Below are 42,647 nucleotides of genomic sequence, written 5' to 3' on the forward strand. Positions count from 1 at the left end.
GTCCTGGCGCAAGCCAACCAGGTGCCGCAGACGGTGCTGTCGCTGCTGCGTTGATCGCATAAGCGGCCCCGCCCGGCCGGCCCCCGTCCGTCGCGCATCGCGGCGGGCGGGGGCCGGCCTTTTCTATCGGTCGAGCGGATCTACAATGCGGACTTCCTTTTCGGGAGTCCTTCCATGCTCGGTGTCACCGACTATGGCGCATTCGTCCTCGCCTTCATCATGCTGCTGATCATCCCCGGCCCGGGCAATTTCGCCCTGCTGACCGCCACCGGCAAGGGCGGCATCAAGGCGGGCCTGGCGGCGACCTGCGGCGTGATCCTGGGCGACCAGGTGCTGATGTGGCTGGCCGTGGCGGGCGTCTCGGCCCTGCTGGCCGCCTACCCCACCGCGTTCCATATCGTGCAGTGGGCCGGCGCCGCGTATCTCGCCTGGCTGGGCCTGCAAATGATGCGCAGCAAGCCCGGCGCCGCGCCGCGCCCGAGTCGCATGGACAATGGCCATTACCTGCGCCAGACCGCGATGATCACCTTGCTGAACCCCAAGGCGATCATGTTCTACATGGCATTCTTCCCGCTATTCATCGATCCGGTCCGGCACCAGGGGCTGGTGACCTTCGCCTTCATGGCGGTCACGGTGGCGGCGCTGACGTTTCTCTACGGCCTGGCGGCGGTGCTGCTGACGCACCACCTGGCCGAACGCATGCGCGCCAATCCGCGCGTGGCGAACCTGCTGGAGCGGCTGGCGGGGGTGTTCCTGCTGGGGTTCGCGGTGAAGCTGGCAGCGATCCGGTAGGCCAAGCCGATACGGCCGGCAACCTGGCATGCGGTCATGCGGATTGCAGCACTTTCACGGCGACTTCGGGCGCGCGTTCCACGATCTTGAGCAGTGCAATGGCAGGCCCGGTGGGATTGCGATGCCGCTGCTCCCAATTCTGCAGCGTGCGAGTGCTGACATGGATGGCCGCGGCGAATTCGGCCTGGGACATCTGGACACGCTCGCGAATGGCCCGCACATTGATGGGCCCCAGCTTCGTGACCCGTCCGGGCGTCAGTTGGCCCTTGCGGATCGCTCGCACCTGGTCCAGGCCTTCGCTCAAGAGATCGAACGTGGATGGTTCCGTAGTCTTTGGTTTGGCTTTCTTGGGCATGCAGATCATTTCGTCCCGGGACATCCTCACATTCTGGATTCTCTCTCTCAGAAGACCATCCGTGTGCAGCAAGCACACAACCTTGGGACGCTTTCCTTGTCACCCGGCGACCCGCCACACGTCAATGGAAAGCCTGACGGCGGCGATGACCCAATAGGCTGGCGCCGCGTCCGCTTGAACGGCTATGCTGGGACACGCTCAGTCGCGACGACTCACACGGCCGGGCGGCAACCGCGGCAACCCGATACCCGCAGGCGTACGCGCCGGCCCCACCCTCCCCCCCGCACCGGCGCTCGCACCATGACGACCAACTACACGGAAGCCTTCATCACGGTCTCTCCCGACAGCACCGCCACGGTGGGGACCACGCCGACCAAGGCGGGTTCGATCGCGCAGATCCAGCACGATCTGCTGACGCGGCAGCCGTATCACTACACCAGTGACGACCTGCTGTTCGAGGTGCACGCCATCCGCCACGGTATCGCGGCCAAGGACAGAAAGCCGGCGCGCGAGGCGTTCTTCGCCAAGTCGCAGGCGTGCCTGCGCGCCTCGCCGCTGGTCAAGCAGTTCGGCTGGGGCCTGCATCACGACGCCGAGTCGAAGGTCGCGGCCTATGGCGTCGACACCCAGGCCTACCGCGACCTCAGCGCGCGCGCCGATCTCAAGATCGTGCCCGGCATGCGCAGCAAGCGGGCCGCCGTTTCCTGACGCAGAGATGCCTGTGCTTGCAGTACCAGACGGTGAAGGCCACCGGATCGCGGCCCGACGACGGCTTCAATCCGCCGGCCGATGACAGACGGCTTCGACGTTGTGCCCATCCGGCCCGATCACGAAAGCCGCATAGTAATTGGAATGATAGTGAGGACGCAGTCCCGGCGGACCGTTGTCTTTTCCGCCTGCCGCCAGCGCCGCGGCGTGGAACAGGTCCACCTGTTCCCGGGAATCGGCGGCAATGGCGATATGCAAGGGCGCGCTGACGCGGGACTGCGCATACAACCACAGCGACGGCTTGCCCTGCCTGCCCAGGCCGATGCTTCCCGGCCCTTCCATGGCAAGACCCACGCCGAGAGGCGCAAACGCCTTGAGAAAAAACTCGCGGCTCCGATCCATGTCGCTGACACCAAAACCGATGTGATCAAACATATTCTTCTCCGCTGCCGTCGCCACCGGCACGTACCGTCATAGGCGTTCGGGCCAACTGATTTCGGGCATGCGAGTCGGTCCACGCCTTGCGCGACGGACACGCGAGATCCCCGCAGGGATCATTCCCCCTTCTTGCGCGAGCGGAACGCCGCCACCTTCATGCGGTTGCCGCACACGGCCATGCTGCACCAGCGGCGCCGGTGCGACTTGGTCTTGTCGTGGAACATCAGCGTGCAGTCGTGCGCCTCGCATTGCCGCACGAGTTCCAGCTGCGTATCGGTCAGCAGACGGACGACGGCCTGGGCGATGGGTTCGAGAAAGCTGGCCGCGTCGTCGTGGCGGCGCTGCCTGATCACCTTGAACGACGCGCTGGCGTCGTCCCACCGCAGTTCCTTGGACGCACGGCCAGCCAGCAGCACCTGGTTGACGACGCTGGCATCCGACGCGCCCTCGTGCTTGGCGGCATGCACCAGCGACCTGGCGTTGTCGCGCAGCCGCAGGGCCAGCGCCCGCAGCCCCTTGGGCGCCGCGCCGACGTCCTCGGGCAACGCGCCGGCCAGCTTCAACCAGGCCAGCACGGCCTCGTCGTCGGCGAAACAGTCGTGATGCGCCGCCCCGACGCCGAATTCACTGTTGATGAAATCGAGCGCGAGGTCGTCCCCGACGAACATCGGGGCTTTTGGGGTTTTGGCGGTTTCCAGCATTCGCCCAATGTAACCGATAAAAAATTAATTGACCAGTTACCCAAGCTATGAGTAACCTTTTAAATCCAATTTATCGGTTACAAGGAGATTTGTCATGGTTACGAAGACATTGATGGGCGCGGCCGGGCTGGCGGCGCTGGTGCTGGCCGGCGGCGCCCAGGCGGCCGACCTCCAGGTCCACCACCGCTTCGAACAGGTGGGCGACGTGAAGGTGTTCTACCGCGAGGCGGGCGCGCCCGATGCGCCGACGGTGCTGCTGCTGCACGGCTATGCCGCGTCGTCGTTCATGTATCGCAACCTGATTCCGATGCTGGCGGACAAGTACCACGTCGTCGCGCCCGACCTGCCGGGCTTCGGCTTCACCGAAGCGCCCGCCCGCGGCAAGTACGCCTACACGTTCGACCAGTTGGCCAGGACCATCGACCAGTTCACCCAGCAGCTGAAGCTGGACCGCTACGCCATCCAGGTCTTCGACTACGGCGCGCCGGTGGGCTGGCGCCTGGCGCTGGCGCATCCCGACCGCATCACCGCGATCATTTCGCAGAACGGCAATGCGTACGAGGAAGGACTGGGACAGGGCTGGGCGCCGATCCAGCGCTATTGGAAGGAGCCGTCACAGGCCAATCGCGAGGCGCTGCGCGACTTCCCGACGCCGGCGTCGATCGAATGGCAGTACCTGGAAGGCGTGCCGGACAAGAGCCTGGTGGCGCCGGATGCGATCGCGCTTGAGAGCTATCTGGTGTCCCGGCCGGGCAACGCCGAGGTGCAGCTCGACCTGCTGCTGGACTATGCGTCGAACGTGGCAAAGTATCCGGCGTTCCAGGCGTATTTTCGCGAGCACCAGCCACCGCTACTGGCGGTCTGGGGCAAGAACGATCCGTTCTTCCTGCCGGCCGGCGCCGAGGCGTGGAAGCGGGATATTCCGGGCGCGGACGTACGGCTCTATGACACGGGGCACCTGGCGCTGGAGACGCATGGGGTGGAGATCGGGGGGGTGATCCGGGAGTTTCTGGATCGGAATGTGAAGTGATAATGAGATCGCGCATACGCGCGTGCACTACGGATAACTCCACCCGAAGGATTCGTCCTGTGTAAGACAAACCGCCCATGCGGGCGGTTTTTCTTTGGCGAGGTTCCTCAGCCTGCTACGCAGCTTTGCGCATGTCTTCAGTGAGATGCATATCGATGTGGATATCAGCGAATGGGCATATCAACCCGCCCTCCACGTCTTGCTCCAGAAGCCCAAGATCGACGAGAGCGCGCGCATCCTGGTGAACGCGCCTCACATCCCGGCCCAGGCGGCGGGCCAGCTCGCGCACGCCGACTCGACCTGCGCCCAACATCTCCCGCACCATGTTCCACCTCAGCTCCGTCAACTGCCCGAAGAATGCCGCTGCGGATTCGAAATTCAGCCTTTCCCCCTGATACCCGCCGGACTGCGCCCCGGCGACGGCCCGCTTGCTGGCGCTGGTCAGAAAGGCACGCCAATCCTGATTGATAGTGATAGTCAGAGTTCGCTTCATGTTCAGGTCCTCCATTTCGTGACCTCAGCGACGAAGTCCTCCAGCAATTGCGCCACACCGCGAAATTCGTAGGGAAACTCTTCGTCTCCCTGGTGCATGTGGTCGCCCTTACCGCGCTCGTTATCGAAACCAACGATCCGCTGCCCTCCACGGGCATACACCAACCGGTACTTGAACCCGTGTGAGGTCGGCGGAACTGGCTGTGGCACCTTCCAGATAACAATTTGCATAATGCCGCCTTCGGCATCGACGCTTTTCTCGCTGAGAATCAGAGTAGCGTTCATGTTGTCAATCTTGCCAACAAAGAACGAGTGTTGTCAAGATTGACAACACTCTAAATGAAGTACTGAGCCAGGCCCCGTCCCGCAAGAATTGGCGGGCGTTGCGACAATGAGGGATCCGAGCTGCTGTGTCAGCACAAGACGCGCAAAAGCGGATGCATTCACGCCTCAGGAGGTCGGGGAGCCCCGGCCTCCTGAGACTTTTATCCTGCTTGTTTCTGAATCGCCGACTATTGGCCGGGTTCGTATCCACCGGCTAGCTCTCGGTGACACGCTGCGTGTCTTGCCAGCATCAACAGAGTTTGGCTTGACCACGGGATTGGACTGGTAGGCGCCTGCGGTGCAGGCCCTTCGCGCAATGAAAAAAGGCACTCCGCTTTCGCGTAAGTGCCTTTTCCATGCCGTTTCCAGCGAATTCTTTGGGGTGGCTGATGGGACTCGAACCCACGACAACTGGAATCACAATCCAGGACTCTACCAACTGAGCTACAGCCACCACTGGGGTGTTTCTCTTTGCCGCCGGGCCCGTTGTTTCGTGCCCAACCGCGAAGAGGCCGAACTATAGCACGATTTTTCGGGCTGTGTAAAACAGTCCGCCCCCAGCCAGCGATCCGCCCTCCCGGCAGCCCGCCCCGGCCGGACTTGCCACCCGCGCCGGCCTTGCTATCCTTGGCGCTCGGATCATTCTCTGGAGGCCCGCGCCGCGCCGTTGCCATGGATCGCATACACCAACTACTGATTGATTACTGGCCCCACATGGTGTTCACCATCAGCGTGGTGGCGGGCGCGGGCGCGGCGGTGCATGCGGCCATGACCAAGCAGGATGTGCGGTCGGCCATCGGCTGGGTGGGGCTGGCGCTGTTTTCGCCGTTGTTCGGGGCGCTGGCCTATTTCGTGGCGGGGATCAACCGGATCCGCAAGACGCGGCTGTCGCAGCAGCGCGACGAGGCGATGCTGGTGGATGCGGCGCTGGTGGAGACGCCGAGCGTGGACGTGGCGCCGATCTCGGGGCCGCAGTTCGCGTCGCTGAAGGTGCTGGGCGACCGGGTCAGCCGCTTCCGGCTGCTGGGCGGCAACGCGGTGCGGCCGCTGGCCGGCGGCGACGAGACCTATCCGGCGATGCTGCAGGCGATCCGCGAGGCGCGGCACGCGGTGGCGATGCAGAGCTATATCTTCGACAACGACGCGATCGGGCGCGAGATGGCGCAGGCGCTGATCGAGGCGCACGGGCGCGGGGTGCAGGTGCGGGTGCTGATCGACGCGATCGGGGCCAAGTATTCGCGGCCGCCGATCGTGCGGATGCTGGCGCGCGGCGGGGTGCCGGTGGCGCGCTTCATGACCAATCCGCTGGGGGTGCTGCGCATGCCGTACGCCAACCTGCGCAGCCACCGCAAGGTGCTGGTGGTGGACGGGCGCGTCGGGTTCACCGGCGGGATGAACGTGCGGGCGGCGTTCGTGACGGCGCTGTCGGGCCCGGCGACCAATGTCGATACGCATTTCCGGGTGGAAGGACCGATCGTGACGCAGCTGATGTCGGTGTTCGCGCACGATTGGAATTTCACGACGCATGAGTCGCTGCCGGCGCAGCCGTGGTTCGATCCGCAGGCGCAGCCGCCGCATGGGGCGGTGCCGATGCGCTGCGTGCCGTCGGGGCCGGACCGCGCCCTGGGCAGCGCGCACAGCATCCTGCTGGGCGCGCTGGCGGTGGCGCAGCGGCATGTGCGGATCCAGTCGCCCTACTTCCTGCCGGACCAGCCGCTGATCGGCGCGCTGGCGACGGCGGCGCGGCGCGGGGTGGTGGTGGATATCGTGATTCCGGGCAAGAACAACCTGCGGCTGGTCGACTATGCCATGACGGCGCAGCTGGACCAGGTGGTGCGCACGGGCTGCCGGGTGTGGCGCTCGCAAGGGGCGTTCGACCACTCGAAGCTGATGACGGTGGACGACGGCTGGGCCTATGTGGGATCGTCGAACCTGGATCCGCGCAGCCTGCGGCTCAATTTCGAGCTGGATACCGAGATCTACGACGTGGACGTGGCGCGCTGGGTGGGCGCCCGGATCGACGCGCAGGTGGCCGGGGCGCGCCGCCAGACGCTGGAGGAGCTGCTGCAGGCGCCGTTCGCCAAGCGGCTTCGCAACAAGGTGATCTGGCTGGCGACGCCGTATCTGTAGGCCGATGCCAGGCACAGGGCCGGCCGTTCAGCCGTCCGAGGTCGGCACCGCCGCCTGGCGCACGGCGAAGACGGCGCTGGCCTTGAGCACCAGGCGTTCGTCCACTTTCAGGTGGCAGGTGGCGTAGATCAGGCGCTTGCCGCGCTTGTCGATGGTGACGTGGGCTTCGAGCCAGTCGCCGGGCATGACGGCGTTGAGGTATTCGACCGACATCTGCGCGGTGACGACCGAGGCCTGGCACTGGTGGGCGATGACGAAGCCGAGGGCGCTGTCGGCCAGGGTGGCGAGCAGGCCGCCATGGGCCATGCCGTGCATGTTGCCGTGGGCCGGGCCGATGCGCATGGCCAGCACGTCGTCGGCGTCGCGCCGGTAGAAGCCGCCCAGGTCCGCCAGGTGGCGCATGAATTGGCTGCTGGGAAGCCAGGGCGCGAAGCCGGCGGGAATGGTGTCTGTCATGGCGAGGGGGAAGGTGCGCTGCGCAATGCCCCACGGTAGCGCAAACCGCCGCGCGCGCGCCAGCGCCGGCGCGGGGCGACCGGTGAGCGGACAATATCTGGCGCAACTGGCGCCGGCGTCGCGCCGGCGCTACAGTCTGCCCATGCAATTGCCCGTTTCTTCACCGCCCGCATGAACCGCATCAAGACCTACGGCATGGCCGAGCGCGCGGATTATTTCGATTTCGATATCCGCGCGCAACAGGTGCGCGAGCCGCTGGAACAGCCGCACCGGCACGAGTATTTCCAGATCCAGGTGAACCTGGAGGGCGACACGCGCCAGACCATCAGCGGCACCACGCGGCCGTTTCCGCGCGGCGGGATGAGTTTCGTGCTGCCGTACCGGGTGCACCTGGTGCCGCATCCGCCGGGCGCGCGCTACATCATCATCAATTTCGCGCAGCGTTTCCTGTGGCCGGAGCTGGCGGTGGATCCGCTGGACCTGGAGGACGTGCCGATGACGCAGGCGCCGGCGCTGGCGCCGTTCCTGTTCCAGGAGTATCTGGATTTCGCGCTGGACGCGGACGGGCTGGCCGAGGCCGAGGCGCTGATCGCGCGCCTGATGGACGAGAACCGGCGCCGCGGGTTCGGTTCGTCCACGACCATACGCGGCCTGCTGCTGCAGCTGATCGGGCTGGCCTGCGGGCGCTACGAGACCGACCTGCTGCATCTGGCGCGGCACCATGCGGGCAGCAGCCGGCGCGAGAGCGTGCGGCGGGTGCTGGCGCACATCGGCGCGCACCTGGCCGAGAACCTGACGCTGAACGACGCGGCGGCGGCGGCGTTCCTGTCGCCCAATTACCTGGCGCACCTGCTGAAGAAGGAAACCGGCAAGACCTTCACCGAGCTGGTGGCCGAGCGCCGCATGGCGCTGGCGCGCGACCTGCTGGCGCATACGGCGCGCACGGTGGCGCAGGTGGCGCATGCGGCGGGGTTCGCCGACGAGGCGTATTTCTCGCGCCGCTTCCGCCAGCTGGAAGGGGTCAGTCCGACCGGCTACCGCGAGCGCCTGCGCGGCGGCGAGGCCGAGGCGCGTTGAGGGACGAGGCGGGGCCAAGGTCGCCACAGGACGCGCGGCGAAATGCGCGGAATCGTCCACGGATTGCGTAATCGTCTCCAGGCGGGGCGGGCGGGGCCGACCTAAGCTGGCGGCAACCCTCGCAACCTTCAGGAGACCCGCGATGACCCAAGCCGTCCAGACCCCGTTTACCGTGGCCCAGACCACCGTGCCGATCGCCGGCAGCGACCTGCGCTTTCCGGTGCGCCGCATCTATTGCATCGGACGCAACTACGCGGCCCACGCCATCGAGATGGGATCGGACCCGAGCCGCGAGCCGCCGTTCTTCTTCCAGAAGCCGACGGACGCGATCCAGGTGGTGCCGCCGGGCACGGTGACCGACCATCCGTACCCGCCGCTGACCCAGAACTACCACTACGAGGTGGAGCTGGTGGCGGCGCTGTCCAAGGGCGGCCGCGACCTTCCTCTGGACAAGGCGCTGGACTGCGTCTACGGCTACGCGCTGGGCCTGGACATGACGCGGCGCGACCTGCAGCGCGGCATGGGCGACCAGAAGAAGCCGTGGGAGATCGGCAAGAGCTTCGACCACGCGGCGCCGATCGGCCCGATCCATCCGGTGGCCCAGACCGGCCACTACAAGGAAGGCGACATCTGGCTGGCGGTCAACGGCGAACGCAAGCAGCAGGCCACGCTGTCGCACATGATCTGGTCGGTGGCCGAGCAGATCTCGCGGCTGTCGCAGGCGTTCGAGCTGTTCCCGGGCGATCTGATCTATTCGGGCACGCCGGAAAACGTCGGCCCGGTGGTGCGCGGCGATGTGATCGTGGCGCACGTGGACGGCCTGCCCGAACTGAGCATCCGCATCGTGTGATGCGCGGCACAGGCTGGCCCTGCCGCCCTCCCCGGCGCCAGCCTGGTCTTGGCGCCTCGCCGCCCGGCATGCGGCGAGGCGCGGCAAGGCCGTCCGACAATGGCCGCGGCGCCGCGCCCCACGACGGTGCGGCGGCCGGATCCTCGCGGATCTGAGAGTAAGATTTATGCCATAACAAACAGCCCGTGTGGCAGGAGCAGTGGAAGATGGCAAAAATCGGTATGGTGGGCATCGGCCTGATGGGCCATGGCATCGCAAGCAATCTGGTCAAGCACGGTCACACGCTGACGGTGCTGGAACATCCGGGCAACCAGCCGCTGGACGCCCTGAAGGCGGCGGGCGCCACCAGCTGCGCCGACGGCGCGACGCTGGCGGCGCAGTCGGACGTGATCATCCTGTGCGTCACGGGCAGTCCGCAGGTCGAGGCGGTGCTGCTGTCGCCGGCCGGCGTGCTGGAAGGCCTGCGCCCGGGCACGGTGATCATCGACTGCTCGACGGCGATCCCCTCCTCCACCGTCAAGGTGGCCGAGGCCGTCACCGAGAAGGGCGGCCGTTTCCTCGACGCCCCCATGACGCGCACGCCGAAGGAAGCCGCCGAGGGCCGCCTGAACCTGCTGGTGGGCGGCGACGCCGCGCTGTTCGAGGAATGCCGGCCGATCCTGGCGTGCTTTGCCGAGAACATCGCGCACGCCGGCCCGGTGGGCGCGGGCCACCGCATGAAGCTGCTGCACAACTACGTGTCGCTGGGCGCGATCGCGCTGCTGTCGGAAGCGGCCGCTTGCGCGCTGCGCGCCGACATCGATCCGGCGGTGTTCGCCGAGGTGCTGACCAAGGGCGGCGGCGGCGGCGTGGCGCTGGAGCGCCTCAAGCCCTACCTGCTGGAACAGGATCCGTCGTCGCTGCGCTTCTTCATGTCGAACGCGCAAAAGGACCTGTCCTACTACAACACGATGGCCGCCGAGACCGGCGCGGTGCGCGAGATCGGCGCCGCCGTGCTGCACACCTATGACCAGGCGGTCAGCCAGGGCGGCGGCGAACGCTACGTGCCCGAGCTGGTCTCGCTGCTGAAGGACCGCTGAGCGTGATGGCGGCGCGGGTTCAACGCCCGCCCGCCGCCATCGCCGGCACGGCGCGCAAGGCGCCGCGCCGCGGCAGTTGCAGGGAAATGGCCGCGGCCAGCAGCAGCAAGGCGCCGGCCGCGCCGAACGCCACCCAATGGGTATGGAAGGCCTCGAAGGCCCAGCCGCCCAGCCATGAACTGATCATGCCGCCGATCTGGTGACCCAGGTAGGTCAGGCCGTACAGCACGCCCACCAGGCGCACGCCGTAGACGTCGGCCAGGATGGCCGAGGACAGCGCGATGCTGCCGGCCCAGACGATGCCGCCGATGGTGGCTGCCGCGTACAGCTCCCAATGCGCGCCGACCATCACCAGCGCGAAGAACCCCAGCCCGCGCACCAGGTAGATGACGGCCAGGATGTTGCGCCGCTCGACCTGGTCCGACATGCGGCCCAGCACCAGCGTGCTGAAGATCGCCACCAGGCCGATCAGGCCGATGCCCAGCGAGCTGGTGGTGGCGTCAAAGCCATGGTCCATCAGCATGGGCATGCCATGCGTGCCCAGCAGGTTCATGCTGAAGCCACAGGCGAACAGGCCCAGCGCCACCTGCCAGAACGGCAGCGTGCGCACGGCGTCCTTGACGCGCGGCTCGGGGCCCTTGGCGGCGGGCCGCGAGGCGGATTTTTTCTCGACGATCTGGTGCGGCAGCAGGTCGGTGTGCTCGGGCGCCTGGTCGCGCATCACGAACAAGGCCACCGGCACGGTCAGCAGGGCGAACAGGGCGGCGAAGGCCAGCAGCGTCTCGCGCCAGCCGACGGCGCTGATAGTGAAGGTGAGCGTGGGCGTCATCAGGGCGATGCCGGCCATCGAGCCGGTGGACAGGAAGAACAGCGCCATGCCGCGCTGGCGCGTGAACCAGCGGCTGATCACCGGGGTCAGCGCCACCGGGCTGGTGAAGGCCAGGCCGACCGACAACGCCACGCCGAAGGCCAGCAGGAATTCGATGGGACCGCGCGCGAAGACGGTCCAGATGGACGAGGCCACCACGATGGCGGCGCCGGTCAGCAGCACAAAGCGGGTGCCGCGGGTGCTGACCAGATAGCCGGCCAGCGGCATCGCCAGGCCGTAGCACAGCATGCCGGCCGCGACGATGCCCGACAGCAGGCTGCGCGAAAAACCCAGGCCGTCCGCCATGGGCAGGAAAAACGGGCCGATGCCCATGCGCAGGCCCACCGTGAGCAGCGTCAGCACCGTTGCGGCGCCGACGATGTTCCAGCCGAAATACCAGCCGGCCGATTCTTGCTTCTCCACTTGCCTCTCTCCTTGTGTCTTCTTGTCGCGCTGGGGCGCTTCAGTACGGACACCGCGAGGGATGCGAGAAGACGGAAGCCGGCCGCCAGACGCGCCATATTACTCCCGGCTATATGCGGGCGGCGCGGAGGCAGCGAAATCCTGTCCGGTGAGCGGTCAGGCGCCGCGCGGCTGACGGCGTCGCGGCTTGGGCGCGCCATCCGCCGGCGCGGCGGCGACCAGCGCCTCGACCTGGCGCAGCTTGTCGGCCGCGACGGCGCGCAGGTGCCGGATCAGCAGTTGCGCGGCCGGCGACGGCGGGCGCGCCTTGGGGTAGATCAGGCCATATTGCAGCGGCGTTTCCGGTTCGAAGCGGCGGATCTGCGCGCCCAGGTGGATCTGCGACAGGGCCGACAGCGGGTCGCTCAGGGCCGCGCCGCAGCCGCGCACCGCCAGTTGGCAGGCGATGAAGCCGAACGAGACATCGAACTGGGCATCCGGCTCGTAGCCGGCCTGGGCGAAGGCGCGCGCATAGCGGTGATGCAGGGCGCCGCGCTGCGGCAGACCGATGAAGCGGCCCTGGCCCAGGATCCGCGGCGTGATGACGGCCTGCGCGGCGCGCGGATCGGCGCCGCTGAGGACGGCGACGGCGCGCGATTCGGCCAGGATCTCGGTGGTCAGCAGCGGATGCTCGACCGGCAGCTGCGCCAACGCCAGGTCGAACTGCTGCTGGCTGATCCAGGCATCGACGTTGGGCGGCATGCGCGCGTTGATGGTGACGCCGAAGGCATTGTCCTCTTGCACGGCGCCGGCCACGGCGTCGACCAGCAGGCCCTCGATCAGGTGCTGCGCCACCAGCACGTTGACGTGGGTGCGGCTCTTCCTGCGCGCGCCGCGGGCGTATTCGCGCACCGCGTCGCCGGCCCGCAACATCTCGTCGATGCGCTGATAGAAGCCCTGGCCCTGCTCGGTCAGGGACAGCCGCCGGCCTTCCTTGAGCAGCAGCGGAAAGCCGGCCTCTTCCTCCAGCATGGCCAGCAGCCGGCTGACCTGCGACGGGCTGCGATGGATGCGCAAGGACGCTTCGGCGATGCTGCCGCCTTCGACGAAGGCGCGCAGCGCCTCCAGGGCCATGAAGTTCATGGCGGGCCTCCAAACAGTTGTGCGTTATGCAAGTATCACGCCGAATTTCGACATTGACGCATATTAGCCCGCCTGCCGACAATGGCCTTGCCGATGGCGCCCGACGCTGGCGCCCGGCCCAGAACAGCAAGGGGAAAATCCATGAACGCAATCCACCGCCTGGCCGCCGCCGCCACGCTCGGCCTGGCCCTGGCCGGCCCGGCCCAGGCCCAGGACGCCTATCCGTCCAAACCCATCAAGGTCATCGTGCACACGCTGCCGGGCGCGTCGTCCGACGTGCTGGCGCGCGCCGTCAGCAAGACGATGGGCGAGCAGCTGGGGCAGTCCTTCGTGGTCGAGAACCGCTCGGGCGCGGGCGGCGCCATCGGCGTGGACGCCGTGGCCAAGGCGGCGCCGGACGGCTATACGCTGCTGGCCGGCGCCTCCAGCGCCATGGTGATGCTGCCGATCGTGCTGAGCCGCAAGCTGCCGTATGACGAGAACAAGGACTTCGCGCCCATCGGCGTGATCTCGCGCTCGCCGTTCGTGCTGGTGGCCAGCAAGGCCTCGGGCATCCGCAGCGTGCAGGACCTGATCGCGCGCGCCAAGGCCGAACCGGGCAAGCTGACCTACGGCAGCGCCGGCCCCGGCACCAATCCGCACCTGCTGGGCGAGCTGCTGAGCCAGCTGGCCGGCATCGAGCTGTCGCACATTCCGTACAAAGGCCCGGCCGCCGCCGAGTCGGACCTGATCGGCGGCACCATCGACATCCTGTTCGACACGCCGTCCTCGGCGCTGCCCTACGTGAAGGCCGGCAAGACCGTGGCCATCGCCGCCACCAGCGACAAGCGCGTGGCCGACGCGCCCGATGTGCCCACGGTGGCCGAGCTGGGCTATCCCAGCCTGACGCTGTACGGCTGGACCGCGCTGTACGCGCCGGCCGCCACGCCGCCCGCGGTGCTGGAGAAACTGCGCGAGGCGCTGCGCCAGGCGCTCAAGACGCCGGCGCTGCGCGAATTCATCCTGGGTTCGGGCAACGACATCCTGGACCTGTACGGCGATGACCTGCTCAAGATGCAGGTCGGCATGCAGGACTTCTGGCGCGACGTCGTCAAGGCGCGCGGCATCCGCCTGGACTAGGCGCGGACCGGCCATCCCCTTCCCTTCCCCCAACGCGGCCGTCCGGCCGCGAGGACATCTTCCATGAGCATCAAGATCCGACTCGCCGTGCGCGACTGGGACTACATCGTCCCGCTCGCCCTGGGCGATGTGACCGCCCGCGGCCTCGACCTGGAGATCCACCGGGTCGGCACGCTGCCCGACGACCTGGCCAGCGACCCGCGCTTCGACGCCGGTGAAATGTCGATGAGCCGCTACTGCCTGGGCCGCGCCCGGGGCCGCGACGACATCGTCGGCGTGCCGCACTTCCTGATGCGCGGCTTTCGCCACCGCTGCATCATCACCGCGCGCGACAGCGGCATCACGCGGCTGGACCAGCTGGCCGGCGCCCGCATCGGCATGACCGGCTGGCAGGATTCCGGCAATACCTGGACCCGCGCGCTCTTGCGGCGCGAGGGCATCGGCATGGACGACGCGGTGTGGAAGGTGGGACGCCTGACCGGCGCGCACCCGATCACCGACCGGCTGGGCGGCTTCGGCCGGCCCGGCGTGATCGAGGAGGTGGCCGACGAGCGCCCGCTGGTGGACCTGCTGCGCGCCGGCGAACTGGAGGCGGTGTTCACGCCCTTCATGCCAGACGGCTTCTTCGACGCCGGATCGGACCTGCGCCAGCTGCTGCCCACCTGCCGCGACAGCGAGGTGGACTACTTCCGCCAGGTCGGCTACGTGCCCGGCATCCACCTGCTGGGCATGAAGCCGGCGCTGGCGGCGGCCCATCCGTGGGCGGCGCAGGCGCTGAGCGAGGCGCTGGATGCGTCGGCCGCGCTGTGGCTGGACAAGCGCCGCAAGTATGCCGACACCACGCCGTGGATCCTGGACGAACTGATCCAGACCTCGCGCGACCTGCCCGAGGCCTGGAACCGCAACGGCCTGGAACCGAACCTGAAGATGATCGGCGACTTCGCCGCCGAGCTGCACGCCCAGCAACTGGCCGACCGCGTCATGACGCCGGCCGAGCTGTTTCCGCACGCGCACTGAACACCGAGGAAACCATCATGAAAATCGCCATGGGCCAATTCGCCGTCCGCCCGGTCTGGGAAGACAACGCCCGCGTCTGCCTGGACCTGATGCGCCGCGCCGCCGAGGCCGGCGCCGACCTGCTGGTGCTGCCCGAGGGCATCCTGGCGCGCGACATCGCCGACCCCGACCTGGTGCGGCGCGCCGCCCAGCCGCTGGACGGCCCGTTCCTGTCGCAATTGCAGGCGCTGTCGCGCGGGCTCGACCTGACGGTCATCATGACCGTGCACACGCCCGCGGCGGGCGAGCGCGTCTGGAACACGCAGGTGGCGCTGCGCCGCGGCGAGATCGTGGCGCAGTACCGCAAGCTGCACCTGTACGACGCGTTCTCGATGCAGGAGTCGGTCAACGTGGTGCCGGGCGACGAAGTGCCGCCGCTGGTGCCGGTGGCCGGCATGCGGGTCGGCATGATGACCTGCTACGACCTGCGCTTTCCCGAGCTGGCGCGCCGCCTGGCGCTGGATGGCGCCGACGTGCTGGTGGTGCCGTCGGCCTGGGTCAAGGGGCCGCTCAAGGAAGCGCACTGGTCGGTGCTGAGCACGGCGCGGGCGCTGGAGAACACCTGCTATGTGGCGGCGGTGGGTGAATGCGGCCCGCGCAACATCGGCGCCAGCCTGGTGGTGGACCCGCTGGGCGTGGCGATCGCGCAGGCCGGCGAGCAGGAGGCGCTGGTGTTCGCCGACCTGGATCCGGCGCGCATCGCGCATGCGCGCGACGTGCTGCCGGTGCTGAAGAACCGCCGTTTCGCGCGGCCGGAGCTGGCGTAACCCGCCCGCCGCGCCGCCACCGCGGCAATGCGCTATCTCAACACATTGCGCACGAAGCGCAGCGGCGTGTCGGCGTCGTTGCGATAGGAATACGGCTGCGCGCTGCTGTAGATGGCGAAGTCGTTGGCCTGCACCGGCTGTGTCACGCCCGACAGCTCCAGCAGCAGCGTGCCCTCGATGACGTAGATCATCTCGTGCCAGCCTTCCGGGTCGGGCTCGGCCACGTAGGTTTCGCCCGGCCCCAGCGACCAGATCCAGAGCTGCGCCTCACAGCTGGCGGGCGCGGCGCCCAGCAGCACGGCCTGGCTGCCGGGGCGCTTGCCGCGCCAGGCGCGGGCCTCGATGCGGCGCCGTTCGCGCGCCGGATCGCTGACCAGGTCGACAAACCCCACATCCAGCGCCTGCGCCAGCTTGTCCAGGCTGGACAGGCTGATGTTGGCGTTGCCCGCTTCCAGGCCGGCGATCATGCGGCGGCTGATGCCGGAGGCGTCGGCCAGCGCCGACTGGCTCAGGCCGGCCAGCTTGCGCAGCCGTTTCAGATTGGCCCCCACGTGCGTGAGGACATCGCTGTCGGAATTGGTAATGTGCAGTATATTGCTCAAATTAGTGACACCTGAAGTCCGCCGTGAAACCCGAATCGATGTTTGCCTTGTCGCGCCAGGAAATCGCCCTGGTGCTGGTCACCATGCTGTGGGGAAGCACTTTCCTCATTATCCATATCGCCATGCAGCATAGCGGACCGCTGTTCTTCGTGGGGGTCCGGTTCACCGTGGCCGGGCTGGTGTCGATGCTGCTGTTCCGCAAGCACATGGCCGGGCTGACGCGGCGCGAGGGCGGCGCCGGGGTGGCGATCGGCTGCGCCCTGTTCCTGGGCTATTACCTGCAGACCTACGGCCTGCAGACCATCACCAGCAGCCAGTCGGCCTTCATCACCGCGCTGTACGTGCCGATCGTGCCGCTGTTGCAGTGGGCGGTGCTCAAGCGCCCGCCCGGCCTGATGAGCTGGGTCGGCGTGGGGCTGGCGTTCACCGGACTGGTGCTGCTGGCCGGGCCCGAGGCCGGCGCGCTGCATGTCAGCCCCGGCGAGCTGGCGACGCTGGCGGGCGCCGCGGCCATCGCCGCCGAGATCATCCTGATCGGCCATTTCGCGCGGTCGGTGGACAGCCGCCACGTCACCGCGGTGCAGCTGCTGACGGCGGGACTGGCGTCGTTCGCGCTGATGCCGGTGCTGGGTGAGCCGATTCCCGCCTTCTCGTGGTTGTGGGCCGGCGCGGCGATCGGGCTGGGCCTGGCCAGCGCGGTGATCCAGCTGACCATGAACTGGGCGCAGAAGTCGGTGTCGCCGACCCGCGCCACGGTGATCTACGCCGGCGAGCCGGTCTGGGGCGGCATCGTCGGCCGGCTGGCCGGCGACCGGTTGCCGGGGCTGGCGCTGGTGGGCGGGGCGCTGATCGTGGCGGGGGTGCTGGCCAGCGAGATCAAGTTCAAGCGCAAGCCGAAGACGCGGCCGCGCGAAGCCTGAGCGCCGGGCCTCAGCCCGCCCGTTCGAGGAACGCCTGGAGCGCCGGCACCGTGTTCAGCACGTGCTGGCGCATCGCCGCCTCGCAGCGATCAGGGTCGCCGGTAAGCAGCGCGTCGATCAGTTCCTGGTGCGATTCGCGCACCCGCAGCACGCGCCCCGGCTGGGCCGCCCACAGGCGCATGTAGGGCTCGACCACCGAGTGCAATTCGGAGATCTGCCGCAACAGGCGCGGCTGCTGGCAGAAGCTGCACAGGTATTCGTGGAAGTCGCGGTGGGCGCTGGTCCAGTCCAGGTCGTCGCCCGAGCCCTGCTCGAGCTGGTCCAGCATGCGGGCCAGGCGGCGGATGTGCTCGGGGCTCATGTGGCGCACGGCGTTGCGCATGGCCAGCCCTTCGAGCACCGAGCGCATTTCGAAGACTTCGCGCATTTCCTGCTGGTTCAGGCCGCGCACCACCGCGCCGCGGTTGGCGCGGATCTCGACCAGGCCCTCGGAGGCGAGCCGGCGCAGCGCGCCGCGCACCGGCATGCGGCTGGTGCCGATCTCGCTGGCGATGACCTCGGGCACCAGGCGGTGGCCGGGCGGATAGTTGCCCAGCCGGATCTCGCGCTGCAGGTGCTGGTAGGCCTCTTCTTCGGCGCTGACGGCTGTCTTCTGAAACTGCAGCATTCTCGTCCCCGGGTTTTCAAAGCCGCCATGATAGATAAACGCAAAAATAACACAAATTGGATCCAGTGATCCATGGATGCAAATACCAATGGCCGGACCGGCGGCGCTCGCGTCAAATCCGTCCTGGCGCGTCGGCCGGACGCGTCCGCCGGCATTGCAAGGGGCAGCAGACCCGCCTGGCGCCATCGCTCGACCGACATAACGCATTCAAGGGGAATCCATGACTTTCCGTCTCATCCGCGCCCTGGCCGGCGCCGCCGCCGTGGCCTTCGCCGCGCAAGCCGGCGCCCAGGCCACCGACTGGCCGCAGCATCCGGTGCGCATCGTGGTGCCGTTCCAGGCCGGCTCGGCCACCGACCTGATCTCGCGCCAGCTGGGCGCGGCCTTGTCGACCGAACTGGGCCAGCCGTTCGTGGTGGAAGCCCGCCCCGGCGCCGCCGCCGCGATCGGCAGCGCCTCGGTGGCGCGCTCGGCGCCCGACGGCTACACGCTGCTGATGGGCGGTCCGGCCGCCATCGTCACCAACCGCTTCCTGCAGAAGCGCCTGGCCTATGACCCGGACGCGTTCGCGCTGGTGTCGATGGTGGCGTACACGCCCAACATCCTGCTGGCCAATCCGCAGCAGCCGTTCAAGACCCTGCCCGAGATGATCGCGTACGCCCGCGCCAACCCGGGCAAGCTGACCTACGCCTCGTTCGGCACCGGCACCACCTCGCACATGGCGGGCGAAATGCTCAAGTCGGTGGCCGGCATCGACATCCTGCACGTGCCCTACAAAGGCGCCGGCGAAGCCATTCCGGCGCTGCTGAGCGGCCAGGTGTCGATGTACTTCGACACCATCATGACCGGCCTGCCGCAGGTCAAGAGCGGCGCGCTGCTGGCGCTGGGCATGTCCAATTCGCAGCGCTCGGCGCTGGCGCCGGACATTCCCACCATCGCCGAGCAGGGCTATGCCGGCTACGACATCGCCCCGTGGTACGGGCTGGTGGCGCCGGAAGGCACGCCCGCGCCGATCCTCGACAAGCTCAACCGCGCCGTCAACAAGGTGCTGGCGGATCCCGCATTGCGCGGTAAGCTGGCCGAAGCGGGCGCCGAGCCGCGCGGCGGCAGCCGCGAGGAATTCGCCGCCTTCATCAAGGCCGAGATCCCGCGCACCAAGCAGCTGATCGACCAGGCCGGCATCACCCCGCAGTAATCTCCCTCGCAACCTTTCTCGCCACCATGTCCACTTCCTTCGATTGGTCTTTCCCGTACGCTTCCCGAAAAATGCCGGTGCTGGCCGCCAACGCGGTCGCCACCAGCCAGCCGCTGGCGGCGCAGGCCGGGCTGCGCATGCTGCTGGCCGGCGGCAATGCCGTGGACAGCGCCATCGCCACCGCCATCGCGCTGACCGTGGTCGAGCCCGTGATGAACGGGATCGGCGGCGACATGTTCGCGCTGGTCTGGCACGAAGGAAAGTTGCATGGCCTGAACTCCAGCGGCTGCTCGCCAGCGGCGTGGACGCCGGAGTACTTCGCCGGCCGCGAGGCGATGCCCGGCACCGGCTGGGGCACGGTCACCGTGCCCGGCCAGGTGGCGGGCTGGAAGGCGCTGTCCGACCGCTTCGGCAAGCTGCCGTTCGCGCAGTTGTTCGAGCCCGCCATCGCCTACGCCGAGCACGGCTTCGCGGTCAGCCCCACCATCGCGCGCCAATGGGCCGCGCAGATGCCCAAGCTGGCGCGGGAGCCGGGCTTCGCCGACGCCTTCCTGCCGCAGGGCCGGGCGCCGCAGGCGGGGGAATGGTGGCGCTTTCCGGACCAGGCGCGCACCCTGCGCGACATCGCCGAGAGCGGCGGCGACAGCTTCTACCGCGGCGCGCTGGCCAACAAGATCGCCGACTTCGCCGCCCGCACCGGCGGCGCGCTGACCGCGGACGACCTGGACCAGCACCGTCCCGAGTGGGTCGAGCCGATCTCGCAGTCGTTCCGCGGCTACCAGCTGCATGAAATCCCGCCCAGCGGCCAGGGCATCTCGGCGCTGATGGCGCTGGGCATGCTGGAGCAATTCGACCTGGAGTCGATGGGCCGCGACAGCGCCGATTACTACCACGTCAGCATCGAGGCCATGAAGCTGGCCTTCGCCGACCTGCATCAGCACGTGGCCGACCCGCGCCACATGCGCACCGACGCCCGCGCCCTGCTCGACCCGGCCTACCTGGCCGAGCGCGCGCGGCTGATCTCGATAGACCGCGCCGCCGTGCCGGTGGCCGGCACGCCCGCCACCGGCGGCACGGTCTACCTGACCGCGGCCGACGCGGCCGGCACCATGGTGTCGTTCATCCAGTCCAACTACCACGGCTTCGGTTCCGGCGTGGTGGTGCCGGGCACCGGCATCAGCCTGCACAACCGCGGCCTGAACTTCGTGCTGACGCCCGGCCACGCCAACCAGGTCGGTCCGCGCAAGAAGCCGATGCACACCATCATCCCGGCCTTCATCACCCGGGGCGGCGAACCGGTAATGTCGTTCGGCGTGATGGGCGGCTCGATGCAGGCGCAGGGCCACCTGCAGATGATCACGCGGCTGGCGGCCTTCGGCCAGAATCCGCAGGCCATGAGCGACGCGCCGCGCTTTCGCGTGGAAAAGGGGCCGGTGGTCAACGTCGAGGCGCACCTGCCCGCCGACGTGGTGGATGCGCTGCGCCAGCGCGGCCACAACGTGGCGGTGGCGCCGGCCGACAGCCTGGAATTCGGCTCGGCGCAGCTGATTTGCCGCCTGCCGCAGGGCGGCTACTTCGCCGCGTCCGATTCGCGCCGCGACGGCCAGGCGGTCGGCTTCTAGGCATTCCAGGCGCGACGGCCACGGCGGCGGAACACGCCGCCGGAAAGGCGCTTGATCGGTCATATGGGCGACGCCTGGCGCGGCGATACTGCCGCGCAGACTCCCCAAGGCCCTTATGAACCGCATCCTGTCCGCCGTGGCGCTCGCCGCCGCGCTCGCCCTACCCGCCGGCGCCCTGGCGGCCCTGCCCATGGCCGTGGACGGCCAGCCCCTGCCCTCGCTGGCGCCCATGCTGGAGCGCGTCACGCCGGCGGTGGTCAACATCTCCGCGCAGGGCGAAGGCGGCCAGGCCCGCGCCCCCGGGCGCCAGAGCATCGGCTCGGGCGTGATCGTCGACGCGGCCCAGGGCAACATCCTGACCAACCATCACGTAGTGCGCGGCGCGGCCTCGATCCGCGTGTCGCTGCAGGACGGCCGCAGCTTCACCGCCACCGTGGTCGGCAGCGATCCGGACACCGACCTGGCGGTGCTGCGCATTCCGCCCGACAAGCTGCAGGCCCTGACCCTGTCCGACTCCAGCGATCTGCGGGTGGGCGATTTCGTGGTCGCCATCGGCGATCCCTACGGCCTGGGCCAGTCGGCCTCGTCCGGCATCGTGTCGGCGCTGGAGCGTTCCAGCCTGCGCGCGGCCGGCTACCAGAACTTCATCCAGACCGACGCCTCCATCAACCCCGGCAACTCGGGCGGCGCGCTGGTCAACCTGAACGGCGAGCTGGTCGGCATCAACACCATGATCTACACGCCGTCGGGCGGCAACGTCGGCATCGGTTTCGCGATTCCGTCGAACCTGGCGGGCGAGGTCATGCGCCAGCTGCTGCAGCACGGCCAGGTGCAGCGCGGCGGGCTGGGGCTGGACACCATCGACGTCACGCCGCGCAACGCGCGCCAGCTGGGCATGGCGCCGAACGCCAGCGGCGTGGTGGTGGCGCGCGTGGCGGACGGCTCGCCGGCGCAGCAGGCCGGGGTGCAGGCGCGCGACCTGATCCTGGCGCTGGACGGCAAGCCGATCGGCACCAGCGCCCAGCTGCGCAACGCCGAGGGCCTGCTGCCGGTGGGCAAGCAGGTGCGGCTGACGCTGTCGCGCGGCGGCCAGCGCTCGGAGGCGACGCTGCGGATCGAGCCCGAGAAGAACGAGCGGCTGCACGGCGGCTCGCTGGACGCGCGCCTGAACGGCGTGGAGTTCACCGAGATCGGCCGCGAGCAACGCCTGAAGGGCAACGACGGTGTGGCGGTCAGCGCCACCTATCCCGAGCGCGGCGCGGTGGCCGCGCGGATGCAGCGCGGCGACATCATCATCGGCGTCAACCAGCGCCCGGTCAGCCGGCTGGCCGACCTGCGCGGCCTGCTGGGCGGCGCGACGCCCGGGCAGCCGCTGCTGCTGACGCTGGTGCGCGGCCAGGCCATGTACACCTTGCAGATCCAGTAGGCGCCGCCGACGGGAACCCGGAAGCGTCGGCCCGCCCTGACGGGCCGACGGGACGCCGAACCGGCGATAATGCTTCCCGCACCGGATTCCCGTCATCGCTGCCCATGCCCTTTCCTGCCGCTTCCCTCGCCCTCTGGGGCATTTCCGCCCTGGCCATCCTCGGCATCCTGCTGCGCCCCTGGAAGCTGCCCGAATACGTCTGGGCCGGCGGCGCCGCGCTATTGCTGACGGCGACCGGGCTGATCCCGTGGCAGGCGGCGCTGGGCGCGGTCGGCAAGGGGCTGGACGTGTACCTGTTCCTGATCGGCATGATGGTGCTGGCCGAACTGGCGCGCCAGCAGGGCCTGTTCGACTGGCTGGCGATGGTGGCGGCGCGCCACGCGCGCGGCTCGGCGCGGCGGCTGTTCGACCTGGTGTTCCTGGTGGGCATCCTGGTGACCGTGTTCCTGTCGAACGACGCCACCGCCGTGGTGCTGACGCCGGCGGTGTACGCGGCGGCCAAGGCCGCCGGGGCGCGGCCGCTGCCGTATCTGTTCATCTGCGCCTTCATCGCCAACGCCGCCAGCTTCGTGCTGCCGATCTCCAACCCCGCCAACCTGGTGGTCTACGGCAGCCAGATGCCGCCGCTGCTGGACTGGCTGCAGCGCTTCACGCTGCCGTCGCTGGCGGCCATCGGCCTGACCTACTTGGCCCTGCGCTTCAGCCAGCGCGAGGCGCTGCGCCAGCCGCTGCGGGCCGACATCGTGCCGCAGCCGCTGGCCACGGGCGCGCGCCTGACCGGCATCGGCATCCTGCTGACGGCGGCCGTGCTGATGCTGGCCTCGGCGCTGCACGCCGACCTGGGCCTTCCGACCTTCATCGCCGGCCTGGCCACCGCCGGCGTCATCCACCTGAAGCAGCGGCTCAGCCCCCTGCCGGTGCTGCGGCACGTGGCCTGGGGCGTGCTGCCGATGGTGGCCGGCCTGTTCGTGCTGGTGGAAGGCCTGGCGCTCAGCGGCGCGATCGACGCGCTGGCGCGGGCGCTGCTGCGGCTGGCAGGCGACTCGGCCGGCGGCGCGCTGTGGGGCGCGGGCATCGTGGCGGCGCTGGCCAGCAATGTCATCAACAACCTGCCGGCCGGCCTGATCGCCGGCTCGGTCGGCCAGATCGCCGACCTGCCGGCGCAGACCGCCGGCGCGCTGCTGATCGGCGTGGACCTGGGGCCCAACCTGTCGATCACCGGCTCGCTGGCGACGCTGCTCTGGCTGATCGCCGTGCGGCGCGAGGGCCAGCACGTCGGCGCGCTGCGCTTTCTCAAGCTGGGCGCGTGGGTGATGCCGCCGGCGCTGCTGGGCGCGTTGCTGATGCTGGCGCTGGCCGGCGGCTGAATCCCCGCGGCGGCGTCACACGCCGCTCCCGCGCGCCCTCGCACGCCGTCCCGGCGGCCCCGCGCGAAAGGCTCAAGACTGGGGCTGGGCCAGCAGGCGCTGGATCTCGGCCTCGGTCTCGGCATAGCGCCCCTCGCCGAAATGGCGATAGACGATGTTGCCGCCCTTGTCGATCAGGTAGAACGCGGGCCAATACTGGTTGCGGTAGGCGTCCCAGGTCTTGTACTGGTTGTCCTGCGCCACCGGATATTCGATGCCGAAACGCTTGATGGCGTCGGCCACGTTCCTGGTGGTGCGCTCGAACGGGAATTCCGGCGTGTGCACGCCGACCACGACCAAGCCCTGGTCCTTGTACTTCTGGTTCCACTGTTTCACGTACGGCAGGGTGTTGATGCAATTGATGCAGGTGTAGGTCCAGAAATCGACCAGCACCACCTTGCCGCGCAGGCCGGCCAGGGTCAGCGGCTCACTGTTGAGCCAGGTCTGGATGCCGGTGAACTCCGGCGCGGGGGTCGGCGCGGGCGCGGCGGCGTGCGCGGCGGCGCCGAGCAGCAGGCCGGCCAGGGCCAGTTTGGCGGAAACGAGGGCCCGGCGGGCCGGCAGGCGGATGGACAGCATGGTGCGCTCCTTCAGGTTGCGGATAAATGGGTCAGGAAAACAGGCGGCTGATCCAGGCATAGGCCAGCACGTCGTATTGGAAATGGATGGCAACGGCCGAGGCCACCAGCAGCACCCCGAAGGCGCGTTGCAGGCGCACGGCGTGGCGGGCGATGGCGCCGACCCGGCGCGCGGCCAAGCCGCCGCCGTAGGCGATGGCCAGCATCGGGATGCCCGCGCCCAGCCCGTAGACCAGCAGCAGCAGGCTGGAATGCGTCAGGTTGTCGGCGCGCGCGGCCAGGATCAGGATCGACGCCAGCACCGGGCCGGCGCAGGGGGTCCAGACGGCGCCCAGCGACATGCCCAGCAGGAAGCCGCCGGCATTGCCCGAACCGCCCCTGGCGCCCAGGCCGATCACGCCTTGCAGCGGACCGCTCAGGCGCGCCGCCAGCCAGTCGTAGGGTTGCGGCCAGATGCGCGCCAGGCCGAACAGCGCCAGCGCCGCCACCGACACCGCGCGCACCGTCTCGTGGGCCGATTCGACCGCGCCCGACAACAGGCTGAGCGCGATGCCCAGCCCGGAAAAGGCCGCGACGAAGCCGAGCACGATGCACAGCGGCCGCAGGCGGCCGCCGCGCTCGACCGCGCTGCCCAGCAGGATCGGCAGCAGCGGCAGCACGCAGGGCGAGGCCACCGTCAGCATGCCGGCGGCCAGGGCGAGGGGGGTGTCGATGAAGGTGGTCATGGCGCGGCGGTCCGTTTGTGTCTCGATGACCGCATTGGACGCGCGCCGGGTATCCGTCCTGTGCCCGGAAAGCGGGTTTTTGCCCGGCTTTTGTATCGTGTCCGGCCCTGCATACACTACGACACACTTCGCGGCGCGGGCGGCGCTATAACCTGCCGGACACCTGTTGCCGGAGCCCGCGCATGAACACCGTTCCCCTTCCCCGCCCCCGCCTTTCCTGGCGGCGCCTGCTGGCCGTGCTGGCGCTGCTGGCCGGCGGCCTGGGCGCCGAGGCCGTCCAGCCCGGCCCCTGCCAGCTGATCGTCAACAGCCAGGCGCGCCGCCGCGCGCAGCCCGCTGAGTAGAATGCGCCATGGACAATCCAGACCACATCCTGATCGTCGATGACGACCGAGAGATCCGCGAACTGGCCGGCAACTTCCTCAAGAAGAACGGCCTGAACGTCACCCTGGCCGCCGACGGCCGGCAGATGCGCACGCTGCTCGAAACGCTGACCGTCGACCTGATCGTGCTGGACATCATGATGCCCGGCGACGACGGCCTGGTGCTGTGCCGCGAGCTGCGGGCGGGCAAGCACCGGCGCACCCCGATCCTGCTGCTGACCGCGCGCGACGAAGACATGGACCGCGTGCTGGGGCTGGAGATGGGCGCCGACGACTACCTGGTCAAGCCGTTCGTGGCGCGCGAGCTGCTGGCGCGCATCAAGGCGATCCTGCGCCGCACCCGCATGCTGCCGCCCAATTTCCAGGTCACCGAACCGGGCCGCGCCGTGCGTTTCGGCGACTGGACGCTGGACACCACCGCGCGCCACCTGGTCGACGCCGAAGGCACCCTCGTGTCGCTCAGCGGCGCCGAGTACCGGCTGCTGCGCGTGTTCCTGGACCACCCGCAGCGCGTGCTGAACCGCGACCAGCTGCTGAACCTGACGCAGGGCCGCGACGCCGATTTCTTCGGCCGCTCGATCGACCTGCTGGTCAGCCGCCTGCGCCAGCGGCTGCGCGAGGATGCGCGCGAGCCGATGTACATCAAGACGGTGCGCAGCGAAGGCTATGTGTTCGCCGCGCAGGTCGACGTGTCCGAGGCCCCCTAGATGCCCGCCCTGGTCCCGGCGCTGCGCCGCTGGCCGCGCACCCTGGCGAGCCGGCTGTTCCTGATCTTCCTGGTAGGCCTGGTGCTGGCCCACGGGCTGTCGTTCGGGCTGCAGTTCTACGAGCGCTACCAGTCCGCCAAGAGCGTCATGCTCGACAACCTGGAGCGCGACGTGGTGGTGGCGCTGGCGGTCCTGAACCGCCTGCCCGCCGACGAACGCGCCGCCTGGCTGCCGCGGCTGAGCGCCAGCAACCGCCAGTACCAGCTCGGCCCCGGCGACTTCGACCGGCCGTTGCAGACGCCCGCCGCCGAAGCGGTGCGCGACTCGATCCAGGCGGCCCTGAACAACGCCTATCCCCTGGCCTTCGGCACCGTCGGCGACGACCCCAAGCACATCCAGGCGCGCGCCACGCTGGCCGACGGCCAGGCGGTGACGCTGGACATCCACATGGCCGTGATGCCGCTGGCGATGTGGCTGCCGGCGGTGCTGCTGGCGCAACTGGCGCTGCTGATCCTGTGCGCGTGGCTGGCGGTGCGGCTGGCGATCCGGCCGCTGACGCAGCTGGCCGGCGCCGCCGACGCGATGAGCCCCGACCGCCGCAGCCCGCGCCTGGCCGAGGACGGGCCGGCCGAAGTGGCGCAGGCCTCGGCCGCCTTCAACGCCATGCAGGACCGCATCGCCGCGCACCTGGCCGAGCGCATGCAGATTCTGGGCGCGATTTCGCACGACCTGCAGACGCCGATCACGCGCATGAAGCTGCGCTCGGAATTCATGGACGAATCCGCCGACCGCGACAAGCTGGCGCATGATCTGCAGGAAGTGGAGCAGCTGGTGCGCGACGGCCTGGCCTATGCGCGCAGCGCCGGCGCGGCCACCGAGCCGCCCGCGCGCATCGACCTGGACGCGTTCCTGGACAGCCTGGTGTGCGACTACACCGACATCGGCAAGCCCGTGACGCTGCAGGGCCGCTGTCACGGCCCCTGGCAGACGCGCCCGCGCGCGCTGCGCCGGATCCTCGGCAACCTGATCGACAACGCGCTGAAATTCGGCGGCGCGGCCGAGGTCGAGGTCGGCGCGGCCGACGATGGCCGCGGCGTGTCGATTCGCGTGCTGGACCGCGGCCCCGGCATTCCCGAACACGAATTGCAGGCCGTGCTGCAGCCGTTCTACCGGCTCGAAGGCTCGCGCAACCGCGACAGCGGCGGCACCGGCCTGGGCCTGGCGATCGCGCGCCAGCTGGCCGACGTCATCGATGGCGAGCTGCGCCTGCGCAACCGCGCGGGCGGCGGCCAGGAGGCACAAGTGCTGCTGCGGCCGAACGCCTGAGCCGACGCCGGCTCACGGCGCGACGCGGTTGTCCGGCACGCGCGTCTGTCCATGAAACGCGTCTGTCCATGAAACGCGTTTATCCGGCACGGAAAAAAGCCCCGCGATGTCGCCATCGCGGGGCTTTTTTTCTGATGCGAACAAGGTCAGAGAATCGCCAGTTCCACATCGATGTTGCCGCGGATCGCGCCCGAGTACGGGCAGGTCTGATGCGCGGTGTCGACCAGCTGGCGTTGCTGTTCGGCCGCCAGGCCCGGCAAGGCGATGTTCAGCTTGACCGCCAGCGCGTAGCGCGCGCCGCCGTCGGTCTTGCCCAGCGACACCTCGGCGTCGACCGCCACGTCGCGCGGCACGGCGATGCCGAGCTTGGCGCCGGCCAGCTGCATCGCGCCGATGAAGCAGGCCGAGTAGCCGATGCCGAAAAGCTGCTCGGGATTGGTGCCGGGCCGGCTCGACCCCGGCGGGCTGAGCGGCAGCAGCAGCGCGCCGTCGTCGGTGCGGCCGGCGCCGTCGCGGCCGCCGGTGGTGTGGGTGTGGGCGGTGTACAGCACGGTTTCCAGCGTATGGGACATGATGGCTCCTGGTGTCAAAAAATGGGGAACCTGGATTGCACCAAGGCGCTGTATCCTGCCTGTGTCCGCGATCCGCGGGTTTTGCGTCGTACTGTATCCGGGCGCGCCCCTTCCCATGGAATCTTCCCCCGCATGAAACGAGCGATCATCATCGGCGCCACCTCCGGCATCGGCCGCGAACTGGCCAAACGGCTCTCGGCCGAGGGCTACGTGCTGGGCCTGGTGGGGCGCCGCGCCGAACTGCTCGACAGCCTGCGGGCCGAATTGCCGCGCCCGGCCCACACGCTGGCGCTGGACATTGCCCGCGACCCCGGCGCGGCGCAGGCGGTGCGCGACCTGATCGCCCAAATGGAAGGCCTGGACCTGTTCGTCATCAGCGCCGGCGTCGGCTTCCTCAATACCGACCTGGAGTGGGACAAGGAGGCCGACACCATCGCCGTCAACGTGCAGGGCTTCGCCGCCATGGCCAACGTCGCGCTGCGGCATTTCATCCTGCACCGCAAGGGCCACCTGGTGGGCATCTCGTCGGTCGCGGCGCTGCGCGGCAGCGGCGCGGCGCCGGCCTACAACGCCTCCAAGGCGTTCGTGTCGAACTACCTGGACGGGCTGCGGCGGAAGGTGCGGCGCCTGCAGCTGCCGATCGCGGTCACCGACGTGCGCCCGGGCTTCGTCGCCACCGCCATGGCGCAAGGCCAGGGCCTGTTCTGGGTGGCGTCGCCGGAGAAGGCCGCGCGGCAGATCGCCGCCGCCATCCGCCTGCGCAAGAAGCGCGCCTACGTAACGCGCCGCTGGGCGCTGATCGCCGCGCTGCTCAAGCTGATGCCGTAGGCGCCGCGCCGGCCTCCGGCGCCAGCTGCGTGAACGCGCCGGGGCCGGCGCGCTCGGTCATGGCGTCGAGGATGCGCTGGATCAGTTCGGGCACCAGCGGATGCGGCGGTTGGCCCGCCAGCGCGGCCATGCCCACGCAGTAGTCGATGACCGGCCGGAACGGACGCCGGACGATGCCCATGTCCTGGCACAGGCCGGCGAACAGGCCGTTGACGATCGACACGCCGATGCCTTGCGCCGCCAGCCGGCAGGCCATTTCCACCGAGTGCACCTCGGCCTTGATCTGCGGCATCATGCGGCCCTGGCGGAAGGCCTGGTCGATCTGCTGGCGCAGCGAGCGCTGCCGGCCCAGCAGCACCAGGTCGACGCCGATGAGGTCGGCCGGGCCGATCGCGTCGAGCGCCTGCAGCGGATGCCCCGGCGGCATGACGCAGACCGCCTCGGTGGCCAATCGCAGCAGCATCGACAGGCCCGAATTCATCGGCGGCGAGCGCACCAGCGCCAGGTCGGCCTCGCGGCCCAGCACCGCGACCTCGCTGGCTTCGTAGGTGCCCACCAGCACTTCGAGCGCGACGTCGGGATGATCCGCCAGGAAGGCCTCGGCCACCGCCGGCATGACCGATTGCGCCACCGTGCTCGGCAGCTGCACGCGGATCAGCGTGCGCCGCTGCCCGCCCAGCCGCAGCTGGTTGACGTGGCGATGCAGGGACTCGGCATCCGAGATCATGTTCTGCACGTCCGGCAGCAGCGATTCGGCCTCGGCCGTGGGGTGCAGGCGGCCCTTGCGGCGCACGAACAGCGGCACGCCCAGGTCGGCCTCGAACTGGCTCAGGAGGCGGCTGACGGCCGGCTGCGACGAGCCCAGCCGCTGCGCGGCCTCGATGGTCGAGCCGGTGGTCATGAAGGCGAGAAACGCCTCTAGCTGCTTGAAGTTCATCCTGTCCCGCAAGGTCCGCAATGCCGGCCCCGCGCGGCGAATCGACGCGCGGGGCCTAGGGTTAACACCAAATTTCTCGTCATTCACATAGCCATATGCCGCCTTCGCATACGGTTGCCAGCCGGGCGCGATGGATCGAACATTCCGCCCATCCGGATTCTCGCCATTCATGAATCCGCAATCAATACGCGATATCGCCGATATTGTCCGGCAAGGAGCCCCCCGATGCGCGCCGTTCCGTTTCCCGCTTCCTGTCGCCGCGAGGCGCCATGACCGCGTTCATTATCCGCCGGCTGTGCCAGAGCCTGGTGATCCTGGCGCTGACCTCGCTGATCGTGTTCGCCGGCGTCTACGCCATCGGCGACCCGATCGAGATCCTGGTGCCGGCCGACGCCACCCAGGCCGAGATCGCGCAGGCGGTGCAGTCGCTGGGCCTGGACCTGCCGCTGTACCAGCAATACCTGAAGTTCGTCGGCAACGCGCTGCACGGCGACCTGGGCAACTCGTTCGTCTTCAACCAGCCTGCCATCCAGCTGATCCTGCAACGCCTGCCGGCCACGCTGGAGCTGGCCTGCGTGGCGTTGCTGCTGGCGCTGGCCATCGGCCTGCCGCTGGGCCTGGTGGCCGGCCTGAAGCCGGATTCGGCGCTGGACCGCGGCATCATGACCGGCTCGATCCTGGGATTCAGCCTGCCCAACTTCTGGCAGGGCATCATGCTGGTGCTGATCTTCTCGGTGACGCTGGGCTGGCTGCCGTCCACCGGCCGCGGCCCCACCGGCGAGATCTTCGGCATCTCCACCAGCCTGGCGTCGTGGGACGGCATCCGCCACCTGATCCTGCCGGCGCTGAACCTGGCGCTGTTCAAGATCGCGCTGATCGTGCGCCTGACCCGCAGCGGCGTGCGCGAGACGATGCCGCTGGACTACGTGAAGTTCGCCCGCGCCAAGGGCCTGCGCGAATCGCGCGTGATCTATATGCACGTGCTCAAGAACATCATGATCCCGATCGTCACCGTGGTCGGCATGGAGTTCGGCTCGCTGATCGCCTTCGCCACCGTCACCGAGACCATCTTCGCCTGGCCCGGCGTGGGCAAGCTCATCATCGACAGCATCATGAAGCTGGACCGCCCGGTGGTGGTCGCCTACCTGCTGATCGTGGTCACCATGTTCATCGTGCTCAACCTGCTGGTGGACATCATCTATTCCGTGCTGGATCCCCGTGTCCGCGTGGGAGCCTCCGAATGACATTGCTTCCCAACAAATGGCTGCCCAGCCGCGACACCACCCTGGGCCAGGCGCTGCACGGCGTGCTCGACAGCCGCCCCGCGACCCTCGCCGCGATCATCTTCCTGCTGCTGGTGCTGGCCGCGCTGCTGGCGCCGTGGATCGCGCCGCAGAACCCGTATGACCTGGCCGCCATCACCATCCTGGACGGCCGCATGCCGCCGGGCAGCCAGGGCATCTATGGCGACATCTACTGGGCCGGCACCGACGCCCAGGGCCGCGACATGCTGTCGGCCATGATGTATGGCCTGCGCACCAGCCTCTCGGTGGGCGTGCTGAGCGGCCTGTTCGCCATGGCCGTGGGCACGGTGCTGGGCCTGACGGCGGCGTACTTCGGCGGCCGCATCGACGCGCTGATCATGCGCCTGGTGGACCTGATGCTGGGTTTTCCCACCATCCTGGTGGCGCTGATGATGCTGGCCATCCTGGGCCAGGGCGTGGACAAGGTGATCCTGGCGCTGGTGGTGGTGCAATGGGCCTATTTCGCCCGCGCGGTGCGCGCCACCGCGGTGGTCGAGCGCCGCAAGGAATACATGGAGGCGGCGCTGTGCCTGGGCCTGAGCCACCGACGCGCGCTGTTCAGCCAGCTGCTGCCGAACTGCATCCCGCCGGTCATCGTCATCGCCATGATCCAGACCGCCAACGCCATCGCCGCCGAGGCCACGCTCAGCTTCCTGGGCATCGGCCTGCCGGTCACCGAGCCGTCGCTGGGCCTCTTGATCGCCAACGGCTACCAGCAGATGCTGGCCGGCCTGTACTGGATCAGCGTGTTCCCCGGCGTGCTGCTGCTGACCGTGGTCTTCACCATGAACATCGTGGGCGACCGCGTCCGCGAGGCGCTCAATCCGCGCCTGCAGAAATAGGAAGCGCCATGCATTCGGCATCCCCCACCCTTTCCGTGCGCAACCTGCGCACCTGGTTCCACACCCGCGCCGGCCTGGTGCGGGCGGTGGACGACGTCAGCTTCGACGTCCATCCCGGCGAGATCCTCGGCCTGGTCGGCGAGTCCGGCTCGGGCAAGTCCATCACCGGCTTTTCCATCCTGGGCCTGATCGATCCGCCCGGGCGCATCGACGGCGGCCAGATCCTGTTCAAGGGCACCGACCTGGCGACGCTGTCGCGCGAGGAACTGCGCCAGCTGCGCGGCAACCGCATCGCCATGGTGTTCCAGGACCCGATGATGACGCTGAACCCGGTGTTCCGCATCGAGACCCAGATGGTCGAGACGGTGCTGAGCCACGAGCGCTGCAGCCGCAAGGCGGCCTGGGACCGGGCCCGCGACACGCTGGCCGCGGTCGGCATCCCGTCGCCGGCCGAGCGCTTGAAGGCTTATCCGCACCAGCTGTCGGGCGGCATGCGCCAGCGCGTGGCGATCGCCATCGCCATGCTGCACAAGCCCGACCTGATCATCGCCGACGAACCGACCACGGCGCTGGATGTCACCATCCAGGCGCAGATACTGGCCGAAATGCAGAAGCTGTGCGCCGAGACCGGCACCGCCATGGTGTGGGTCAGCCACGACCTGGCGGTGGTGGCGGGCCTGGCCGACCGCGTCTGCGTGATGTACGCCGGCCGCGTGGTCGAGTCCGGCAGCACCGACGACATCCTCGACCGTCCGCGCCACCCGTACACCATCGGCCTGATCGGCTCGGTGCCGAGCAACGAACACACCGGCGACCGCCTCTACCAGATCCCCGGCATGGCGCCGTCGCCGCTGGCGCTGCCGGCCGGCTGCGCCTTCAACCCGCGCTGCGGCCACGCCACCGAGCGCTGCCGCGCCGAACAGCCGCCGCTGGAGGCCGCCGGCGGCCGCGGCCTGCGCTGCTTCCATCCCCAGACTGGAGTGCTTTCGTGAGCCCGACGATCCTGATGCAGGCCAACCAGGTGTCGCGCCTGTTCGTGAAGCGGCCCGACTACGCCGAACGCCTGGCCGGCCTGCTGGGCGCCAAGGTGGCCTCGCACACCGTGCACGCGGTCGACCGCGTCGACCTGACCATCCACCAAGGCGAAGTGGTCGGCCTGGTGGGCGAATCCGGCTGCGGCAAGTCGACGCTGGGCCGGGTGCTGGCGGGCATCCTGCCGGCCACCTCGGGCAGCATCCAGACGCCCGCCGGCGAACTGTCCACCCTGAGCGGCCGCGCCGCGCACGCGCAGCGGATGGCCACGCAGATGATCTTCCAGGACCCGATGTCCTCGCTCAATCCGCGCAAGCGGGTGCGCGACATCATCGGTGAGGCGCCGCTGGCCAACGGCATCATCGCGCGCCGCGACTACGACGACTACGTGGTGCAGGTGATGCGGCGCGTGGGGCTGGACCCGGACTACCGCAACCGCTTTCCGCACCAGTTCTCGGGCGGCCAGCGCCAGCGCGTGGGCATCGGCCGAGCCTTGGCGGTCAAGCCTGGCTTCCTGATCTGCGACGAGTCGATCGCGGCGCTGGACGTGTCGATCCAGGCGCAGATCCTGAACCTCTTCATGGACCTGCGGCAGGACCTGGGCCTGACCTATCTCTTCATCAGCCACGACCTGGGCGTGGTGCGGCGCATCAGCGACCGCACCGTCATCATGTACCTGGGCCGGGTGGTCGAATCCGGCCCCACCGCCGAGGTGTTCGCCGCGCCGCGCCATCCCTACACCCAGGCCCTGCTGCAGGAAGTGCCGCGGCTGTCGAACCGCAAGCGGCGCTTCAACGCCATCAAGGGCGAGATCCCGTCGCCACTGCATCCGCCGGCCGGCTGCCATTTCCATCCGCGCTGCCCGCAGGCCATGGCGCGCTGCAGGACCGAACAGCCCTTGCTGCGCGTCACGGCCGACGGCCATCAGGCCGCCTGTCACCTGCTCGACGGCGCCGGCGCCGCGCCCCTTCAAGGAACTCCCGCCGCATGAACCGCTTTTCCACTCCGATCCGCCGCGGCGTCGCCGCGCTGGCCCTGCTGGCGCTGCTGGCCGGCGCCGCGCCCGCCCTGGCGCGGCCGCTGCTGACCATCGGCCATTCCAGCGAACCGTCGTCGATGGACCCGCTGTTCTCGCGCACCGGCAACAACCAGGCCGCCGCCGAGAACATCTTCGAGCGGCTGGTGTCGACCGACGAGAACATGCAGATGCGGCCGGGCCTGGCCCTGTCGTGGCGGGCGCTGGCGCCCGATACCTGGGAGATCAAATTGCGGCCCGGCGTGCGCTTCCATGACGGCACGCCGTTCAGCGCCGACGACGTGGTCTTTTCGCTGGCGCGCGCGCCCAAGGTGCCGAACAGCCCGGCGCCGTTCAGCGGCGCGGTGCGCTCGATCGCCGCGGTCGAGGTGGTCGATCCGCTGACGCTGCGCATCCGCACCAAGGAACCCACGCCCGACTTCATGGAGCAAATCGGGCTGGTCTACATCCTGTCGCGCCACGCGGCGCAGGACAAGCGCTCGGAAGACTTCAACAGCGGCGTAGCGACCATCGGCACCGGCCCCTACAAGTTCGTGCGCTGGCAACCGGGCGACAGCCTGGAGCTGGCGCGCAACGACGCCTACTGGGGCGCGCGGCCGGACTTCGACCGCGTGGTGATCCGCTACATCGCCAACGACGCGGCGCGCATCTCGGCGCTGCTGTCGGGCACGGTCGACCTGATCGACAGCGTGCCGCCGACCGACGCCAAGGCGCTCACGGGCAAGGCCGGCTATACGCTCTATCGCTCGCCGTCGGCGCGCCTGATCTACCTGGCGCTGGACTCGGCGCGCGACGCCAGCCCGTTCGTCACCGACGCGCAGGGCAAGCCGATGACGGTGAACCCGCTCAAGGACGTGCGGGTGCGCCAGGCGATCTCGAAAATGTTCATGCGCGGCCCCATCACCGAGCGCCTGCTCAGCGGCGCCGGCGTGCCGGCCGGCCAGATGGTGCCCGAGGGCCTGGGCGGCTACAGCCCCAACCTGCCGGCGCCCGCCTACGACCTGGAGGGCGCGCGCGCCCTGCTGGCCGAGGCCGGCTATCCGCACGGCTTCGGCCTGACGCTGCATTCGTCCAACGACCGCTTCGCCGGCGACAGCGACCTGGCCCAGGCGCTGGCGCAGATGATGGCGCGCGCCGGCCTGCGCATCAACGGCGTGGTGACCCAGCCCTACAACGTCTACGCCGGCGCCAGCGGCAAGCAGCAGTACAGCGCCTTCATCTTCTCGTACGGCAACAGCACCGGCGATTCGTCCAATGGCCTGACCAATGTGCTGGCCACCTACGACAAGGCCGCCGGCACCGGCGCCTTCAACCGCGCGCGCTATTCCAATCCGGCCGTCGACCGCCTGCTGGCGCGGGCCGCGGTGGAGTTCGACCCGGCGCAGCGCGACGCCCTGCTGCGCCAGGCGGCGGAGACCGCCTTCAACGACGTCGGCATCGTGCCGCTGTATTTCCCGGTGGCCTTCTGGGCCGCGCGCGACGGCACCGTCATGCGCGCCAACAAGCTCGAACGCACCTCAATGCTGTACATACAGGAAGCAAAATGACCGCCCCCGAAGTTTCTCCCGCCGTCCTGCTGGCGGACCAGATGGTGCGCATGCGCGACGGCGTGCGCCTGACCACCGACGTGCACCTGCCGCCCGGCTATCGTCCCGGCCACGACGCCCCGCTGCCCGTGATCCTGGAGCGCACGCCCTACGGCAAGGCCGAGGTGTCGCGCTCGGAACAGATCGACGGCCGCCTCGGCGTGCCGCGCCCGGACGTGGCGCGCTACTTCACCGCGCGCGGCTTCGCGGTGGTGTTCCAGGACTGCCGCGGCCGCTACGGCTCGGAAGGGCATTTCACCAAGTACCTGTCGGAAGGCCCGGACGGCTTCGACACGCTCGCCTGGATCCTGCAACAGCCGTGGAGCAACGGCCGCGTCGGCACCATGGGCCTGTCGTATGCCGCGCACACGCAGATGGCGCTGGCCTGCCTGAATCCGCCGGGCCTGGCCTGCATGGTGCTGGACTCGGGCGGCTTTTCCAACGGCTACCAGTGCGGCATCCGCCAATCGGGCGCGTTCGAGCTGAAGCAGGCCACCTGGGCCTACAAGCAGGCCAAGCTGAGCCCGGCCGCGCAGCAGGACCCGCTGGTGCTGGCCGCGCTCGAAGCCGAGGACATCCGCCAGTGGTTCACGCGCATGCCGTGGCGTCCCGGCCATTCGCCGCTGGCCAGCGCGCCCGAGTACGAGGACTACCTGTTCGAGCAATGGCGCGCCGACGCCTTCGACGAATCCTGGCGCCAGCTGGGCATCTACGCCCAGGGCTACTACGACGCGATTCCCGACGTCCCGGTGGCGCTGATGTCCAGCTGGTACGACGCCTACGTGCGCACCACCATGGAGAACTACGCCGGCCTGACGCAGGGCCGCCGGTCGCCGGTGCGGCTCATCATGGGGCCGTGGCTGCATGGCGACCGCAACACCACCCACAGCGGCGATGCCGAATTCGGCCCGCGCGCCGCCTTCGACGGCAACCTGGCGCAGCACTGGCTGGGCTTCCGGCTGGCGTGGTTCCAGCGCTGGCTGCAGGACGCCCCCGCCGGCGCCGCGCCGGACCCGGCGGCGCGCCTGTTCCTGATGGGCGGCGGCAGCGGCGCGCGCGACGCGCAGGGCCGCTTCGACCACGGCGGCGCCTGGATCCAGGCCGACGCCTGGCCGGTGCCGCAGGCCCGCGCCACCGCCTTCTACCTGCACGCCGACGGCCGCCTGGATCAGCGGGCGCCGGCCGGCGATGCGGGCCAGCTGCGCTACCAGTACGATCCGCGCAATCCGGTGCCTACGATCGGCGGCGCGCTGACCTCGGGCCAGCCGGTGTTCGAGGGCGGCGGCTTCGACCAGCGCGAGGATGCGCGCTTTTTCGGCGTGCGCCAGCCCGGCCTGCCGCTGGCCGCGCGCGACGACGTGCTGGTGTTCCAGACCGAGCCGCTGCCAGAGGCCCTGGCGGTGGCCGGGCCGGTGACCGTCAGGCTGCACATCTCGTCCGACTGCCCCGACACCGACTTCACCGCCAAGCTGATCGACGTCTACCCGCCCAGCGCCGACTACCCGCAGGGCTACGCGCTGAACCTGACCGACGGCATCTTCCGCTGCCGCTTCCACGAGACCTGGGACGAGGCGCGACCGCTGGCGCCAGGCAAGGTCTACGAGATCACCATCGAGCCGTTCGCCACCTGCAACCTGTTCCAGCGCGGCCACCGCATCCGCCTGGACATCTCCAGCAGCAACTTCCCGAAGTACGACGTCAACCCGAACAGCGGCGAAACCGCCGCCGACGCACGCGAGAAGCGCATCGCGCTGAACACGCTGCACCTGTCGGCCGCGCACCCGTCCAGCGTCACGCTGTGCGTGGCCACGCCGAGCGACCTGACGCCACTGCCCGCGCACGGTGCGCTGCCATGACCCGCTAGCGCCCGCCCCAGACCTCCGCTTGCTTCACCCTTTGCCGCCGGCGCGCCGGCGGCAGGGGCTTCTTTTGTCCAACGCCATACCAATCGAGGGGATCACACCATGAAAAGAATCATCCGCCATCGCAGCACGCTGGGCGCCGCCCTGGCCCTGAGCTGCCTGAACCCGGCGCAGGCCGCCGAGACCAGCAGCGTGACGCTGTATGGCCTGGTCGACCTGGGCACCACCTATGAACGCAAGGACGGCGCCTCCAGCCTGCGGCAGAAAAGCGGCAACCAGTCGGGTTCGCGCTGGGGCCTGCGCGGCGCCGAGGACCTGGGCAACGGCTACAAGGCCGTGTTCCGCCTGGAAAGCGGCTTCAACGCCAACAACGGCACGCAGGCGCAGGGCCGCATGTTCGGCCGCTGGGCCTACGTCGGCCTGGCCGGCGGCTTCGGCGAAGTGCGGCTGGGACGCCAGTGGGTCTACGGCTTCGAGTGGGCCGGCGTCGGCTCGCCGTTCGGCACCGGCTGGGGCCAGTCCTCCAACAACGCCAGCCTGGGCTACAACGACGGCGACTTCGGCGCCGGCGGCCGCGTCAACAACGCCGTGTTCTACGCCACGCCGCGCGTGGGCGGCTGGCAGGCGGGCCTGGGCTACAGCTTCGAGGCCCACGACGGCGAGGCCTTCGCCACCGACGCCCACGACCGCGTGCTGACCACCGGCCTGCGCTACAACGGCGGCCCGGTGGCGGCGGCGCTGACCTACGAGCGGCTCAATCCGAATTCGCAGCTGCCGAACAAGAAGACCGCGGGCAACCTGCAGGTGGCGGGCTCCTACGACTTCGAGTGGATCACGCTGCACGGCACCTACGGCAACCTGCGCAACGCCAACACCGGCCCATCGGCGGGCTACGACCGGGTCAATTCGTACATCGCCGGCGTCAGCGCGCCGCTGGGCAAGGCCGGCACGGTCATGGCCTCGTACCAGCGCGCCACCGGCTCGGACATCACCGGCTGGGCCCTGGGGTACCAGCACGACCTGTCCAAGCGCACCAACCTGTACGCCTACGTCAACCGCCTGGACATCCGCGAATCGCACACGCTGCAGACCTCGGTCGGCATCCGGCATCAGTTCTGACCGCTATAGAAACGCGCGCGTGCCCCACCAGCCGGGCAGCAGCAGCGCCGCCGCCCACAGGAAGGCCGAAGCCCAATTGGCGACCTGGAACGCGGCGGCGCGCATGCCGCAGATGCCGGCGATCATCGGCACGGTGGCGCGCAGAGGGCCGAAGAAGCGGCAAAGCACGATGCTCAGCACGCCCCACTTCTGGATGAACCGCGTGCTGCGATGCAGGAGTTCGGGACGTTTGCGCAGCGGCTTCGATTGCGTCAGGCTGGGCCCAAACCACACGCCGCAGGCGTACTGCACCCAGTCGCCCAGCGCCGCGCCCACCGCGATCGCCAGCCATACCGGCACGAAGCCGCTATCGCCCAGCCCCAGGATGGCGCCGATCGACAACAGCAGCGCGGTCCCGGGGATCACCAGCGCCACCAGCGGCAACGACTTCAGGAAGGCGAACGCGAACCCCAGCGGCGCCAGCCAGTCGGCGTGGGTCCGGGCGAAGTCGACCAGGGTCTCCTGCAGGGAATGGAAGGTTTCGAACAGCATGCGGCGTCGGCATCAGGCAGGCATCAGGGCCATCGTACCCGGCCCGGGCCTCAGACGATCACGTCGCGCAGGCCGCGCGGCTGCCGCGACACCAGCCCGGCCAGGCGCGCCAGCGCCTGCGCCAGCGCCTCGCGCTCGGGGATGCTGCCCAGCGAAATGCGGATGGCGTTGGGCGCGCCGGGGCCCTGGTGGAAGGCTTCCGACGACGTGACGCTCAAGCCTTCGTCGCGCGCCACCCGCTCCAGGTCGGCGGCGGTCCAGCCATCGGGCAGCGGTTGCCACAGGTGGATGCCGGCGGCCGCGGCCGGGAACGGCCCCGGCAACAGTTGCCGCGCCAGCTGCTGGCGCGCCTGAGCCTCGGCGCGCACGCCATCCAGGATCTGCCGCGCGGCGCCGCTGGTGATCCATTGCGTGGTCAGCACCCCCATCAGCGGCGCGGCCATCACCGCGAAAGACCGCATCGCCGCCAGCACGTTGCGGCGGCTGTCCCGGTCGGGCCCCAGCACGAAGGCGGTGCGCAGGCCGGGCGTCAGGGTCTTGGCCAGCGTGGCGATGTAGAACACCGAGGCCGGCGCCAGGCTGGCCAGGGCCGACGGCGCGCCGTCCAGGAACAGCGAATAGGGGTCGTCCTCGATGATGCGCACGCCGCAGGCCACGGCCGAGCGCACCAGGTCGCGGCGGCGCGCGACGCTCATGGTGTGGGCGGTGGGGTTCTGCAGCGTGGGATTCAGGTAGACCAGCCGGCCGCCGTCGCGGCAGGCGCGTTCGAGACCGGCGGGCGTCATGCCGTCGGCATCGGACTCGGCCACCAGCACGCGGCGCCCCAGCTGCTGCGCCGCCGTCAGCAGGCCGGGATACACCAGCGGCTCGGCGATGATGCCGTCGCCCGGCCGGCTATAGGCCAGCATCACCGCGGCCAGCGCGGCCTGCGCGCCGGGGCACACCAGCACGCGGTCCGGGTCGACCCGCTCGACCGACTGCGCCAGCCACTGCGCGCCGGCCTCGCGTTCGGCCGGGCCGCCGCCGGCCTGGTGGTAGGTCATCATCACCCCGACATCGTGGCGCTCCATGGCCTTGGCCAGGCCGCGCCGCAGCAGGTCCTGCAGGTCGCAGCCCAGCGGCAGCGGCGGCATGTTCATGCCCAGGTCCAGCATCTGCAGCAGCGGTTGTTCGGCCGGCCGCGCGATGAAGGTGCCCAGCGGCCCGCGCGCCTCGAGCAGCCCGCGCTGGCCGGCCTCGGCGTAGGCGCGCGTCACGGTCGTCAGATCCACCCCCAGGTGCTGCGCCAGGCCCCGCTGAGGCGGCAGGCGGTCGCCCGGCTGCATGCGGTTGGCGGCCACCGACGTCTCGATGAAATCGGCGATCTGGCGGTAGCGGGGGCCGGCGCCGCGCACGAACGCCAGCGTCCAGGATGCATACATGTCGTCGTTATGCATTGGTTCTATTGCGCAAGAATGTCGCAATGTATGGATGATATGAGTCGACCAGTATGGCGACAAACGCCAGTTGAGTCCATACATCGGGAATCTTGTACGGCCTTTTTTTGTACGGCCTTTCCGGGCCGTCCTGCAGCCGTCGCGGGCCGGGCCTGCAGGCGCCGCGCATGGCGTTGCACCGCCGCACGCACGCCAGCCGTGCGCGCCCCGCACGCCCGCCGCGGGCGACGGCCGCGGCGGGCGATGCATAATCAGTCTGAACAAGATCAACGCCCGCGCCGGCCGGGGCGTGGCCCTGCCCTCGCGGGAACGGCCCCGCCGGCCGCGCCCCTCCCGCCGACTCCATGCGACCCGACCTGAACCTGCTGTACGCGCTGCAAGCCCTGCTGGAAGAAGGCAGCGTCGTCGGCGCCGCCCGCCGCATGAACCTCAGCGCCCCGGCCATGAGCCGCACCCTGGCGCGCATCCGCGAAACCACCGGCGACCCGATCTTCGTGCAGTCCGGCCGCGCGCTGGTGCCGACGCCGCGCGCGCTGCAACTGCGCGAGCAGATCCAAGACGCGCTGCAGCAGGCCAGCGGCGTGCTCGCGCCCGGCGAGCAGGTCGACCTCAAGCGGCTGGACACGCGCTTCAACGTGCGCGCCAACGACATCTTCACCGGCATCTACGCCGGCCGCCTGCTCGACGCGCTGCAGAACGACATGCCGCGCGCCACCTTGCGCTTCATGCCCGAAGAGGATGACGTCGACGACGAGATGCTGCGCGCCGGCCGCGTCGACCTGTTCATCAGCGCCTCGCGCCAGCTGGGCCACGAGATCCGCGTGCAGCCGCTGTTCACCACCCGCATGGTGGGCGTGGCCTGCGCAGACCATCCGCTGTTCAAGGACGAGATCAGCGCGCGGCGGGTGGCGCGCTGGGGCCACATCAGCGTCTCGCGCCGCGGCAAGTCGCACGGCCCGATCGACGAAGCCTTGGCCAGGCAGGGGCTGGACCGCCAGGTCACCCTCACCGTGCCCACGCCCAGCGCGGCGCTGCTGGCGCTGCATGGCTCCGACCTGATCCTGCCGCTGCCGGAACAGCTGGCGCGCGCCGCCATCGAGATGGGCATGAAGATCCGCCTGTTCGACATGCCGCTGGAACTGGAGCCGGTGCTGATCATGCAGGCCTGGCATCCGCGCTTCCAGCATGCGCCCGCGCACCAGTGGCTGCGCCGCACCATCCGCGCGCTGACCGAAGACGCGCGCGACGCCGACCCCGCGCCGCGCTGACGCGGCCCGCGCGCCAGCCGTGCGCGCGACGCATGCCTGGCGTGCGAACTCTCGACTTCTCCGCGCCCGCACCCGCTCCTAGACTGGCTCATCGCAAGCATTCAGGAGCGATGCGTTCATGTCTGAAGTCCGGTCCGCCGTCGCGGACATTCCTCCCTCGTGGCCCGGCCGCGCGCGGGCCCTGCTGTCGCGGCTGGATCTGACCACGCCGCGCAGCGCCTACGTCGCCCGCTCCACCGCCGCCGCCCTGCTGGCGCTGGCCGTGGCCTACCTGCTGGAACTGGACACGCCGTTCTCGGCCGCCTCCACCGTGCTGCTGGTCATCAACCCGGTCCAGGGCGCGGTCATCGGCAAGGGCGCGTGGCGCGTCATCGGCACGCTGGTCGGCATGCTGGCGGCCGTGGCGCTGATGGCCGTGGCCGGCCAGCAGCCGCTGCTGTTCGTGCTGGGCTTTGGCGCCTGGCTCGGGCTGTGCGTCGCGGCCATGACCCTGCTGCGCCATTTCCGCGCCTCGGGCGCGGTGGTGGCGGGCTACACCATCGGCCTGGCGACCTACGGCGCCATGGGCCATCCCGAACATACCTTCGAGCACGTCATGGGCCGCGGCGCCACCGTGATGATCGGCGTCGTCTGCCTGGGGCTGGTCAGCAGCCTGTTCAGCGCCCGCACCCTGCGCGTTCGTCTCCATGCGCACTACCAGCGGCTGGCGGCCGGCGTGGCCGGCGCGATCGCGCGCCAGCAAGGCGCGGCGCCCGCCGAGGCGCTGGCGGCGCGGCAGGCGCTGATCGCCGACGTATATGGCGTGGACGATCTGCTGGCGGCCGGCAAAGCCGAGTCGGAGGACCTGGCGCAACGCGCGGCCGCCGTGCGCAATGGCATGGCGGCGTTGTTCGGCGCCCTGATCGGCGGGACCCCGGCGCGCACGGACGAGGGCCCCGCCGCCCAGGCCC

45 protein-coding genes and 1 tRNA gene (1 of these 46 cut by a window edge) are annotated in these 42,647 nt (G+C 69.5%); 29 read left to right on the plus strand and 17 right to left on the minus strand.

The window, feature by feature from the left end; genetic code table 11:
• Nucleotides 1–54: the final stretch of a flagellin N-terminal helical domain-containing protein gene (locus tag H0523_RS10930; protein ID WP_054431579.1), read on the plus strand. Its footprint begins 1,653 nt before the window's first position; the window shows 54 of its 1,707 coding nt (coding positions 1,654–1,707); its start codon lies beyond the left edge, outside the window; the stop codon is at nucleotides 52–54.
• 120 nt (nucleotides 55–174) lie between these two features.
• Nucleotides 175–792 (plus strand): LysE family transporter, encoded by a 618-nt coding sequence (locus H0523_RS10935; protein ID WP_054417714.1) that lies wholly within the window; start codon nucleotides 175–177, stop codon nucleotides 790–792.
• A gap of 34 nt (nucleotides 793–826) precedes the next feature.
• On the opposite strand, the gene nadS is transcribed toward H0523_RS10935, so the two are convergent.
• The gene (gene nadS, locus H0523_RS10940; protein ID WP_054431726.1) at nucleotides 827–1,147 is read right to left on the minus strand and encodes a NadS family protein; all 321 of its coding nucleotides are present in this window, start codon (nucleotides 1,145–1,147) and stop codon (nucleotides 827–829) included.
• A 300-nt stretch (nucleotides 1,148–1,447) separates the two neighbouring features.
• Between nadS and H0523_RS10945 the strand changes: the two genes are divergently transcribed.
• Nucleotides 1,448–1,855 carry a DUF6157 family protein gene (locus tag H0523_RS10945; RefSeq protein ID WP_054431580.1) on the plus strand — a complete coding sequence of 136 codons (408 nt, stop codon included), beginning with the start codon at nucleotides 1,448–1,450 and terminating at the stop codon, nucleotides 1,853–1,855.
• A gap of 66 nt (nucleotides 1,856–1,921) precedes the next feature.
• Here the strand turns inward: H0523_RS10945 and H0523_RS10950 are convergent, their stop codons facing one another.
• A complete protein-coding gene (locus H0523_RS10950; protein WP_054431581.1) occupies nucleotides 1,922–2,290 on the minus strand; it encodes a VOC family protein in 369 nt (122 codons plus the stop codon).
• Between the two features lie 119 nt (nucleotides 2,291–2,409).
• The gene (locus H0523_RS10955) at nucleotides 2,410–2,961 is read right to left on the minus strand and encodes a CGNR zinc finger domain-containing protein (protein ID WP_231689773.1); all 552 of its coding nucleotides are present in this window, start codon (nucleotides 2,959–2,961) and stop codon (nucleotides 2,410–2,412) included.
• Nucleotides 2,962–3,106: 145 nt separating this feature from the next.
• Between H0523_RS10955 and H0523_RS10960 the strand changes: the two genes are divergently transcribed.
• Nucleotides 3,107–4,024: an alpha/beta fold hydrolase gene (locus H0523_RS10960; protein ID WP_369817061.1), complete on the plus strand. Its 918-nt coding sequence runs from the start codon at nucleotides 3,107–3,109 to the stop codon at nucleotides 4,022–4,024.
• 115 nt (nucleotides 4,025–4,139) lie between these two features.
• Here the strand turns inward: H0523_RS10960 and H0523_RS10965 are convergent, their stop codons facing one another.
• The 3 genes from H0523_RS10965 to H0523_RS10975 form a co-directional block, all read right to left on the minus strand.
• Entirely contained in the window at nucleotides 4,140–4,517 is a 378-nt protein-coding gene (locus H0523_RS10965) for an HVO_A0114 family putative DNA-binding protein (RefSeq protein ID WP_054431727.1), read from the minus strand.
• A 2-nt stretch (nucleotides 4,518–4,519) separates the two neighbouring features.
• A complete protein-coding gene (locus tag H0523_RS10970) occupies nucleotides 4,520–4,801 on the minus strand; it encodes a toxin-antitoxin system TumE family protein (RefSeq protein ID WP_054431584.1) in 282 nt (93 codons plus the stop codon).
• 417 nt (nucleotides 4,802–5,218) lie between these two features.
• Nucleotides 5,219–5,294 (minus strand) — tRNA-His (locus H0523_RS10975).
• Between the two features lie 218 nt (nucleotides 5,295–5,512).
• On the opposite strand from H0523_RS10975, the gene H0523_RS10980 reads away from it, so the two are divergent.
• Nucleotides 5,513–6,970: a phospholipase D-like domain-containing protein gene (locus H0523_RS10980; RefSeq protein ID WP_054431585.1), complete on the plus strand. Its 1,458-nt coding sequence runs from the start codon at nucleotides 5,513–5,515 to the stop codon at nucleotides 6,968–6,970.
• Nucleotides 6,971–6,997: 27 nt separating this feature from the next.
• On the opposite strand, the gene H0523_RS10985 is transcribed toward H0523_RS10980, so the two are convergent.
• Nucleotides 6,998–7,426, minus strand: coding sequence for a PaaI family thioesterase (locus H0523_RS10985; protein ID WP_054431586.1), 429 nt, complete (start codon nucleotides 7,424–7,426; stop codon nucleotides 6,998–7,000).
• Between the two features lie 171 nt (nucleotides 7,427–7,597).
• Between H0523_RS10985 and H0523_RS10990 the strand changes: the two genes are divergently transcribed.
• The 3 genes from H0523_RS10990 (at nucleotide 7,598) to H0523_RS11000 (ending at nucleotide 10,432) form a co-directional block, all read left to right on the plus strand.
• Complete coding sequence (locus H0523_RS10990; protein WP_054431587.1) at nucleotides 7,598–8,503, plus strand: helix-turn-helix transcriptional regulator; 906 nt, start codon at nucleotides 7,598–7,600, stop codon at nucleotides 8,501–8,503.
• Between the two features lie 142 nt (nucleotides 8,504–8,645).
• The gene (locus H0523_RS10995; protein WP_156350094.1) at nucleotides 8,646–9,353 is read left to right on the plus strand and encodes a fumarylacetoacetate hydrolase family protein; all 708 of its coding nucleotides are present in this window, start codon (nucleotides 8,646–8,648) and stop codon (nucleotides 9,351–9,353) included.
• Nucleotides 9,354–9,559: 206 nt separating this feature from the next.
• Entirely contained in the window at nucleotides 9,560–10,432 is an 873-nt protein-coding gene (locus H0523_RS11000) for an NAD(P)-dependent oxidoreductase (RefSeq protein ID WP_054431729.1), read from the plus strand.
• A gap of 19 nt (nucleotides 10,433–10,451) precedes the next feature.
• Here H0523_RS11000 and H0523_RS11005 read toward each other — a convergent pair whose 3' ends face one another.
• The gene (locus tag H0523_RS11005) at nucleotides 10,452–11,723 is read right to left on the minus strand and encodes an MFS transporter (protein WP_054431588.1); all 1,272 of its coding nucleotides are present in this window, start codon (nucleotides 11,721–11,723) and stop codon (nucleotides 10,452–10,454) included.
• 156 nt (nucleotides 11,724–11,879) lie between these two features.
• Nucleotides 11,880–12,845: a LysR family transcriptional regulator gene (locus H0523_RS11010; RefSeq protein WP_054431589.1), complete on the minus strand. Its 966-nt coding sequence runs from the start codon at nucleotides 12,843–12,845 to the stop codon at nucleotides 11,880–11,882.
• Nucleotides 12,846–12,986: 141 nt separating this feature from the next.
• Here H0523_RS11010 and H0523_RS11015 point away from each other — a divergent pair, with 141 nt between their 5' ends.
• The 3 genes from H0523_RS11015 (at nucleotide 12,987) to H0523_RS11025 (ending at nucleotide 15,787) form a co-directional block, all read left to right on the plus strand.
• Complete coding sequence (locus H0523_RS11015) at nucleotides 12,987–13,964, plus strand: Bug family tripartite tricarboxylate transporter substrate binding protein (RefSeq protein ID WP_054431590.1); 978 nt, start codon at nucleotides 12,987–12,989, stop codon at nucleotides 13,962–13,964.
• Nucleotides 13,965–14,027: 63 nt separating this feature from the next.
• Entirely contained in the window at nucleotides 14,028–14,981 is a 954-nt protein-coding gene (locus tag H0523_RS11020) for a substrate-binding domain-containing protein (protein ID WP_054431591.1), read from the plus strand.
• A 17-nt stretch (nucleotides 14,982–14,998) separates the two neighbouring features.
• Entirely contained in the window at nucleotides 14,999–15,787 is a 789-nt protein-coding gene (locus tag H0523_RS11025) for a deaminated glutathione amidase (protein WP_054431592.1), read from the plus strand.
• A 32-nt stretch (nucleotides 15,788–15,819) separates the two neighbouring features.
• Here H0523_RS11025 and H0523_RS11030 read toward each other — a convergent pair whose 3' ends face one another.
• On the minus strand, nucleotides 15,820–16,389 hold the full coding sequence (locus H0523_RS11030) for a helix-turn-helix domain-containing protein (RefSeq protein ID WP_054431593.1): 570 nt from the start codon (nucleotides 16,387–16,389) through the stop codon (nucleotides 15,820–15,822).
• Nucleotides 16,390–16,427: 38 nt separating this feature from the next.
• Between H0523_RS11030 and H0523_RS11035 the strand changes: the two genes are divergently transcribed.
• Nucleotides 16,428–17,309 carry a DMT family transporter gene (locus H0523_RS11035; protein ID WP_054431730.1) on the plus strand — a complete coding sequence of 294 codons (882 nt, stop codon included), beginning with the start codon at nucleotides 16,428–16,430 and terminating at the stop codon, nucleotides 17,307–17,309.
• A 10-nt stretch (nucleotides 17,310–17,319) separates the two neighbouring features.
• Here H0523_RS11035 and H0523_RS11040 read toward each other — a convergent pair whose 3' ends face one another.
• Nucleotides 17,320–17,976, minus strand: coding sequence for a GntR family transcriptional regulator (locus H0523_RS11040; RefSeq protein WP_054431594.1), 657 nt, complete (start codon nucleotides 17,974–17,976; stop codon nucleotides 17,320–17,322).
• Between the two features lie 220 nt (nucleotides 17,977–18,196).
• On the opposite strand from H0523_RS11040, the gene H0523_RS11045 reads away from it, so the two are divergent.
• The 4 genes from H0523_RS11045 to H0523_RS11060 all read left to right on the plus strand — a co-directional run bounded on the left by H0523_RS11045 (nucleotide 18,197) and on the right by H0523_RS11060 (nucleotide 23,586).
• A complete protein-coding gene (locus tag H0523_RS11045; RefSeq protein ID WP_054431595.1) occupies nucleotides 18,197–19,171 on the plus strand; it encodes a Bug family tripartite tricarboxylate transporter substrate binding protein in 975 nt (324 codons plus the stop codon).
• A gap of 26 nt (nucleotides 19,172–19,197) precedes the next feature.
• On the plus strand, nucleotides 19,198–20,793 hold the full coding sequence (ggt, locus tag H0523_RS11050; RefSeq protein WP_054431596.1) for a gamma-glutamyltransferase: 1,596 nt from the start codon (nucleotides 19,198–19,200) through the stop codon (nucleotides 20,791–20,793).
• Nucleotides 20,794–20,908: 115 nt separating this feature from the next.
• Nucleotides 20,909–22,219 carry a trypsin-like peptidase domain-containing protein gene (locus tag H0523_RS11055; RefSeq protein ID WP_054431597.1) on the plus strand — a complete coding sequence of 437 codons (1,311 nt, stop codon included), beginning with the start codon at nucleotides 20,909–20,911 and terminating at the stop codon, nucleotides 22,217–22,219.
• A gap of 104 nt (nucleotides 22,220–22,323) precedes the next feature.
• Nucleotides 22,324–23,586, plus strand: a complete 1,263-nt coding sequence (locus H0523_RS11060; RefSeq protein WP_054431598.1) for an arsenic transporter — start codon at nucleotides 22,324–22,326, stop codon at nucleotides 23,584–23,586.
• A 72-nt stretch (nucleotides 23,587–23,658) separates the two neighbouring features.
• Here the strand turns inward: H0523_RS11060 and H0523_RS11065 are convergent, their stop codons facing one another.
• Together H0523_RS11065 and H0523_RS11070 are read right to left on the minus strand one after the other, a co-directional pair.
• Entirely contained in the window at nucleotides 23,659–24,204 is a 546-nt protein-coding gene (locus tag H0523_RS11065; protein ID WP_156333158.1) for a thioredoxin family protein, read from the minus strand.
• Between the two features lie 31 nt (nucleotides 24,205–24,235).
• Nucleotides 24,236–24,928, minus strand: coding sequence for a cytochrome c biogenesis CcdA family protein (locus H0523_RS11070; RefSeq protein ID WP_054431599.1), 693 nt, complete (start codon nucleotides 24,926–24,928; stop codon nucleotides 24,236–24,238).
• A 182-nt stretch (nucleotides 24,929–25,110) separates the two neighbouring features.
• Between H0523_RS11070 and H0523_RS11075 the strand changes: the two genes are divergently transcribed.
• From H0523_RS11075 to H0523_RS11085, 3 genes are read left to right on the plus strand one after another with little or no spacing between them, the layout of a single operon-like run.
• Entirely contained in the window at nucleotides 25,111–25,272 is a 162-nt protein-coding gene (locus tag H0523_RS11075; protein WP_156350096.1) for a hypothetical protein, read from the plus strand.
• 8 nt (nucleotides 25,273–25,280) lie between these two features.
• Nucleotides 25,281–26,018: a response regulator gene (locus tag H0523_RS11080; RefSeq protein ID WP_054431600.1), complete on the plus strand. Its 738-nt coding sequence runs from the start codon at nucleotides 25,281–25,283 to the stop codon at nucleotides 26,016–26,018.
• Nucleotides 26,019–27,344 (plus strand): sensor histidine kinase, encoded by a 1,326-nt coding sequence (locus H0523_RS11085; protein ID WP_054431601.1) that lies wholly within the window; start codon nucleotides 26,019–26,021, stop codon nucleotides 27,342–27,344.
• A gap of 146 nt (nucleotides 27,345–27,490) precedes the next feature.
• Here H0523_RS11085 and H0523_RS11090 read toward each other — a convergent pair whose 3' ends face one another.
• A complete protein-coding gene (locus H0523_RS11090) occupies nucleotides 27,491–27,916 on the minus strand; it encodes an organic hydroperoxide resistance protein (protein WP_054431602.1) in 426 nt (141 codons plus the stop codon).
• Between the two features lie 132 nt (nucleotides 27,917–28,048).
• On the opposite strand from H0523_RS11090, the gene H0523_RS11095 reads away from it, so the two are divergent.
• Nucleotides 28,049–28,744, plus strand: coding sequence for an SDR family NAD(P)-dependent oxidoreductase (locus tag H0523_RS11095; protein WP_054431603.1), 696 nt, complete (start codon nucleotides 28,049–28,051; stop codon nucleotides 28,742–28,744).
• Here the strand turns inward: H0523_RS11095 and H0523_RS11100 are convergent.
• A complete protein-coding gene (locus tag H0523_RS11100; RefSeq protein ID WP_054431604.1) occupies nucleotides 28,728–29,681 on the minus strand; it encodes a LysR family transcriptional regulator in 954 nt (317 codons plus the stop codon). The two genes, H0523_RS11095 and H0523_RS11100, sit on opposite strands and share 17 nt — an antisense overlap.
• 269 nt (nucleotides 29,682–29,950) lie before the next feature.
• Here H0523_RS11100 and H0523_RS11105 point away from each other — a divergent pair, with 269 nt between their 5' ends.
• The 7 genes from H0523_RS11105 to H0523_RS11135 all read left to right on the plus strand — a co-directional run bounded on the left by H0523_RS11105 (nucleotide 29,951) and on the right by H0523_RS11135 (nucleotide 38,462).
• Entirely contained in the window at nucleotides 29,951–30,925 is a 975-nt protein-coding gene (locus H0523_RS11105) for an ABC transporter permease (RefSeq protein WP_054431732.1), read from the plus strand.
• Nucleotides 30,922–31,827, plus strand: coding sequence for an ABC transporter permease (locus tag H0523_RS11110; RefSeq protein WP_054431605.1), 906 nt, complete (start codon nucleotides 30,922–30,924; stop codon nucleotides 31,825–31,827). The genes H0523_RS11105 and H0523_RS11110 overlap by 4 nt, the downstream gene beginning before the upstream one ends.
• A gap of 8 nt (nucleotides 31,828–31,835) precedes the next feature.
• On the plus strand, nucleotides 31,836–32,819 hold the full coding sequence (locus H0523_RS11115; RefSeq protein ID WP_054431606.1) for an ABC transporter ATP-binding protein: 984 nt from the start codon (nucleotides 31,836–31,838) through the stop codon (nucleotides 32,817–32,819).
• Nucleotides 32,816–33,850 carry an ABC transporter ATP-binding protein gene (locus H0523_RS11120; RefSeq protein ID WP_082380501.1) on the plus strand — a complete coding sequence of 345 codons (1,035 nt, stop codon included), beginning with the start codon at nucleotides 32,816–32,818 and terminating at the stop codon, nucleotides 33,848–33,850. Before H0523_RS11115 ends, H0523_RS11120 begins: the two co-directional genes overlap by 4 nt.
• Nucleotides 33,847–35,442: an ABC transporter substrate-binding protein gene (locus tag H0523_RS11125; protein ID WP_054431607.1), complete on the plus strand. Its 1,596-nt coding sequence runs from the start codon at nucleotides 33,847–33,849 to the stop codon at nucleotides 35,440–35,442. Before H0523_RS11120 ends, H0523_RS11125 begins: the two co-directional genes overlap by 4 nt.
• The gene (locus H0523_RS11130) at nucleotides 35,439–37,337 is read left to right on the plus strand and encodes a CocE/NonD family hydrolase (RefSeq protein ID WP_054431608.1); all 1,899 of its coding nucleotides are present in this window, start codon (nucleotides 35,439–35,441) and stop codon (nucleotides 37,335–37,337) included. The genes H0523_RS11125 and H0523_RS11130 overlap by 4 nt, the downstream gene beginning before the upstream one ends.
• A 108-nt stretch (nucleotides 37,338–37,445) precedes the next feature.
• Nucleotides 37,446–38,462: a porin gene (locus H0523_RS11135; protein WP_054431609.1), complete on the plus strand. Its 1,017-nt coding sequence runs from the start codon at nucleotides 37,446–37,448 to the stop codon at nucleotides 38,460–38,462.
• Between the two features lie 3 nt (nucleotides 38,463–38,465).
• On the opposite strand, the gene H0523_RS11140 is transcribed toward H0523_RS11135, so the two are convergent.
• Together H0523_RS11140 and H0523_RS11145 are read right to left on the minus strand one after the other, a co-directional pair.
• Nucleotides 38,466–38,993, minus strand: a complete 528-nt coding sequence (locus tag H0523_RS11140) for a DedA family protein (RefSeq protein ID WP_156333155.1) — start codon at nucleotides 38,991–38,993, stop codon at nucleotides 38,466–38,468.
• A gap of 50 nt (nucleotides 38,994–39,043) precedes the next feature.
• Nucleotides 39,044–40,429, minus strand: coding sequence for an aminotransferase-like domain-containing protein (locus tag H0523_RS11145; protein ID WP_054431610.1), 1,386 nt, complete (start codon nucleotides 40,427–40,429; stop codon nucleotides 39,044–39,046).
• A 344-nt stretch (nucleotides 40,430–40,773) separates the two neighbouring features.
• Between H0523_RS11145 and H0523_RS11150 the strand changes: the two genes are divergently transcribed.
• Together H0523_RS11150 and H0523_RS11155 are read left to right on the plus strand one after the other, a co-directional pair.
• Nucleotides 40,774–41,697 (plus strand): LysR family transcriptional regulator, encoded by a 924-nt coding sequence (locus tag H0523_RS11150; protein ID WP_054431611.1) that lies wholly within the window; start codon nucleotides 40,774–40,776, stop codon nucleotides 41,695–41,697.
• Nucleotides 41,698–41,815: 118 nt separating this feature from the next.
• On the plus strand, nucleotides 41,816–42,647 hold an 832-nt coding region (locus tag H0523_RS11155), incomplete at its 3' end, for an FUSC family protein (protein ID WP_180180057.1).

This window comes from Achromobacter insuavis (assembly GCF_902859645.1).
Taxonomy (GTDB): Bacteria; Pseudomonadota; Gammaproteobacteria; order Burkholderiales; family Burkholderiaceae_B; genus Achromobacter; species Achromobacter insuavis.

Excerpts from the sequence above, each read along its gene's own strand:
- H0523_RS11105 (WP_054431732.1), top strand. The coding sequence starts at position 29,951 with ATGACCGCGTTCATTATCCGCCGGCTGTGCCAGAGCCTGGTGATCCTG.
- nadS (WP_054431726.1), bottom strand. The coding sequence starts at position 1,147 with ATGCCCAAGAAAGCCAAACCAAAGACTACGGAACCATCCACGTTCGAT.
- H0523_RS11015 (WP_054431590.1), top strand. The coding sequence starts at position 12,987 with ATGAACGCAATCCACCGCCTGGCCGCCGCCGCCACGCTCGGCCTGGCC.
- H0523_RS11125 (WP_054431607.1), top strand. The coding sequence starts at position 33,847 with ATGAACCGCTTTTCCACTCCGATCCGCCGCGGCGTCGCCGCGCTGGCC.
- H0523_RS10960 (WP_369817061.1), top strand. The coding sequence starts at position 3,107 with ATGGGCGCGGCCGGGCTGGCGGCGCTGGTGCTGGCCGGCGGCGCCCAG.
- H0523_RS10980 (WP_054431585.1), top strand. The coding sequence starts at position 5,513 with ATGGATCGCATACACCAACTACTGATTGATTACTGGCCCCACATGGTG.
- H0523_RS11025 (WP_054431592.1), top strand. The coding sequence starts at position 14,999 with ATGAAAATCGCCATGGGCCAATTCGCCGTCCGCCCGGTCTGGGAAGAC.
- H0523_RS11130 (WP_054431608.1), top strand. The coding sequence starts at position 35,439 with ATGACCGCCCCCGAAGTTTCTCCCGCCGTCCTGCTGGCGGACCAGATG.
- H0523_RS10950 (WP_054431581.1), bottom strand. The coding sequence starts at position 2,290 with ATGTTTGATCACATCGGTTTTGGTGTCAGCGACATGGATCGGAGCCGC.
- H0523_RS11150 (WP_054431611.1), top strand. The coding sequence starts at position 40,774 with ATGCGACCCGACCTGAACCTGCTGTACGCGCTGCAAGCCCTGCTGGAA.
- H0523_RS10995 (WP_156350094.1), top strand. The coding sequence starts at position 8,646 with ATGACCCAAGCCGTCCAGACCCCGTTTACCGTGGCCCAGACCACCGTG.
- H0523_RS11095 (WP_054431603.1), top strand. The coding sequence starts at position 28,049 with ATGAAACGAGCGATCATCATCGGCGCCACCTCCGGCATCGGCCGCGAA.
- H0523_RS11145 (WP_054431610.1), bottom strand. The coding sequence starts at position 40,429 with ATGCATAACGACGACATGTATGCATCCTGGACGCTGGCGTTCGTGCGC.
- H0523_RS11040 (WP_054431594.1), bottom strand. The coding sequence starts at position 17,976 with ATGCTGCAGTTTCAGAAGACAGCCGTCAGCGCCGAAGAAGAGGCCTAC.
- H0523_RS10970 (WP_054431584.1), bottom strand. The coding sequence starts at position 4,801 with ATGAACGCTACTCTGATTCTCAGCGAGAAAAGCGTCGATGCCGAAGGC.
- H0523_RS11085 (WP_054431601.1), top strand. The coding sequence starts at position 26,019 with ATGCCCGCCCTGGTCCCGGCGCTGCGCCGCTGGCCGCGCACCCTGGCG.
- H0523_RS11110 (WP_054431605.1), top strand. The coding sequence starts at position 30,922 with ATGACATTGCTTCCCAACAAATGGCTGCCCAGCCGCGACACCACCCTG.
- H0523_RS11080 (WP_054431600.1), top strand. The coding sequence starts at position 25,281 with ATGGACAATCCAGACCACATCCTGATCGTCGATGACGACCGAGAGATC.
- H0523_RS11135 (WP_054431609.1), top strand. The coding sequence starts at position 37,446 with ATGAAAAGAATCATCCGCCATCGCAGCACGCTGGGCGCCGCCCTGGCC.
- H0523_RS11100 (WP_054431604.1), bottom strand. The coding sequence starts at position 29,681 with ATGAACTTCAAGCAGCTAGAGGCGTTTCTCGCCTTCATGACCACCGGC.
- H0523_RS11010 (WP_054431589.1), bottom strand. The coding sequence starts at position 12,845 with ATGAACTTCATGGCCCTGGAGGCGCTGCGCGCCTTCGTCGAAGGCGGC.
- H0523_RS11115 (WP_054431606.1), top strand. The coding sequence starts at position 31,836 with ATGCATTCGGCATCCCCCACCCTTTCCGTGCGCAACCTGCGCACCTGG.
- H0523_RS11045 (WP_054431595.1), top strand. The coding sequence starts at position 18,197 with ATGACTTTCCGTCTCATCCGCGCCCTGGCCGGCGCCGCCGCCGTGGCC.
- H0523_RS11070 (WP_054431599.1), bottom strand. The coding sequence starts at position 24,928 with ATGACCACCTTCATCGACACCCCCCTCGCCCTGGCCGCCGGCATGCTG.
- H0523_RS11020 (WP_054431591.1), top strand. The coding sequence starts at position 14,028 with ATGAGCATCAAGATCCGACTCGCCGTGCGCGACTGGGACTACATCGTC.
- H0523_RS10965 (WP_054431727.1), bottom strand. The coding sequence starts at position 4,517 with ATGAAGCGAACTCTGACTATCACTATCAATCAGGATTGGCGTGCCTTT.
- H0523_RS11065 (WP_156333158.1), bottom strand. The coding sequence starts at position 24,204 with ATGCTGTCCATCCGCCTGCCGGCCCGCCGGGCCCTCGTTTCCGCCAAA.
- H0523_RS10990 (WP_054431587.1), top strand. The coding sequence starts at position 7,598 with ATGAACCGCATCAAGACCTACGGCATGGCCGAGCGCGCGGATTATTTC.
- H0523_RS10945 (WP_054431580.1), top strand. The coding sequence starts at position 1,448 with ATGACGACCAACTACACGGAAGCCTTCATCACGGTCTCTCCCGACAGC.
- H0523_RS11055 (WP_054431597.1), top strand. The coding sequence starts at position 20,909 with ATGAACCGCATCCTGTCCGCCGTGGCGCTCGCCGCCGCGCTCGCCCTA.
- ggt (WP_054431596.1), top strand. The coding sequence starts at position 19,198 with ATGTCCACTTCCTTCGATTGGTCTTTCCCGTACGCTTCCCGAAAAATG.
- H0523_RS11140 (WP_156333155.1), bottom strand. The coding sequence starts at position 38,993 with ATGCTGTTCGAAACCTTCCATTCCCTGCAGGAGACCCTGGTCGACTTC.
- H0523_RS11000 (WP_054431729.1), top strand. The coding sequence starts at position 9,560 with ATGGCAAAAATCGGTATGGTGGGCATCGGCCTGATGGGCCATGGCATC.
- H0523_RS10935 (WP_054417714.1), top strand. The coding sequence starts at position 175 with ATGCTCGGTGTCACCGACTATGGCGCATTCGTCCTCGCCTTCATCATG.
- H0523_RS10955 (WP_231689773.1), bottom strand. The coding sequence starts at position 2,961 with ATGTTCGTCGGGGACGACCTCGCGCTCGATTTCATCAACAGTGAATTC.
- H0523_RS11035 (WP_054431730.1), top strand. The coding sequence starts at position 16,428 with ATGTTTGCCTTGTCGCGCCAGGAAATCGCCCTGGTGCTGGTCACCATG.
- H0523_RS11060 (WP_054431598.1), top strand. The coding sequence starts at position 22,324 with ATGCCCTTTCCTGCCGCTTCCCTCGCCCTCTGGGGCATTTCCGCCCTG.
- H0523_RS10985 (WP_054431586.1), bottom strand. The coding sequence starts at position 7,426 with ATGACAGACACCATTCCCGCCGGCTTCGCGCCCTGGCTTCCCAGCAGC.
- H0523_RS11090 (WP_054431602.1), bottom strand. The coding sequence starts at position 27,916 with ATGTCCCATACGCTGGAAACCGTGCTGTACACCGCCCACACCCACACC.
- H0523_RS11075 (WP_156350096.1), top strand. The coding sequence starts at position 25,111 with ATGAACACCGTTCCCCTTCCCCGCCCCCGCCTTTCCTGGCGGCGCCTG.